A 57093-nucleotide genomic window follows, 5' to 3' on the forward strand; every position below is an offset into this window, starting at 1 on the left:
GCCCGAAGCCCGAAGCTTCCGCCGATTCATCTATAACAAAAGCGTCTATTCAAAGACCATTTCGTCGTTTTCGAATTCCTGAGTAAAAGACTAAAGTATCGCCCATTCGATTTTAGTCTAAGGAAGGGGTTGTTTTATGACGACTTTGACGAAAACGGCGCCGCCCGGCATCGGCCGGCTCTCGCCCAAGGCGTGGATCGCCGCGCTGCTGCTTGCTCTCGGGGCGCTGACCGTCGGCCTCGCCTTCGGTGGCAATCAGGGCTGGCTGATGCTGGTCGGCGGCGGTCTGGGTGTCGTGCTCTACCACGCCTCCTTTGGCTTCACTTCGGCTTGGCGGGTGTTCATCACCGAGCGCCGCGGTCGTGGGCTGCGCGCACAGATGGTGATGCTGGCGCTGGCGGTGGTGCTGTTCTTCCCGGCACTGGGAGCGGGGACGCTGTTCGGCCATCCGGTCGAGGGGTTCGTCTCGCCCATCGGTATCTCCGTCATCGTCGGCGCCTTTCTGTTCGGCATCGGCATGCAACTGGGCGGCGGTTGCGCATCCGGCACGCTGTTCACCGTGGGTGGCGGCAACGCCCGCATGGTCATCACGCTGCTCTTCTTCATCGTCGGCTCGGTGATCGGCACGGCGCACTTTGCCTGGTGGCAGAGCCTGCCGGCGTTCCAGCCCACCTCGATGATCGATCTTTTCGGTACCGGGGGCGGTATCGCCGCCAGTCTGATGCTGTTTGCGGGCATCGCCGCCTTGACGGTGGTCATGGAGAAGCGTCGTCACGGGCAACTGGAGCAGACCTCATCGGTGGCGCCGGGACCGGGCCGCTGGCTGACCGGACCGTGGCCGATCCTGGCCGGGGCGATCGGCCTGGCGCTGCTCAACTTCCTGACGCTGTCATTGGCCGGCCGGCCCTGGGGAATTACCTCGGCCTTCGCGCTATGGGGCGCCAAGGCGTTCCAGGCTGTCGGCGGCGACGTCACCGCCTGGGGCTATTGGCAGAACCCCGGTCGTGCCGCTTCTCTCGACAGCAGCGTCTTCAGCGATATCACCACGGTGATGAACCTCGGCATTATCCTGGGGGCGGGCCTAGCGGCGTCTCTGGCCGGGCGCTTCGCCCCGAGCCTGCGGATTCCGCTGCGCTCGGTGGCGGCCGCCGTGATTGGCGGGCTGCTGCTGGGCTATGGCGCTCGGCTGGCGTTCGGCTGCAACATCGGGGCCTATTTCAGCGGTATCGCGTCCGGCAGCCTGCACGGCTGGCTGTGGCTGGTGGCCGCGTTCGCCGGCAACATGCTGGGGGTGCGGCTGCGCCCGCTGTTCTTCCCTGGCCCGGCCAAGCCGGTCGCGGCGAGCTGCTGAGCGACCGGGTAACGACCAGACGAGCCCCGCTACGGCGGGGCTTTTCGTGCGCCGTTACGTCTTTGGTAAGGGTTTCCATGGCGGACATGCCATCGGCGGCAGCAGATGGCATACTGGTCGGCCCCCGGGCAGCTTCGGCTCGCTCGGGGCGTCCGTCCGGTTGCGTGGCAGCCGCACGGTCGATAACGACAATGCGCCATCGGGCCCACACCAACGACCGGTGAGATCGCCCGTCCGACAGGCGCGTTTCATTCGTTGGTTACCGCGAGAGTCGATTCATGTCCGATCACGCCAAGCGCCCGCTTTACATCCCCTACGCGGGGCCGTCGCTGCTGGAAACGCCGCTGCTCAACAAGGGCAGCGCCTTTACCCGCGAAGAACGGGTCGAGTTCAATCTGGTGGGTCTGCTGCCGCAGAACGTCGAGAGCATCGAAGAGCAGCTCGAACGGGCCTACCACCAGTACACGCTGTGCCAGAACAACCTTGACAAGCATATCTACCTGCGGGCGATCCAGGACGACAACGAGACGTTGTTCTTCCGCCTGCTGGAAGAGCATCTCGAGGAGATGCTGCCGATCATCTACACCCCGACGGTGGGCGAGGCGTGCGAAGAGTTTTCCAATATCTATCGCAACCATCGTGGCCTGTTCATCTCCTACCCCGACCGCCATCGGATGGACGACATCCTGCGCAGCGCGACCAAGGACAAGGTGCGCGTGATCGTGGTCACCGATGGCGAACGCATCCTCGGCCTCGGCGATCAGGGCATCGGCGGTATGGGCATTCCGATCGGCAAGCTCTCGCTCTACACCGCCTGTGGCGGCATCAGCCCGGCCTACACGCTGCCGATCACGCTGGATGTCGGCACCAACAACCAGAAGCTGCTCGACGATCCGATGTACATGGGCTGGCGCCACAAGCGCGTGTCGCCGGACGAGTATGCCGAGTTCATCACCCTGTTCATGGAGTCGCTGAAGGCTCGCTGGCCCAACGTGCTGCTGCAGTTCGAGGATTTCGCGTTGACCAACGCGATGCCGCTGCTGGAGCGTTATCGGGACGAGCTCTGCTGTTTCAACGACGATATCCAGGGCACCGCCTCGGTCTGCGTGGCGACGTTGCTGGCCTCGTGCAAGGCCAAGAACGCCAAGCTCAGCGAGCAGACCATCACCTTCGCGGGAGCCGGGTCCGCCGGCTGCGGGATCGCCGAGCAGATCGTGATTGCGATGACGCGCGAAGGCTTGTCGGAAGCCGACGCCAGAAAACGCATCTTCATGGTCGACAAGGATGGCCTGCTGACCAGCGATATGGAGGGGCTGCACAGCTTCCAGCAGCGGCTCGCCCACGATCCCGCCGAGTTGGGCTTCGACAGCGATACCCGCCTGTTGCTCGACGTGGTCCGCAACGCCAAGCCGACCATCCTGATCGGCGTCTCCGGCCAGCGCGGCCTGTTCACCGAGGAGGTGATCAAGACGCTCAACGCCAACTGCGAGAATCCGCTGATCATGCCGCTCTCCAACCCCACGTCCAAGGTCGAGGCGGTTCCGCAGGACGTGCTGGAATGGACCAACGGACAGGCGATGGTGGCGACGGGGAGTCCGTTCCCTCCGGTGGAGATCGATGGCCGCACGATCCCCATTGCCCAGTGCAATAACTCCTACATCTTTCCGGGCATCGGCCTTGGCGTGATTGCCGCCAATGCGACGCGTGTCACCGACAACATGCTGATGGCGGCGTCCAATGCGCTCGCCGACAGCGCGCCGATCGTCAAGACCGGCGAAGGCGCACTGCTGCCGGCGCTGGGTGACATTCGCGAGATCAGCCAGCTGATCGCCTTCGCTGTCGGCAAGCAGGCCCAGACCGACGGTGTCGCGCTTTCGTCCAGCGACGAAGTGCTGTGGGACGCGATCCATGGCCACTTCTGGTACCCGCGTTATCGGCAGTATCGTCGGCGTTCGATCTGATGTCGTGAGCTACGAGCTACGAGCTACGAACAAGCCCCGCCCGAGAGCGGGGCTTGTTCGTTGATGGATATTTCTCTCCACGCTCGAGAGGTGGCAGCCTTCGACGCCTCCGCAATAGCGCTGAACGCGGGAGCGATGAATCGGGTCTTGCGACATGGATGTCGCAAGAGGCGCGTTGGGCAGGATGCCCTTTTGCGCCGACCCGAATTCAGCGTGACTGCGTTCAGGGTTTCGCTATTGCGCTGCGTCAAGAAGGGGAGTGTGAGGGACTTGCCCCTCACGACCATGAGCAGAAGGGAGGTTGGTGCCCGGTCAGTGGTAAATACGAGGAGATGAAATGAGTCGCCTCGTCCGTTTGGCACAGGATCCACAAAAAAGCCCCACCAATCGGTGGGGCTTCGCTGCCTTCTGTGCAAACTACGCGTTGCGCGCTTACAGCATGCTGCGCAGGACGTAGTGGAGGATGCCGCCGTGGCGGTAGTACTCCAGTTCGTTGGCGGTGTCGATGCGGCACAGGGCATCGATCTTCTTCTCGCCCTTGTCGCTTTCGATGGTCACCTTGACGCTGGCGCCCGGGGTCAGGTCCGCCAGACCTTCGATGGAGATGGTCTCGTCGCCGGTGAGCCCCAGCGTCTCGCGACTTTCACCCTCGGGGAACTGCAGCGGCAGCACGCCCATGCCGATCAGGTTGGAGCGGTGGATACGCTCGTAGGATTCGGTGATGACCGCGCGCACGCCGAGCAGCCGCGTGCCCTTGGCCGCCCAGTCGCGGGAGGAGCCGGTGCCGTACTCCTTGCCGGCGATGACCACCAGCGGGGTGTCGTCCTCGGCATACTTCATTGCCGCGTCGTAGATCGACATCTGCTCGCCGCTGGGCACATGCCGGGTGTAGCCGCCCTCGACGTTCTCCAGCATCTCGTTGCGGATACGCACGTTGGCGAAGGTGCCGCGCATCATCACCTCGTGGTTGCCGCGACGCGAGCCGTAGGAGTTGAAGTCCTTCACCGAGACGCCATGCTCCTGCAGATACTTGCCGGCGGGGCTGTCCGGCTTGATCGAGCCGGCCGGCGAGATGTGGTCGGTGGTGACGGAGTCGCCCAGCTTGGCCAGCACGCGGGCATTCTTGACGTCTTCGACCGGCTTCGGCTCCTTGTCCATTCCCTCGAAGAACGGCGGGTGCTGGATGTAGGTGGAGTCCTTGGACCAGGCGTAGACCTCGCTCTCCGGGAACTCGATCGACTGCCAGGCCTCGTCGCCGTCGAACACCTCGGCGTACTCCTTGCGGTACATCTCGGTCTTGACCTTCTCCACCGCCTCGGCGATCTCGGCCTGGGAGGGCCAGATGTCCTTGAGGTAGACGTCGTTACCGTCCTGATCCTTACCCAGGGGCTCCTTCGACAGGTCCTTGCGGACGTTGCCGGCCAGGGCGTAGGCGACGACCAGGGGCGGTGAGGCGAGCCAGTTGGTCTTGACCAGCGGGTGCACGCGGCCTTCGAAGTTACGGTTGCCGGAGAGCACCGAGGCGACGGTGAGATCGCCGTCGTTGACCGCTTTCTCGATCGGCTCGGGCAGCGGCCCGGAGTTGCCGATACAGGTCGTGCAGCCGTAGCCCACCAGGTTGAAGCCGAGCGCGTCGAGGTCGTCCTGCACGCCGCCCGCGGCCAGATAGTCGGTCACCACCTTGGAACCGGGGGCCAGCGAGGTCTTGACCCACGGCTTGGTGGTCAGCCCTTTTGCCTTGGCTTTCCGCGCCAGCAGGCCGGCGGCCATCATCACGCTGGGGTTGGAGGTGTTGGTGCAGGAGGTGATCGCGGCGATCACTACCGCGCCGTGGTTGAGCGAGAAGGTCTCGTCGTCGTAGGTCACCTCCTGGCTGTCGCCGGTGCGGTAATCCGCGCCGCTGGTGTAGGCCTCGCCGTCGGCGGGCGGCGCACCGATGGCAGTATCGCCGCCTTCACCGGTCCACTTGGCCTTCTCTTCGTGGGAGGCATCCGGTTGCTCGCCGGCCATCAGGGATTCGAAGGTCGACTTCATGTCGGCGAGCGCGACCCGGTCCTGAGGACGCTTGGGGCCGGCCAGCGAGGCTTCGACTTCATCCATGTCCAGTGCCAGCGAGTCGGTGAACGTCGGCTCCGCTCCCGGCTCGCGCCAGAGTCCCTGGGCCTGGCTGTAGGCCTTCACCAGCTCGATCTGATCTTCGTCGCGACCGGTCAAGCGCAGGTAGTTGAGCGTCTCGTCGTCGACCGGGAAGAAGCCGCAGGTGGCACCGTATTCCGGGGCCATGTTGGCGATGGTGGCGCGATCTGCCAGCGGCAGGTCGTCGAGGCCGTCGCCGTAGAATTCGACGAACTTGCCCACCACGCCTTTCTTGCGCAGCATCTGGGTGACGGTCAACACCAGATCGGTGGCGGTGATGCCTTCCTTGAGCTTGCCGGTCAGCTTGAAGCCGACGACCTCGGGGATCAGCATCGATACCGGCTGGCCGAGCATGGCAGCTTCGGCTTCGATGCCGCCGACGCCCCAGCCGAGAATACCCAGGCCGTTGATCATGGTGGTGTGGGAGTCGGTGCCGACCAGCGTATCGGGGAAGGCGTAGGTCTTGCCGTCGACCTCCTTGGTCCAGACCGTCTTGCCGAGATACTCCAGGTTGACCTGGTGGCAGATGCCGGTGCCCGGCGGCACGACACGGAAATTGTCGAACGCCTTCTGACCCCAGCGCAGAAATTCGTAGCGCTCCAGATTGCGTTCCATCTCCATGGCGACATTGTCCTTGAACGCGGACGCATCGCCGAAATGGTCGACCATGACGGAGTGATCGATGACCAGATCCACCGGCGACAGTGGATTGATCCGCTCTGCCTTCGCGCCAAGCTTCTTGACGGCATCGCGCATGGCGGCCAGATCGACCACGCCGGGGACGCCGGTGAAGTCCTGCATCAGGACCCGCGCCGGGCGATAGCCGATTTCACGGGTCGATTTGCCCTCCCTGAGCCAGTCGGCCAGCGCCTGGATATCCTCTTCGGCCACGGTGGCATCGTCGGCGTAGCGCAACTGGTTTTCCAGCAGGACCTTGAGCGTCATCGGCAACTTGTCGATGTTGCCGAGCGTTTCGGCCGCCTTGGGCAGACTGTAGTAGTGAAACGTCGTGCCGTTGACGTCGAGCGTCGCTAGCGTGTGACTCGGGTCGGTAGACATCAGGGTTATCCTCCTCATGGCGGCGGCTGGCCTCGATGATCGGCGCCAGCCAGCCTGTCAGGTTCCTTAGCTACGATCCGACAGCGTTCCCGGCTGTCGACCGCCTTTCGATGGGGTGTCTTTACACCGCTCTTGTATCTGAATTTGCCTGGGCTTCGCTACCGCACTGAAACCGGTCTCGCGAGAGACCCGATAGTCGTCGGCATCGACCCTGCGACTGTCGGACGAACAGGTTGTCGACAATCATCATGGGCACGATAACATGCATTTTCAATTGGATGCTTCACGACTATCGTCCGGTGCGGCCTTGAAAGCGTATCCGATCGCCACCAACTTCAGCGTAGTTGGTGGAGAGACACCCTGCAGGTCAAGCGTAAGGCTGGAGATGACCCATGCCACAGGATTCACTCGTCGATTGGCCCGTTCACTGTCCGTACTGCGATGCCCCCTTTTCCTTGTTGCTGGATCTGAGCGCGGGCGGTTACGACACCTGGGAGGATTGCGCCATCTGCTGCCAGCCGATCCATGTCGTGGTGGAGACAACGCTCTCCGGGGAGCTGGAAGGGGTGACGCTGGCCAGCGACGACGACGTGGTATAGGTCTCGGCTTGATAGCGCGCGTGGCAAGATTTGATAGTCAATTGCTATATGATTCATTGCGCCAATCAAATTGGCCCATCAGTGGTTAGTCTTTAGTCTAGCCACTTCACAATTTGCCATCACATAACGACTCAACACAGGAGATGCCAATGAGCGTACTCGTAGGACGCCAAGCCCCGGATTTCGAAACTGCCGCCGTGATGCCGGATGGTTCCATCAAGGATGACTTCCGGCTGTCCGACAGCAACGGCAAGCTGCGCGTGCTGTTCTTCTGGCCGCTGGACTTCACCTTCGTCTGCCCGTCCGAAATCATCGCCCATGACAATCGTCTGGCGAAGTTCAAGGAGCTCGGCGTCGAGGTGATCGGTGCTTCCATCGATTCCCAGTACACGCACCACGCCTGGCGCAAGACCTCGCCGGACGCGGGTGGTATCGGCGAAGTCGGCTTCCCTGTCGTGGCCGACGTCAAGCACGAGATCTGCCAGGCCTACGGCATCGAGCACCCGGAAGCCGGTGTCGCCCTGCGCGCTTCCTTCCTGATCGATGAAGATGGCGTCGTTCAGCACCAGACGGTCAACAACCTGCCGCTGGGTCGCAACGTCGACGAGATGCTGCGCATGGTCAAGGCACTCAAGTACCACCAGACTCACGGCGAAGTCTGCCCGGCGGGCTGGGAAGAGGGCCAGGAAGGTATGAAGGACACAGCCGAAGGCGTGGCCAAGTACCTGGGCACCTACGCCGGCAACCTGTAAACGGCATGATTTCAGAGGCGGCCCGTCGGGCCGCCTTTGTCGTTTCTGGTATCATGCCCGCCTATCGCGGTGTCCTGTGGCATGGCTCGGGTTCGGGACATGCCACAGGGTATCGAATAGCAATACGCCAACCGAATCGTTGATCTGAATCGAGGTAGTCATGAGCGACGCGCGTCACGAACGTCTGATTATTCTGGGCTCCGGGCCGGCAGGCTACACGGCCGCGGTCTATGCCGCGCGGGCGAACCTCAGGCCGTTGCTGATCACCGGCATGCAGGCCGGTGGCCAGTTGACGACGACCACCGACGTGGACAACTGGCCCGGCGACGATGAAGGGGTGCAGGGGCCGGAGTTGATGGAGCGCATGCGCAAGCATGCCGAGCGCTTTCAGACCGAAGTGCTGTTCGACCACATCAACGAGGTCGAGCTGCGCGAGAAGCCGTTCACCCTCAAGGGCGACAATGGCACCTATACCTGCGACGCTTTGATCATCGCCACCGGCGCCAGCGCCCGCTATCTGGGTCTCCCTTCCGAGCAGCAGTTCATGGGGCAGGGCGTGTCGGCCTGCGCGACCTGCGACGGCTTCTTCTATCGCAACCAGCATGTCGTCGTGGTCGGTGGTGGCAATACGGCGATGGAAGAGGCGCTGTATCTCTCCAATATCGCCTCGAAGGTTACGCTGGTGCACCGGCGCGACAGCCTTCGGGGAGAGAAGATTCTGCAGGATCGCCTGTTCGAGAAGGTCGAGAACGGCAACATGGCGATCGAGTGGAACCATACGCTCGACGAGGTGCTGGGCGACGGCAGCGGGGTCACCGGGGCGCAACTTCGTTCCACGTTGACAGGCGAGACCAAGCAGCTCGATGCCATGGGTGTCTTCATCGCCATCGGTCATACCCCCAACACCGGGATTTTCGAGGGCCAGCTCGATATGGCCAACGGTTATATCCGTGTCCAGTCCGGTCTGGAGGGCAATGCCACGGCGACCAGTGTTCCTGGCGTGTTCGCCGCCGGCGACGTCATGGATCATGTCTATCGCCAGGCCATCACCTCCGCCGGTAGCGGTTGCATGGCGGCGCTGGACGCGGAGCGGTTTCTGGACGGCCTCGATTGAGGCAGGCCATCTCCGCCCACGACGAAGCCCGGCCGATGCCGGGCTTCGTTGCGTCAGAGCGGTGAACGGCGGCGGTCGTGATCAGTAGTGCGGCGGCAGCTCGTCCTCGGGGCGTGGCACCTCGCCGCCCAGCTCGTCGATGGCCTGGCGCTGTTCGCTGAGCCGCTCGCGCATCAGCGCATTGACGCGGCCGAGCCGCTCGAGTTCTGTCGCCTGCTGTCTCACCAGGCGGTCGAGGGTTTCCAGCCAATCTTCCTGAAACGTCAAGCGGCTCTCGAGTGCATCGAGGCGAGCTTCCGAGGTCGTACGCGAGGGCGTCTCGACCGTGCTAGACTGCCGACGCTGTGTGTCATCTTCCATTCACGGCACCTTTAGTTAGTAAAAGTCGATTAATAGTTAGTGAAAGTCGATTAACGATATTGGGTATGAAGACCGTTTCCGCGTTGTTGAGAAGGCGCGGTACGTTTTCCTTGTTCCGACGTCCAGAGATATGAGAATCCATGAATAGCAAGGTAATTTTGCGTTGTACGCTGATCAGTCTACTCCTCTCGATACCCTCGCCATTGCTGATCGGTCTTTTGATCACGCTGATCAGCAGCATGCTGGCCACCGACCTGACCTGGTTCTTGAACGTGGAAGGGGTCTCGGCGATGTATGGGGCGACGGTGATCGCCGTCTTCATCGTGCTTTGGCTGGGCACGCTGGCCATGGCGCTGCTGGCGCCAGCGACCCCGCGGGCGGTCACGGCTGCCATGCTGGCGGACGTGGAGAACGACGATCGCGAGCTGGGTGAAGTCAAATGGTTCAATGTCAACAAGGGCTATGGCTTCATCACGCGGGCCGACGGTGAGGACGTGTTCGTACACTTTCGGGCGATTCGGGGCAAGGGCCACCGGACGCTCGCCGAAGGGCAGAAGGTGCGTTACTACGTGATCGAGAATGACCGCGGACTGCAGGCAGACGACGTGACCGTCATCACCTGAAAGCCGCGGCTGGAGTGCCCGAAACCCCCGGAGGCTTGCCTCCGGGGGTTTTTCGTTTCCTGCTCACGCCCCGGAGGCCGATGGCGTCTCGTCGACTCCCGCGCGCGCCTCAGCCTCGACGAATACCCGTTTGACGCCATCGTGGGCCTGCTTGATCTCCCGGTCGAGCTTGGCGATGGCACGCTCGATGCGCTCCGCCGTGGCGCCGCGAGCAAAGCGAACGCTGAGATTGACCAGGATGAAGTTGGGGCCCATGTGCATGGTCAGGACTTCGTTGACGCCTTCGACGCCATCGGCATCTCCCGCCAGCTGGCGAATGCTCTCGACCACGTGCTGGTTGGCGCTTTCCCCGATCAGCAGGCTCTTGGTCTCCATGGCCAGCCAGATGGCCGTGCCGCCGAGCAGCAGCCCGATGATGATCGAAGCGATGCCATCGAACAGCAGGATGCCGGTCCACTGCGACAGGGCAACCCCGGCGAGCGCGACCATCAGGCCGAGCAGCGCTGCGGAGTCCTCGAAGATCACCACGAACATGGACGGGTCCTTGCCGCGCTGTACCGCCTCGACGTAGCCCCACTTGCCCTTGGTCTTGCGAAACTCGTTGAGCGCGAATGCCCATGAGGCGCCCTCGAACAGGATACCCAGGCCGAGCACGATGTAGTTGACCAGCGGCGACTCGATCGGTTCGGGGTGCAGGATATGGATCACACCTTCGTAGAGCGAGACCCCGGAGCCGATCGCGAAGATCAGCAGCGCGACCACGAAGCTCCAGAAGTAGATCTCCTTGCCGTGACCGAACGGAAACTGAGGGCTCGGCGGTCGCTTGGCCCGCTTCATGCCCAACAGCAGCAGAATCTGGTTGCCGGTGTCCACCACCGAGTGGATGCCCTCGGAGAGCATGGCGGAGCTGCCGGTGATCGAGGCCGCGACGAACTTGGTGACCGCAATGAGCAGATTGCCGCCCATGGCGGCATAGATGACTGGCTTGGATTCCGCCATGTAGGTGACTCCCTGTCGGACCGGCCGCGTTCCGGCGGCGACGGCGTGGTCAGCGGCCCGAGTCGGGCCACTCTATGGTGTGCTCGTGACCGTCCGGCGTTACCTGCCAGAATCGGTCGGGATCGTCACCGGGCTGCCAGCCACCCAGCGAACAGCGGGCCTCGCAGCCCAGCTCGCGAGCGGCGTCGCGGGCGCAGTCGGTGTCTCGGGGCCAGGGCGTGGCGTCGCAGTCGAACCACAGGCTGGCGTAACCATCGGCGGCGCGTTCGACCAGCATGATGCCGACACCTGGCTCGGCGCCAGCGGTCCTGCCACGCCAGATCCCCTTGCCGGCCCGGCCCAGCGTCAGGTCATCGTCGCCGAGGGCCTGTCGCAGCCACCGGGTGATGGCCTCGACGTCGGCGACGGCCAGATAGATTTCGATATCAGGAAAACGCTCCATGGGTTCCTCTGGCGAACAGCCGCTCGAGTGTCGTCTCGTAGATGCGGCTCAGGGTATCGAGGTCGTCGGCACGGATGCGTTCGTTGACCTGGTGGATGGTGGCATTGACAGGACCCAGCTCGATCACCTGCGTGCCCAGTGTAGCAATGAAGCGCCCGTCCGACGTGCCGCCGGAGGTGGAAAGCGCCGGCCGATGGCCGGTGATCGCCTCGCAGGCACGTCGCGCCGCCTCGAGAAGCTCCCCCTCCGCGGTCAGGAAAGGTTCGCCGTTGAGGGTCCAGTCGAGCTGATAATCGAGCCCGTGGGCGGCCAGTTTCCGCTCGACCCGTTCGCGCAACTGGAGCTGGGTGACCTCGCTGGAGTAGCGAAAGTTGAAGGTCACCTCCAGTTCGCCGGGAACGACATTGGTGGCACCGGTTCCTGCATGCAGATTGGAGATCTGGAAGCTGGTCGCCGGGAAGAAGTCGTTGCCGGCATCCCAGGGCTCGTCGACCAGTTCGGACAGGAGTGACAACGCCTGGTGAATCGGGTTGCGGGCCAGTTGTGGATAGGCCACATGGCCCTGAATGCCGCGCACCCGCAGCACCCCGCCCAGCGATCCGCGGCGGCCGTTCTTGATCACGTCGCCCAGATGGCTGGTGGAGGAGGGCTCGCCGACGATGCAGTAGTCCAGCGGCTCGTGACGCTCACGCAGTCGCTCCACCACGGCCCGGGTGCCGTGCACCGCCGGGCCTTCCTCGTCGGCGGTGATCAGGAACGCGATTCTGCCGTGGTGGTCCGGATGGGCGGCGACGAAGCGCTCGACGGCCGTCACCATCGACGCCAGGCTGCCTTTCATGTCGGCGGCCCCGCGTCCGCAGAGAAAACCGGCCTCATCGATGCGCGGCTCGAATGGCGGGTACTGCCACTCGCTCTCCGGTCCGCTGGGCACCACGTCGGTATGGCCAGCAAAGGCGAGCATCGGGCCGTGCTGGCCCCGGGTGGCCCAGAAGTTGTCGATGCCGCCGATCGACATCCGTTCGATCTGGAAGCCGATGCGTTCCAGGCGCTCGATCATCAGCGCCTGGCAGCCGTGATCGTCCGGCGTCACCGACGGTCGCTTGAGCAGCTCCAGTGCCAGCGTCAGCGTGTCGGAGGGCGCGGTCGTCATTGACGCTTGGGGCATGCGGTTCTCCAGGGCAGCCGGTCGGGCCGGATCAATTGTGAGCGTGCAGCGATTCATTGAGGGCGACGGCGCTCTTGTTGGTGCGGCACTCCAGGCGCCCGGTCACCGAGTGACGAATGAACAGCAGATCGTCCTGGCCGGCGAGTTCGCGCGCGGCCACGGTCTGGACGGCTTCGCCCTGGTCGTCCAGGACGGTGACCTTGGAGCCCGCGGTGACGTAGAGGCCGGCTTCGACGGTGCAGCGGTCGCCCAGCGGGATGCCCAGGCCGGCATTGGCGCCGATCAGGCAGTTCTCGCCGATTCTGATCACCACGTTGCCGCCGCCGGAGAGCGTACCCATGGTGGAGCAGCCGGCACCCAGGTCGGAGCCTTTGCCGACGAAGACGCCGGCCGAGATACGTCCCTCGACCATGCCGGGGCCTTCGGTGCCGGCGTTGAAGTTGCAGAAACCCTCGTGCATGACCGTGGTGCCTTCGCCCAGATGGGCGCCGAGGCGTACGCGGGCGGTATCGCCGATCCGGATCCCCTTGGGCACGACGTAGTCGGTCATCTTGGGGAACTTGTCGACGCAGTCCACCGAGAGCGGGCGTCCGGCCAGGCGGGCCTTGAGCCGACGCGCGGGAAGTTCCTCGACGTCGATGGCGCCCTCATTGGTCCAGGCGATATTCCTGAGCAAGCCGAACATGCCGTCGAGCTGGGTGCCGTGGGGCTTGATCAGCCGATGGGAGAGCAGATGCAGCTTGAGATAGACCTCCGGCACGCTGGCCGGCGCATGGTCTTCGTCCAGGAACACCGCAACCAGGGGGCGCTTGGCATCGACGAACGTCTCCGCGAGGTCGGCCTGATCGGCGGCGCCGGCGGCCCGCAGCGCTTCTGCGAGGCCGGTTGCGTGCTCCGGCAGGAAACTGACGACTTCCTCGCCGGCATCGGCACCCAGGGCCTGGCGCGCGGCAGCGACGAGGTCGGCGGCGGGCTGATGCAGCGGCGCCGGATAGTAGACTTCGAGCCAGTCGCCCTGGCTGTTCTGGGTACCGATTCCTAGCGCGAAGCTCAACATCGCAGGTTCCTTATCGTGTTCGGTGAAGGTGTCGTGGAAGATCGTGGAGTCGGTGCGAACTCGACCGCTAGGCCAGCGTCGCGTAGCGGGCAGGGTCGAAACCGACAATCAGGGTGTCTTGGCCTGCAGGGTCGGTGCGCTGCAGTAGCGGACGCTTGATCAATGTCGGATTGGCCAGCATCAGTTCGCGAGCCCGCTCGGCGTCCAGCGGCTCCCGGTCCGCGGCATCGAGTTGCCGCCAGCTGGTACTGCGGGTGTTCAACAGCGTCTGCCAGTCGGCATTGGCCAGAAAGGTATCCAGTCGCTGCGGCCCGAGCCCATCCTCGCGGAGGTCGTGGTAACGATACGAGATGCCCAGCTCGTCGAGCCGGCGGCGGGCCTTGCGGCAAGTGTCGCAGGTCTTGATGCCGTAAACGGTGATGGTCATGTCGCTGGCCTGTCGGGCGCTGCCGGAGAAGCGGCAGATTATAGGCGCCCACGGACGGCGGCTCAAACCGCGCCGCCGTGGCGTCAGTCTCGTGTCGTTCGGGGCCTGGGCCGACCGGTGCCGATGGAACGGCAATCGAGCATCCCGGATCGCGCTTGACCCATGGGTAACGCTAGGGTGCTAGCGTCAGGTTTTTCCCGGGGAGAAACAGCGAATGATGACTTCGAAGTGCTGGTCGATCGGTATAGTAGCCGCCGGCTTGCTGGCTTTCGCCGCCAGTGGTCTGGCTCAGCCGCAGAGCGATGGCCATGGCGATCATCGGGTCCGTTCTGAATCGTCCGCCCAATCCAGCGAGGCCAGTGATGCCTACCGTGAGGCGGCGACCCGCATGCAGCACAACATGGAGCTGGCGAACAGCGGCGACCCGGATATCGATTTTGCCACCGGCATGCTGGCCCATCACATGGGGGCTATGGCGATGGCCAAGGTCGAGCTCGCCTATGGCAAGGATCCGGAGATGCGTGCGCTGGCCCAGAAGATCATCGAGGCCCAGCAGGCCGAGATCGAACAGATGCGGGCATGGCTGAAAGCCAACCCCGCACCGGTCGATTGAGGCGGTCTGGTTCCGGCGAGTCGGGCGCTAAACGTCCAGGACTTCGTAAAGACGCGCGCGCAGTCGTGCCTGGGCCTCGGGGTCGGTCAGCGGCCGTCCGTGCTTGTCGGTGATGAAGAACACGTCCTCGACCCGCTCGCCGAGAGTGGCGATCTTGGCCGTCGACAGCGCGATGTTCTGCTCCATGAAGATGCGGCCGACCCGAGCCAGCAGCCCCGGGCGGTCGGGGGCTATCAGCTCCAGCGAGGTGCGTGCGTTGGCGGGGTCCTGCTCGATGATCACCTCGACCGGCACCCGGAAGTGTTTCAGTTGCCGGGGTGTATGGCGGCTGACGATCTGCGGATAGTCGTCGGGGTCGTCGAGCTCCTCGACCAGGTGCCGGCGGATCGTCTCCAGCCGCGCAGGGTCGCGGATGGCATCGTCATCGTCATCGAGCAGGATGAAGGTGTTGAGCGTCCAGTCGTCGCTCGAGGTGGCGATTCGAGCGTCGTGGATCGACAGGCCTAGCTGTTCGATGGCGGCGGCCGTCGCGGCGAACAGGTCGTCGGCCGAGCGCGTATGAATGAACAGCTTGGTGCCACCCTCGGTCATGTCCTCGCTGGGGGCGCTGACCAGGACCAGAGGCAGGTGATCGTCGTGGTGGGCGAGAATGCCCTGGGTCTGCCAGACGATCTCGCTGGGGGTGTACTGCAGGAAGTAGTCCTCGCCGAAGGTCTGCCAGAGTTCCGTGACGCGGGTCACGTCGGCGCCGACGGTCCGCAGCAGCCCCAGCGCCTCCTCTCGGGTCTCGCTGACCCAGACCTGTCGATCGACGGTGTTGTCGAGCCCTCGACGCAGCACTCGGCGGGTCTCGGTGTAGAGCTGGCGCATCAGCGAGGCGCGCCAGCCGTTCCATAACGTCGGGTTGGTGGCGCTGATATCGGCGACGGTGAGCACGTAGAGATAGTCGAGATGGGTCTCGTCGCGCACGGTTCGGGCGAAGGCGTGGATCACGTCCGGATCGGAGATGTCGCGTTTCTGTGCCGTCTTCGACATCAGCAGGTGGTGTTCCACCAGCCAGGCCACCAGTTGCGTGTCCCAGCTCGACAAGGCATGGCGGCGGCAGAACTCGGCGGCATCGATGGCGCCGAGTTCCGAGTGATCGCCACCGCGCCCCTTGCCGATGTCGTGATAGAGCCCGGCAATCCACAGCAGTTCGAGCTTGGGCAGCTTCTGGATCACATCGATGGCGACGGTATATTCGTCGGTGTCCCGCTCCTCGCGAAAACGCTGCAGGAAACTGAGCAGGCGCAGGGTATGCGCGTCGACGGTATAGATGTGGAAAAGGTCGTGCTGCATCAGGCCGACGGCCTCGCCGAATTCGGGCAGGTACTTGCCCAGTACCCCGTATCGATTCATGCGAGTCAGCTGGGTGGGGACGTCGCCGCCGCTGCGCAGCAGTTCCATGAACAGGCTCTGGTGGCGCAGATCGTCGCGGAAAGCGTCGTCGATCAAGTGACGGTGGTCGCGAATCTGACGGATGGTATCGGCCCGCACGCCCTCGATCTCCGGATGCTGGGCCATCAGCAGAAACAGTTCCAGCAGCGCGCCGGGGCGCCGCAGGAAGACGTTGGGGTGGCGAAGCTGGATATAGCCGCCCCGGCTTTCGAAGCGCGCATTGATCGGCTTGACCTCGAGCGCCTCGCCGGCGTGGAGGATCACTTCGTCGAAATGCTGCAGCAGCATGTCGTTCAGTCCGGCCAGGGCGGTGACGTGGCGGTAGTAGGCCTTCATGAACTGCTCGACGGCCAGTCGCTGTGGGGTGTCGGTGTAGCCGAACAGCTTGGCCAGGGCGCGTTGGTGGTCGAACAGCATGCGATCCTCGGCGCGTCCGGCAATCATGTGCAGGGCGTAGCGCACCTGCCACAGGAACGCCTGGCCCTGGCTCAGGATCCGCAACTCGGCATCGTTCATGAAGCCCTGTGCGACGACATCCTCGTAACGCAGCGGACCGAAGTGGCGCTTGGCCACCCAGCCGATCATCTGGATGTCGCGCAGGCCGCCCGGCGCGCTCTTGAGGTTGGGCTCGAGGTGGTACTCGGAGTTGTTGTGCTTGTAGTGGCGGGCGATCTGCTCCTGCCACTTGCCCTCGAAGAACGCTGCCGACGACCACATGTGGTGGGTGGAAAGGCGCTCCCGCATGGCGCTGCGCAGTGTCTCCGGGCCCGCCAGGGTACGGGTCTCCAGCAGGTTGGTGATGACCGTGATGTCGCTTTGGGCTTCCCGCTCGCAGTCATTGAGCGAGCGCACGCTCTGCCCGACCTCTAGGCCGATATCCCACAGCAGGGTAATGAAGCCGGTCAGTGACTCGCGATAGGGCGTGTCGTCGTCCGTACCGAGCAGCAGCAGCAGGTCGATGTCGGAATAAGGGTGCAGCTCTCCGCGGCCGTAACCGCCAACGGCCAGCAGGGCGACGTTGTCGTCCGGCCACTCGAACCGCTCCCAGGCGATCTCGAGCAACCGGTCCAGGCACCAGGCACGGCCGTACACCAGGTCGCGAACATCGGCGCCAGCGCGAAAACGCTCGTCGAGGCGCTCGCGGATCGTCTTCAGCGCCAGCTTGAACAGCGCGACGGGTTGGGAGTCGCACGCCAGCGCCTCACGGAAGGCCGCTGCATCGAATAGTGTTTCGTCGGGTTGAAAACGGTAGTGATGCAGCAGCATGCGACGGGCGTCTCCGGAGGTGGGGCGGCAGGCAGGCGACGATCAGTCCGTCAGGAAGCCGAAGTCTTCATCGGAGCGGGCCGTCAGGACCTCTACGCCGGAAGCGGTGACCAGCAGGGTGTGTTCCCACTGTGCCGACAGGCTCTTGTCCTTGGTCACTGCCGTCCAGCCGTCCTTCAACACCTTGGTACGGTAGCCACCGGCATTGAGCATCGGCTCGATGGTCAGGCACATGCCTTCGGCGAGTTCGGCATCGGCTTCCGGTGCGTAGCCGTCATAATGCAGGACCTGCGGCTCCTCGTGGAAGCCTGCGCCGATACCGTGACCGCAGAAATCCCGGACCACGGAGTAGCCGGCCTTTTCGGCGTGGTTCTGGATCACCCGGGCGATGGTCGACAGCCTGGCGCCCGGTTTCACTTCGGCGATACCTTTATAGAGGCTCTCCTGGGTGACCCGGCTCAGGCGCTCCCCCTGGATGGTGTCGCCGAGCACGAACATCATGCTGCTGTCGCCGTGGTAACCGTCGGCGGTCTTCACGGTGATGTCGATGTTCATGATGTCGCCACTCTTGAGCTTCTTGTCGAAGTCGGGGATGCCGTGGCAGACGACATGATTGATCGAGGTGCAGATCGACTTGGGGAAGCCGTGATAGTCCAAGGGGGCCGGGGTGGAACCCAGTTCCTTGACGATGAAGTCGTGACACAGGCGGTCGAGCTCGCCGGTGGAAACGCCGACCTGCACGTGCGGGATGATCATCTCGAATACTGCAGCGGCCTGGCGGCCGGCTTCGCGCATTTTTTCGATCTCGTCGGGCGTCTTGCGTGGAATGTTCATGCGCTCTCGCAATGGGGGGTCGATAGGGGCGATGGCGTGTCTCGGGCAGCGGTCGGCTGTCCCCGGTGTTGCCGGGCTTCAGGGAAACACTGCATAAAGGGTGGCGCGGGCGAATCACTGCGTTGGCGGTGCCGGTCCGATCGGAATCCTCACTATACCCCGCAGGCTCCGGTTTCCGTGCTCCGTTCGCCCTGTGGTTCATCCCGCTCGCCGATTCATTCAGTGTTTCCTTAGACGACCGGCGACTTCATCTTGCCTGCGTTCTATGGTATAAATCCGCGCGCTCGACTGCAATTGCCCGTCTACCGGTTCCGGCAAAGATGGCCGATCTGGCTTCCGGCAGGCATCTTTACGCTGTCGCCAGGGTGGTCGAGTCAGTAGCGGCGACGATCTTCGAACGAAGGTCGCGTCATCAAAAAACACACACGCACCGACACATGGTCCCGGGTGCCGCGACGGTCTAGCCGAGCGGTCGGATCCATGGGGTGTGTGGAGGCCTAACCCGATTCTTCAGGAGTCATCATGGCACAAGTCAACATGCGCGATCTGCTCAAGGCAGGCGCACACTTCGGTCACCAGACCCGTTACTGGAACCCGAAGATGGGGCAGTACATCTTCGGTGCACGTAACAAGATTCACATCATCAACCTCGAGCATACGCTGCCGGCACTGCTGGAAGCGACGAGCATCGTCGAGAAGATGGCCTCTTCCAACAACAAGATCCTGTTTGTCGGCACCAAGCGTTCCGCCAGCAAGATCATCAAGGAAGAAGCCAATCGCGTTGGTCAGCCGTTCGTTAACCATCGCTGGCTGGGCGGCATGCTGACCAACTACAAGACCATCCGCCAGTCGATCAAGCGTCTGCGCGAGCTCGAGACCATGCGCGAAGATGGTACGTTCGAGAAGCTGACCAAGAAAGAAGTGCTGATGGCGACTCGTGAGCAGGACAAGCTCGAGCGCTCCATCGGCGGTATCAAGGAGATGGGCGGTCTGCCCGACGCACTGTTCGTGATCGACGTCGATCATGAGCGCATCGCGATCAACGAAGCCAACAAGCTCGGCATTCCGGTGATCGGTGTCGTCGACACCAACTCCAACCCGGATGGCGTCGATTACGTCATCCCGGGCAACGACGACTCCATTCGCGCCATCCAGATCTATGTGCAGGCGATCGCCGACGCCTGCGGCAAGGCGAAGGAAGGTCGTCCCGACGAGTTCGTCGAGGTGAGCGAGACCAGCGAAGCCGCTCAGTAATCGAGAAAACGGCATCGAGTCTGCGCTGAGCATGCTCCCGCAGGGCGGCAGTCGGTCCGCCGGTATCGGCGCAGACACAAGGGGGCTCCATAGCCCCCTTTTCACACCCGGAGCGACGCTCTCGTGGCGTCGTTCGTCAGACGAAACAGCGATTCTCAGGGGTAGAACATGGCAGCTATCAGCGCTTCTCTAGTCAAGGAACTGCGTGAGCGTACCGGTCTCGGCATGATGGAATGCAAGAAGGCACTGACCGAAGCCGACGGTGACATCGATCGCGCGATCGAGGATCTGCGCAAGAACTCCGGTCTGAAGGCCGCCAAGAAAGCGGGCCGGACGGCCGCCGAAGGTGCGATCCTGACCCGCGTCGCCGAAGACGGCAGCTACGCCGCGATGCTGGAAGTCAACTCGGAGACCGATTTCGTTTCTCGTGACGACAACTTCAAGAGCTTTGCCTCCAAGGTGCTGGCCAAGGTATTCGAGACCAAGTCCGAAGACGTTGCGGCCATCATGGACGGCGAGTTGGAAGATGCTCGCAACCAGCTGGTGCAGAAGATCGGCGAGAACATCTCCGTGCGTCGCGCGGTCGTCGTCGATGCACCGGAAGGCGGCGTCGTGGGTGCCTATGTCCATGGCGATCGTATCGGTGTATTGAGCGTGCTCAAGGGCGGCAACCCGGAAGTGGCCAAGGATGTCTCCATGCACGTGGCCGCGATCAACCCGGTCGTCGCGCGTCCGGAAGATATGCCGCAGGCCCAGCTCGACAGCGAGAAGGCGATCATCCTGGCCCAGCCGGACATGGCCGGCAAGCCAGAGCAGATCGCCGAGAAGATGGTCCAGGGTCGCCTCAAGAAGTACCTGGCGGAGAACAGCCTGACCGAACAGCCTTTCGTCAAGGATCCGAACCAGACCGTTGCCGAGTACGCCAAGACGGCAGGTGGCGAAGTGGTTGGCTTCACGCGCTTCGAGGTTGGTGAGGGCATCGAGAAGGAAGAGGTCGATTTCGCCAAGGAAGTGATGGAACAGGCTCGCCGTAGCTGAGTTTCCGATAGTGCCTGGGACCGTGCTCGGGGCTCATGCCTGTGGCCGATCCCTCTGATGGCGTGCGCGAAAGCGCACGCCATCGCGTATCCGGCGGATGAGAAGATCGTCTGCCACCTGCCGAATCCGACTCGTCAAACCAGGAGAGAGCGTCATGCCTGAAGTCATTGATCGACCCAGCAAGCCCAATGAGCGTAGCGACAAGTCGAAGTACAAGCGCATATTGTTGAAGCTTTCAGGCGAGGCGCTGACGGGGGAGCAGGATTTCGGCATCGACCCCAAGGTGCTCGATCGCATGGCGCTGGAAATCGGCCAACTGGTGGGGATCGGTGTCCAGGTCGGTATCGTCATCGGCGGCGGCAACCTGTTCCGGGGTGCAGCGCTGCACGCAGCGGGCATGGAGCGGGTCACCGGTGACCACATGGGGATGCTGGCCACGGTGATGAACGCCCTGGCGATGCGCGATGCGCTGGAACGTTCCAATATCCGCTCGCGAGTGATGTCGGCAATCCCCATGAGCGGGGTCGTCGAGCACTACGATCGGCGCACCGCGATCCGTTACCTCACCTCTGGCGACGTCGTCATCTTCTCTGCCGGTACGGGCAATCCCTTCTTCACGACCGACTCGGCCGCCTGTCTGCGGGGCATCGAGATCGACGCCAACGTCGTGGTCAAGGCCACCAAGGTCGATGGTGTCTACGACAAGGATCCGGTCAAGCACCCGGAAGCCGTCAAGTACGAGCGTTTGAGTTACGATGACGTGCTGGACCAAAAGCTGGGGGTGATGGATTTGACCGCTATCTGCCTGGTACGGGACCATGACATGCCGGTTCGCGTCTTCGATATGACCAAGCCCGGAGCACTGTTGAATCTGGTGGTCGGTGGGCGAGAAGGCACGCTGATTGATTGAGGTTTAGGACATGATCGACGATATCAAGAAAGACGCTGGCGCACGCATGCAAAAGAGCCTGGATGCGCTTCAGAGCAATTTCCATAAGATCCGCACCGGCCGGGCGCACCCGAGCATACTGGATGCGGTGATGGTGGAGTACTACGGCAGCCAGATGCCGATCAACCAGGTCGCCAACATCACGATCGAGGATGCTCGGACACTGGCCGTGACGCCGTGGGAGCGCCCGATGGTGCCGAAAGTCGAGAAGGCGATCATGACCGCCGATCTCGGGCTCAACCCGGCTACTGCCGGCAACGTGATTCGCGTGCCGATGCCCCCGCTGACCGAGGAGACGCGGCGCAACTATATCAAGCAGGCGCGTGCCGAGGCCGAAAACGCCAAGGTTGCGATCCGCAGTATTCGCCGCGACGCCAATGGCGATCTCAAGACGTTGCTCAAGGACAAGGAGATCACCGAGGATGACGAGCGTCGCGGAGAAGAGGAAATCCAGAAGTTGACCGACAAGCACGTCAGCGAGATCGATCGGCTGCTGGAAACCAAGGAACATGACCTGATGCAGGTATGAGGGTTCGGGCGCTCGATGGCTTTGGCACGCGGGCGCCGCCACCCACCTGTCTTGCGAGCTATCATGACAGACACGCAGTCGCGTGACGTCCAAGCGATGCCGTCGATGCCCCGCCATGTGGCGATCATCATGGACGGCAACAATCGCTGGGCGCGCGCCAGAGGGCTCTCCAGCGCACAGGGACATCGCGCTGGAGTGGAGTCGTTGCGCGCCGTCATTCGGCGGGCGGCGGAGCAGCGTATCGAGACCCTGACACTATTCGCCTTCTCGAGCGAAAACTGGCGTCGTCCTTCGGCGGAGGTCGGTGCGCTGATGGAACTTTTCATGCTGGTGCTCAAGCGCGAGGTGAAGAGGCTTCATGAGAACGGGATCCGCCTGAGCATCATCGGCGATCGCCGCCGCTTCTCGTCGTCCCTGCAGAAGCACATGAGTCGTGCCGAGGCGTTGACTCGCGACAACTCCGGGATGCATCTCGTCGTGGCTGCCAACTATGGCGGGCGCTGGGATATCGCGTCCGCCGCGCAGCGGCTGGCGCGCAAGGTCGCCGATGGGCTCATCACTCCCGAGGCCGTGGATGAAGCGGCGCTGGACCGCGAGGTGTGCCTGAGCCAGGAACCGCCCATCGACCTGTGTATCCGCACCAGTGGGGAACAGCGGATCTCCAACTTCCTGCTGTGGCAGCTTGCCTACGCGGAGTTCGTGTTTGCCCCGGAACTCTGGCCCGATTTCGATGGGGCCGCCTTCGATGCCGCACTCGAGGCGTTCCAGCAGCGCCAGCGCCGTTTCGGCATGAGCCAGCAGCAGGTCGAGGTTCAGGGTGCTTAAACAACGGATACTGACGGCGCTGGTACTGGCGCCACTGGCTCTCGGCGGTTTGTTCGGCCTCTCCGGGGGCGGCTTCGCCGTCTTCACCGCGTTCGTGCTGCTGCTCGGGGCCTGGGAATGGGCGCGTCTGGCGGGATTCGACGAGGTCAAGCCGCGACTGCTCTACACTCTCGGTCTCGGGTTGCTGCTGGTGATCGCATGGTGGTCGGGGTGGGCCGAGGCGCGTTGGCCGCTATGGGTCGGCGCGCTCGGCTGGTTGGCCAACGCCTGGTGGGTCTCTCGCTATCCCGGCGCCACCGGGCAGTGGCAGCCGCCGGTGCTTCGTCTGTGCATGGGCATGTGGGTGCTGTTGCCTTGCTGGGTCGGGCTTTACCAACTTCGCCAGCAGGGTAGCGAGTGGTTGCTGTTCGTGTTGCTGCTGGTCTGGGTGGCGGATATCGGGGCCTATTTTGCCGGACGCCGTTATGGCCGCCGCAAGCTGGCGCCGAGCGTCAGTCCGGGCAAGTCGTGGGAGGGCGTCTATGGCGGCTGGGTCGCGGTCGCGCTGCTGGTGCTCGTCTACACGGTGTGGCTGGCGCTTGACCTCGGTCAGGCGCTGGCCCTGCTGATCGTCGCGCTGGTGGTGGCTTTCATCTCCGTCATCGGAGACCTGCTCGAGAGCATGCTCAAGCGCTTTCGTGGCTTGAAGGACTCCAGTCACCTGCTGCCGGGCCACGGTGGCATCCTCGATCGTATCGACAGCTTGACGGCTGCCGTTCCTCTCTTCGCTTTGATCCGCCCCTGGCTGGGATAGCACATCGATGTCTTCCTCTTCCTGCAAGGTCACACTGTTGGGCGCGACCGGTTCCATCGGTCGCAGCACGCTGGACGTGATCGCTCGGCACGCCGATCGCTATCAGCTTCACGCGGTGACAGCCCAGCGTTCCCGCGAGGCGCTGCTCGAGATCTGCTTGCGGTTCGAGCCGCAGAGGGCGGTGATCGGCACGTCGCAGGATGCCGAATGGCTGAGCTCCCGACTGCGGAAAGCCCGGTTGACGCAGATCGACGTCTCCCACGGAGAGGCTGCCCTGGTGGAAGTGTCGCGAGCGGCCGAAGTGGACGTGGTGATGGCGGCGATCATGGGCGCGGCAGGGTTGATGCCGACATTGGCGGCAGTAGAGGCGGGCAAACGCGTGCTGCTGGCCAATAAGGAAGCGTTGGTGATGTCCGGCGGATTGTTCATGGACGCCGTATCGCGTCATGACGCCACGCTTTTACCCATCGACTCGGAACATAATGCCATCTATCAGTGTCTTCCTATGCAGCGTGACGGTCGCCACCGCGAGCTGACTCGTGACGGCGTATCGCGGCTGTGGCTGACCGCCTCGGGAGGACCGTTTCGAACCTGGTCGCTCGAGGCGCTGGAAGATGTCACGCCCGCCCAGGCGTGCGCGCATCCCAACTGGTCGATGGGGCGCAAGATATCCGTCGACAGCGCCACCATGATGAACAAGGGCCTCGAGCTGATCGAGGCGTGCTGGCTGTTTGATACGGCGCCCGCGCAGGTCGAGGTGGTGGTTCATCCTCAGAGCATCGTGCATTCGATGGTCGGGTATGCCGATGGCTCGGTGCTGGCGCAGATGGGCAATCCCGACATGCGTACGCCGATCGCCTACGGTCTGGCCTGGCCCTCGAGGCTCGATGCCGGTGTCGAGCCGCTGGATCTGTTCGCGATATCGCGTCTCGACTTCGAGGCCCCGGATGAGGTTCGCTTCCCCTGTCTGCGGCTGGCTCGGGAGGCAATGGAAGCCGGTGGCACGATGCCGGCGACCCTCAACGCCGCCAATGAAGTGGCGGTGCAGGCGTTCCTCGACGGGGAGCTCTCTTTTCCCGGCATCGCCAAGCTGGTGGAGGCTACGCTCGAGGCGACCGAGAGGCGAGCGGCGGATTCGCTCGACGTGATATTGTGCGAGGATGCACGGGCGCGGCGGTCGGCCGAGCACCTGCTGCATCAACGGTCTTTCCAGAGGGGGCGGGCGTGATGGACACGATCCAGAACGTACTGGCGGTCATCGTCGTACTCGGCCTGCTGATCACGTTCCACGAGTTCGGGCACTTTTGGGTGGCCCGGCGCTGTGGCGTGAAGGTCTTGCGCTTCTCGGTGGGATTCGGCAAGCCGCTATGGTCGCGCTTCGATCGCCACGGGACGGAATACGCCATTGCCGCCATTCCGCTCGGCGGTTACGTCAAGATGCTAGACGAGCGCGAGGGCCCAGTGGCGCCGGCAGAGCAGGCCCAGGCTTTCAATCGCAAGAGCGTCTGGGCGAGAATCGCGATCGTGGCGGCCGGGCCGATCGCCAATTTCTTGTTGGCTGTGGTCGCTTACTGGGCGCTGTTCGTCTACGGTGCCACCACCGTGGCCCCGGTGATCGGCGAGGTGAAGCTGGATTCCCTGGCTGCCCAGGGTGGGTTGCGCAGCGGACAGGAGATCGTCAGTGTCGACGGGCGCGAGACGCCGTCCTGGAATGAGGTCAATCTGCAGCTGATCGCGGCGATCGGCGCCAGCGGCGAACTGGAAGTCACCACCCGAGATCCTTCGGGCGGTGCGACCCGAACTCACGCCGTCCCCGTTCAGCAGTGGCTGGTGCGCCAGGACCCGCCGCAGCCGATGTCGTCGTTGGGCATCACACCATGGCGCCCCGAGGTGCCGGCGGTACTGGGGCGGGTGCTCGAAGACAGCCCGGCGGGTCGTTCCGGGTTGCAGGCCGGGGATCGCATCGTCAGTGTCGATGGTGAGCCGGTTGGCGACTGGGTCGCGTTCGTCGATGCGGTGCGCAGCCATCCCGGCGCCAAGCTGTCACTGGAGGTCGAGCGGGACCGCATGACTCGTGGCGTCACGCTGACGCCGGAGGCGAGGCAGGCCGAGGATGGCGAGGAGATCGGTTACGTGGGCGCCGCGTCGCAGGCGGTCGAGTGGCCCGAGTCCTACCGGCGCGAGATTCGCTATGGCCCGCTGGCGGCGGTGAGTCAGGCGTTGAAAAAGACCGGCGAGATGACCTGGCTGACGGCGGACTCGATTCGCAAGATGATCGTCGGCTGGATTTCGCCTTCGAACCTCTCCGGACCGATCACCATCGCGCGCATCGCCGGTGATTCGGCGCGCAGCGGCGTCGAGACGTTCATCGGCTTTCTGGCCTATCTGTCGATCAGCCTGGGCGTGCTGAACCTGCTGCCGATCCCGGTGCTCGATGGCGGTCATCTGGTCTACTACCTGATCGAGCTCGTCAGGGGGAAGCCGGTCTCGGAAACGGCCCAGGCCGTGGGCTTGCGGGTTGGCGTGGCGTTGGTGGGGTGTTTGATGGTGATGGCGCTCTACTTCGATTTGATGCGGCTTTGATGACGGGACGCCGTTGCCGGGCGGCCTGACGGCGCCGGGAACACCGGTACCCGGGAAGACCCCATGAGTGGTGAGCGACGAGCTTGTCAGTCGTAGGGAGAAATGTATAAGGTGCCTGTTCGATACGCGGGCGGACCCCACAGAAGCGATTGATTGCATGAAACTCAAGATCATCGGATTGGCAGGATTTCTGCTGGCCAGCTCTCCCGTTGCGCTGGCGGCACCTTTTGAGATTTCGGATATTCGTGTAGAGGGGCTGCAACGCGTCTCGGCTGCGTCCGTTTTCAACGCATTCCCCGTCAGTGCCGATCAGACGGTCGACGACCAGCAACTGGGCCAAGCCGCCCAGCAGCTGTTCGACACCGGGCTGTTCGACGACATTCGGCTCTCCCGCGACGGTGACGTACTGATCGTCAACGTGGTCGAGCGGCCGTCCATTGCCGAGATCAACATCGACGGCAACTCGCAGATATCCGACGACGACCTGCGCAAGGGGCTGACCGACGCCGGGCTGGCCGAAGGCCAGGTCCTGCAGCGCTCGACCCTGGAGGAGATGCAGCGCGAGCTGGAACGACTCTATCAGTCCCAGGGTCGGTACAGCTCGAACATCAAGACATCCGTCGAGCAGCTCGAGCGCAACCGGGTTCGGGTCAACATCAATATCAATGAAGGCGAAGTCGCCAAGATTCGCCAGATCAACGTCGTCGGCAACGAGGCGTTCGACGACGACACGCTGCGTGATCTGTTCCAGCTCGAGGACAAGCCAGGCTGGTTCTTCGGCTGGTTCTCCGACGACGAGTATTCTCGCGAAGCGCTGTCCGGCGACCTGGAGACGCTGCGCTCCTGGTACCTCGATCGCGGCTACGTCAACTTCGCCATCACCTCGACCCAGGTGTCGATCAGCCCGGACAAGTCCCGCATCTTCGTCACCATCAATGTCGATGAAGGCAAGCGCTACAAGCTCGACAAGATCAACTTTGCCGGCGACCTGAAGATCGACGAGTCCGCCGCCCGGTCACTGGTGACCGCCAAGCCTGGCGAATACTACTCTCAGAGCAAGGTGACCGAATCCTCGGAAGCCCTGCGTCAGAAGCTCGGTGCCGAAGGCTTCGCCTTCGCCGATATTCAGGCCGTGCCTACCGTCAACGAGGCGGGCGATACGGTGGATCTGACCTTCCGCGTCGATCCGGGACGACGGGCCTACGTACGCCGGATCAATTTCGAGGGTAACACCACCACCCAGGATGAAGTGCTGCGCCGCGAAATGGTGCAGATGGAGGGCGCGCCGGCCTCCACCGACCAGATCTCGCAGTCGCGTCAGCGGCTCGAGCGGCTCGGTTTCTTCAAGCAGGTGGATGTGGATACCCGTCCGGTGGCCGGCGAGCCGGATCAATTGGACGTCACTTACAACGTCCAGGAGCAGCCGTCGGGCTCGATCTCGGCGAGTGTCGGTTTCTCGCAGAGCGCTGGCGTGATCTATGGGGCGGCGCTGTCGCAGAGCAACTTCCTCGGCACCGGTAACCGGGTCAATATCGGTGCGCAGCGAAGCGACACGTTCACCAACATCAACTTCGGCTTCACCGACCCGTACTGGACCCTCGACGGTATCTCGCGCGGTTACAACGTCTTCTATCGCGAGACCGACTACGAAGACTCCGATATCTCGACCTACTCGACCGACTCCTACGGCGGCAATATCAATTTCGGGTATCCGATCAATGATCTGTCGCGGCTGAACTTCGGCGTCGGGCTCGAGAACCTGTCGATCGATACCTACGACGACACGCCCTCCGAAATCGTGCGCTACACCGACGATCAGGGCGAGGACTTCTTCAACTACAAGCTGACCGCCAGCTGGACTCGCAACAATCTGAATCGCGGAATCATGCCGACCGCTGGCAGCTACCAGCGCGTCTCGCTGGAGACCGCGCTGCCCGGATCGGACGCGGAGTACTACAAGCTGCGCTACCGCGGCCAGAAATTGTTCGAGCTCAACCCCGACTGGTCCGTCAAGTTCAGCAGCAACCTAGGCTACGCCGATACGCTGGGTTCCAACGATCCCTACCCGTTCTACGAGAACTTCTACTCGGGCGGCCTGGGTTCGGTGCGCGGCTACACGGGCAACACGCTGGGGCCGAAGACCACCGCGCGCAACGATGGCGATGACGATACCCTGGGCGGCAACGTGCTGGTCGAGGGCTCCGCGGAGCTGATCTATCCGTTCCCCTGGGTCGAGGACCGCCGGTCGCTGCAGACCAGCGTCTTCCTCGACGGCGGCAACACCTTCCTGACCGATTGCTACCCGGTGGTGGCAGGTGATGGCCCCTCCAACTGCAACAGCGGGGTCCATCTCGACGATCTGCGCTACAGCGTGGGTCTGGGGCTGTCCTGGCTGACGCCAGTGGGGCCGTTGACCTTCAGTGTCGCCAAGCCGCTGAACGAGAAGGAGGGAGACGATCCACAGGTCTTCCAGTTCTCGCTTGGCCAGACTTTCTAGTTCAAGCGCGGTGAGTTCGCGGCGTCCGGGTGGCGCCGCGAACTCGAATTCAGATGTTCACAGGCAGTAAGTCAGGCTCGTTTCAAGGAGATGCCGCATGCGCAAGATAGCAGGAGTTCTGGGGCTAGGTTTGTTGACGATGGTTTCCGTGCCGGCGATGGCGACGGAGGTGGGCGTTCTCGATTGGCGCGAAGCGTTGATGTCTTCCAATTCCGCCCAGGCCTCGATGAACCAGCTGAAGAACCGCATCAGCGCCCAGCAGCAGCAAGCGGAATCACTGAGCCAGGAGTTGCAGCAACTGCAGCAGCGCCTGCAGAAGGATGGCGACGTGATGTCGGAGTCCGAGCGCAACTCGGTGACCCAGCAGCTGCGCCAGAAAGGCGGGCAGTTCCAGCAGTTGCGTGGACAGATCTCGCAGGCGCAGCAGCAGGCCGAGCAGCAGTACCTGAAAGGGGCCAAGCCCAAGCTTGACCAGGCGATTCAGCGGGTCGTCGACGAGCATGACCTGGACATGGTGGTCGATCGTGACGCGGTGGTCTACTCGGGCGACAGCCTCGATATCACCTCCGAAGTGACGAAAATCTTCAACTCGCTCAACTGATGATTCAATCCGGCGCCCGCTCATGAAGAGAGAGACCTCCCGCTCTTACACGCTCGGCGAACTCGCCGAGCGTCTGGATGCACGCCTGGTCGGCGACGCGGATCTGCGTGTCGACGGTCTGTCAACGCTGGCCGATGCCGGCCCGACGGATCTTGCGTTCCTGGCCAACCGGGCGTACCTGAAGTATCTGGCCGCGACCCGGGCCGGTGCCGTTCTGGTGCATCCCGCCCATGGCGAAAGCTGCCCGTGCCCCCGGCTGGAGCTGGACAATCCCTACCTGGGATACGCCAAGCTGTCGCGGTTGTTCGATCCGCTGATCAACCAGTCTCCCCGTGGCGTGCACGCCACGGCCGTGGTCGCGCCGGGCGCCCGGCTCGGCGAGCGCGTCGAGATCGGTGCCCACTGCGTCATCGAGGACGGTGCCGATATCGCCGATGACTGCGTGATTGGCGCAGGGTGCTTCATCGGCGCCGATACCACGGTGGGTCGCGGCTCTCGGTTGCATGCCAACGTCACGCTGTATCACGGCGTGATCGTCGGCGATCGCGCCATCCTCCACAGCGGCTGTGTCATTGGCGGGGATGGCTTCGGCTTCGCTCACGATGGCAAGCAGTGGGAGAAGATCGCGCAGTTGGGTGGCGTCGTGCTGGGCGAAGATGTCGAGGTGGGAAGCTGTTCGAGCATCGATCGTGGCGCGCTGGGAGATACCCAGATCGGCAATGGGGTGAAGATCGATTCTCAGGTCCAGATCGCCCATAACGTGCAGATCGGCGATCACAGTGCCCTGGCGGGATGTGTCGGCATCGCGGGCTCCACCAAGGTCGGTCGTCACTGCCTGCTGGGGGGCGGGGTGGGGCTCTCCGGCCATCTGACACTGGCTGACGGGGTTCAGGTGACCGGCATGAGCCTGGTCACCAATTCGATCCTCGAACCGGGGGTCTACTCTTCCGGTACCGGCTCGATGTCGAACAGTCAGTGGCGGAAGAACGCCGTACGCTTCAAGCAACTCGACGAAATCGCCAAGCGGCTGACGCGCCTCGAGCGGGATATCCGCGATAGCTGAAAGGCTTGCGGCCCAAGCCCCGTCGCGCGCCGAAAGACTGGCGGACACCCTTTGCGCCTGTATAATGCCCGCCCACACGGGTGAACGCCGTTTTGCCGCCCCGTGCCTGCCTTCATGGCGGGCATTTCGTTATTTCAGAGGTTGTATTGATGATCATGGACATCAACCAGATTCGCGAGTATCTACCGCATCGTTATCCATTTTTACTGGTAGATCGCGTGATGGAAATCACGATTGGCGAGTCGATCGTGGCGTACAAGAACGTCAGCATCAACGAACCTTTCTTCAATGGTCATTTCCCCCATCATCCGATCATGCCCGGTGTGCTGATCATCGAAGCGATGGCCCAGGCCTGTGGTATTCTCGGTTTCAAGACGGTCAACAAAATGCCGGCCGACGGCTATGTCTACTATCTCGTCGGCAGCGATAATGTACGCTTCAAGCGCCCGGTGATGCCGGGCGATCAACTGCGGCTCGAGGCCAATGTCATCAAGGGCAAGCGAGGCATCTGGAAGTTCGCCTGCCGGGCCACGGTTGGTGACGAACTGGCCTGCGAGGCGGAAATCATCTGCGCCGAGAGGAAAATCGCTTGATTCATCCCTCCGCCATCGTCGATCCCTCCGCCCGACTGGCTGACGACGTCGACGTCGGCCCCTTCAGCGTGATCGGACCCGACGTCGAGATCGATGCCGGTAGCGTCATTGGGCCGCACGTCGTGCTCAAGGGGCCGACCCGAATCGGCAAGCGCAATCGGATCTTCCAGTTCGCTTCGGTTGGAGAGGACTGTCAGGACAAGAAGTACGCCGGTGAGCCGACGCGGCTCGAGATGGGTGACGACAACGTCGTGCGCGAGAGCGTGACGATTCACCGAGGCACCATCCAGGACCGCGGTGTCACCACCATCGGCGACCGCAATCTGTTCATGGCCTACTCTCACGTGGGGCACGACTGCCTGATCGGCAACGACTGCATTCTCGCCAACCAGGCGACCCTGGCCGGCCATGTGACCCTGGGTGATTTCGCCATCATCGGTGGGCTGTCTGCCATCCATCAGTTCGCCCACATGGGTGAGCATGCGATGGTCGGCGGATGCTCCGCGATCACCAAGGACATTCCGGCCTTCATCATGGTCAATGGCAATCCGGCCGCGCCTCACGGGCTCAACTCCATCGGTCTCAAACGCCGGGGGTTCTCGGTCGAGGCGATCAAGGCACTGGGTGAAGCGTATCGCCTGGTCTATCGCAAGGGGCTGACACTCGAGCAGGCTATCGGCGAGATCGAGAGCCGCTTCTCGCTCGACGAGACGCGGCGCTTCATCGACTCTCTCAAGGTTTCCCAGCGCGGTATCATCCGCTAGGAGCGGGCGGATGCGCGTCTATCTCGTGGCGGGGGAGCTGTCGGGCGATATTCTCGGCGCCGGCCTGATGCAGGCGCTCAGGCGTCGCCATCCCCGAGTCGAGTTCCGCGGCATCGGTGGCCCGCGAATGCAGGCGCAGGGGCTCGAGTCGCTCTATCCGCTGGAGACCCTCTCGGTGATGGGCCTGGTCGAGGTGCTCAAGCATCTCCCCGGCCTGATCAAGGTGCGTCGTCATCTCAAGCGCGACGCCCTGGCCTGGCGCCCCGACATCATGGTCGGCATCGACGCCCCGGACTTCAATATTGGCCTCGAGCGGCAACTGCACGACGCCGGTATCCGGACCGCGCATTACGTCAGTCCCTCGGTCTGGGCCTGGCGCCAAGGACGCGTCAAGACGATTGCCAAGGCGGTCGACGGCATGCTCACCTTTCTGCCGTTCGAGGCCGACTTCTACGCTGAGCACCGTGTGCCGGTCGCCTATGTCGGCCACCCGCTGGCCGACGAGCTGCCGCTGATCAACGATCGCGGCGCGGCGCGAAGGGGGCTCGGGCTGGCTGCCGACGTGCCGACCCTGGCTCTGCTGCCGGGGTCGCGCGGCAACGAGATCCGCTTCCAGGGTGAGCTGTTTCTGCGCGCGGCATCGATGCTGCGCCAGCGCCTGGGGACGTTGCAGGTGGCCATCCCCGCGGCCTCCCGGGAACGACAGCAGGAGCTCGAGGCCCTGCTGGCGAAGTTTCCCGACCTGGCCGCTGGCACGGTGATCGTCGAGGGCCGCTCGCGGGAGGTGATGACGGCCGCCGATGCGGTGCTGCTGACGTCCGGCACGGCGGCACTGGAGACGATGCTATGCCATCGGGCCATGGTGGTCGCCTACCGCATGGCACCAGCGACCTACTGGCTGGCGCAGCGGCTGGTCAAGACACGCTGGATCTCGCTGCCCAACCTGATCGCGCAGGAGACCCTGGTGCCCGAGCTGATCCAGGATGCGGTGACTCCCGAGTCGCTGGTCGAGACGCTGCTGCCCTGGTTCGAGGACGCCCGACTGCGGTCGGCGCTCGAGCAGCGTTTCGCGTCGATGCACGCCGGGCTGCAGCGCGGTGCCAGCGAGCGAGCCGCCGCCGCCATCATGTCACTGGTCGAGCACGGAGCGCTGGATGCCGAGCCACGGGAGGGGGAATGAGGGAAACCATGTCATCGAAATCTTTGCCATCCCTCTGGCCTGAGATCATCATCGAATACGAAGGGCACCTGATCGCCGGTGTCGACGAGGTCGGGCGAGGGCCGTTGGTCGGCTCGGTCGTGGCCGCCGCCGTCATCCTCGACCCCGGGTGTCCGATCGACGGACTGACCGACTCCAAATGCTTGAGTGGCGCGCGTCGCGAAGCGCTCGATCTCCGGATTCGCGAATGCGCGCTGGCGTTCTCGATAGCCGAGGCCTCGCCGCGGGAGATCGACTCGCTCAACATCTATCACGCCACGCATCTGGCGATGCGACGGGCGATCGATGCGCTGCCGACACCGGCCGAGTATCTGCTGGTCGATGGCAATCGGCTGCCCGGTCATGCCTGCCCGGGACAGGCCGTGGTCAAGGGCGATCTCCGTCATCCTGCCATCAGCGCGGCCTCGATTCTGGCCAAGGTGGCCCGGGATGCGCAGATGCTGGCCCTGGACGCGCGCCATCCCGAGTATGGATTCTGCCGTCACAAGGGGTATCCGACGCCGGAACATCTCGCGGCGCTGGCCCGACTGGGCCCGCTGACGGAGCATCGCAGCTCCTTCGCGCCAGTCAGAGAGCGGCTCGCCGGCGCTTGAGCGCCCGCCGTGATCGATAGGGCCATTGTGGCCCGTACCGCCTTTGGGCATGCTGGTCCTGCCGATGTGCCGGCCACGTCGATACGTCCTGTCGTCGTCGGTCGCATGGCGGGATCGCATGCCCGATATCCGAATTCACTCGCCGCCTGACTCGAGTTCGTCATGACAACACCCTTCGTTCACCTCCGTGTCCATAGCGAATACTCTCTGGTCGATGGCCTGGTCCGGCTCAAACCGTTGATCAAGGCCACCGCCGAGGCCGGCATGCCGGCTGTGGCCGTGACCGACGACACCAATCTGTTCGGTCTGGTGAAGGTCTACAAGGCGGCCCAGGGGGCTGGCCTGAAGCCGATCATCGGTGCCGACCTGTGGCTGCACAACGCTCACGACGAGAGCCACCCCTATCGCCTGACGCTGCTGGCGATGAACGATACCGGCTACCGCAATCTGACCGAGTTGATCTCGCGGGCTTGGACCGACGGCCAGCGCCAGAACATGGCGATTCTCGACAAGGCCTGGGTCTTCGAGCAGAACGACGGGCTCATCGCGCTGTCCGGCGCCCGGGAAGGGGAGATCGGGCGTTTCCTGATCGCCGAGCAGGTCACCACCGCGCGTCAGCTGCTGGAGGAGTGGCAGCGGCATTTCCCAGGCCGCTTCTATCTCGAGCTCCAGCGCACCGGCCGCCAGTACGACGAGGAGTGCGTGCATCACTCCGTGCGGCTGGCCAGCGAGAGCGGCGTGCCGGTGGTGGCGACCAACGACGTGCGTTTTCTCGAGCGTAGCGACTACTGGGCCCACGAGACCCGGGTCTCGATCGGTGAGGGCAAGGCGCTGGAGGATCCCCGCCGCGAGAAGCGCTACAGCGAGGAGCAGTATCTGAAGACGCCCGAAGAGATGGCCGAACTCTTCGCCGACATCCCCGAGGCGCTGGAAAACAGCGTGATGATCGCCGCCCGCTGCAGCGCCAGCGTGCGTCTGGGCGAGATATTCCTGCCCGAGTATCCGATTCCCGAGGGCCTGACCCAGGATCAATTCTTCCGCAAGATCTCTCACGACGGCCTGACCGATCGCCTGAACCAGCTGTTCGGCGGGGAGACGCCGATCTACCCCGGTCGCTCGCTGGCGGAGCATGAGCCGGAATACCGCAAGCGCCTCGATTTCGAACTCGATATCATCCTCAAGATGGGGTTCCCAGGTTACTTCCTGATCGTGATGGACTTCATCCAGTGGGCCAAGGATAACGACATTCCCGTCGGCCCGGGGCGCGGTTCGGGGGCCGGCTCGCTGGTCGCCTACGTGCTCAAGATCACCGATCTCGACCCGCTGGAATACGACCTGCTGTTCGAACGCTTCCTCAACCCGGAACGTGTCTCGATGCCCGACTTCGACGTCGACTTCTGCATGGAGAAACGCGACCGGGTCATCGACTATGTGGCCGATCGCTACGGCCGCAATGCGGTCTCGCAGATCGTCACCTTCGGTACCATGGCCGCCAAGGCGGTGGTGCGCGACGTGGCGCGTGCCCAGGGCAAACCCTACTCGATGGGTGACAAGCTCTCCAAGCTGATCCCGTTCGAGGTCGGCATGACCCTGGCCAAGGCGATCGAGCAGGAGCCGCAGCTCAAGGAGTACCTCGAGTACGACGAGGAGGCCGCCGAGATCTGGGAGATGGCGCTCAAGCTCGAGGGCATCACCCGGGGGACCGGCAAGCACGCTGGGGGCGTCGTCATCGCCCCGACCAAGTTGACCGACTTCTCGCCGCTGCTGTGCGAGGAGAACGGTTCGGGGCTGGTGGTCCAGTTCGACAAGAACGACGTCGAGGACGCCGGGCTGGTCAAGTTCGACTTCCTCGGCCTGCGCACGCTCACCATCATCGACTGGGCATTGGAAATGGTCGATGTGGTGCGCGCGCGTGATGGGGTCGGTCCGCTCGATATCAGCACCATCCCGCTCGACGACAAGCCGACCTTCGACATGCTCAAGAAGGCCGAGACCACAGCGGTGTTCCAGCTCGAGTCACGGGGCATGAAGGAGCTGATCAAGCGGCTGCAGCCGGACTCGCTGGAGGACATGATCGCTCTCGTCGCGCTGTTCCGTCCGGGGCCGCTGCAGTCCGGCATGGTCGACGACTTCATCAACCGTAAGCATGGTCGCGCCGAACTGGCCTATCCCCACCCCGACTACCAGCATGAACTGCTCAAACCGGTGCTGGAGCCGACCTACGGCATCATCCTGTACCAGGAGCAGGTGATGCAGATCGCCCAGGTCCTGGCCGGCTACACCCTGGGCCAGGCCGATATGCTGCGTCGTGCCATGGGCAAGAAGAAGCCCGAAGAGATGGCCAAGCAGCGCGCCGGCTTCATGGAGGGGTGCGCCGCCAACGACATCGACAAGGATCTGGCCGGCAACCTGTTCGATTTGGTGGAGAAGTTCGCCGGTTACGGCTTCAACAAGTCTCACTCGGCCGCCTACGGCCTCGTTTCCTACCAGACGGCGTGGCTGAAGGCGCATTACCCTGCGCCGTTCATGGCGGCGGTGCTCTCGACGGAGATGGACAACCTCGACAAGGTCGTGCCCTTGATCGAGGAGTGCCGCCACATCGGGCTCACGGTGACGCCGCCCAACGTCAACGTCGGCGCCTACAAGTTCACCGTCGACGAAGATGGCCAGGTCGTATACGGGCTCGGCGCCATTCGCGGCGTCGGCGAGGGGCCGATCGGCGCCATCGTCGAGGCGCGGGAAGCCGAGGGCGGATTTTCCGACCTGTTCGATTTCTGTCGCCGCATCGACGGCAAGCGCATGAACAAGCGCACCCTCGAAGCCCTGATCCGCTCCGGTGCGCTGGATACGCTGGGGCCGTCTCGAGCGGTGCTGGCGGCCTCACTGGATGCCGCCATCAAGGCCGCGTCGCAGAACCAGGCCAACCAGAATCTGGGCATGATCGACATGTTCGGCGAGGCGTTCGTCGACGCCGACGAGAACCAGGATATCTATGCCGACTACCGGCACGCTCGTGACTGGAGCGACAAGGAGCGCCTGGCCGGCGAGAAGGATACCCTCGGGCTCTATCTCACCGGCCATCCGATCGACGAGTACGAGCACGAACTCAAGCGTTTCGTGGCGACTCGCATCGTCGATCTCAAGCCATCGCGGGAGCCTCAACGGGTCGCCGGGCTGGTCGTCGCGATGCGGACCATGAAGTCCAAGCGTGGCGACACCATGGCGTTCGTCACTCTCGATGACCGGACGGGCCGGATCGAGGCGTCGCTGTTCGGCGAGCTGTTCGACCAGGTGCGCGGAAAACTGACCGCCGACCAGGTGCTGATCATCGAGGGTGAAGTCTCCAGCGATGATTACTCCGGCGGTTTGCGTCTGCGCAGCAAGGACGTCACCCTGATGGCCGACGCCCGCGCTCGCTTCGGCGAAGCGGTGGAGCTGTCCGTCGACGGCGGTCGACTCAACGGGCGTTTCTCCCGCACCTTGCACGACAGCCTCTCGCCGTGGCTGAGCGAATCCGGTCTGCCGGTGCGGGTGCGCTATCGCAACGCCAAGGCCAGCGGTTGTTTCGAGCTCGCTGCCTCGTGGAAGGTGTCGCCCAGCGACGAGTTGATGACATCGCTTCGCGAGGTCGAGGGCTATGAAAACGTCGCATTGCGCTACCGCGGCGGCTGACAGCGTTCCGGGTGCGGTTGTTTGCCAACATCCGTGAAGGTGCGATAATCATCCGTTTCGCGGCACCCCAGTCGCCGGTATTTCAGAAATCGAAGCTTGCCAGGATCACACAGTAGAAGCTCTATGAATCCCAATTACCTAGACTTTGAACAACCGATTGCCGAACTCCAGGCCAAGATCGAAGAGCTGCGCCTGGTCGGTAACGATAGCCGCATCAGCCTGAGTGACGAGATCGGCAAGCTCGAAGAGAAGAGCCGCAAGCTCACCGAGCAGATCTTCCGTGACCTGACCGCCTGGCAGGTGACGCAGCTGTCGCGCCACCCCCAGCGGCCCTATACGCTCGACTATCTCGACAGCATCTTCACCGACTTCGACGAGTTGCACGGCGATCGCCATTTCGCCGACGACGCGGCGCTGGTGGGTGGCGTGGCGCGTCTCGACGACAAGCCGGTGATGATCATCGGTCACCAGAAAGGCCGCGATGTGAAGGAGAAGGTGCGACGCAACTTCGGCATGCCGCGTCCCGAAGGCTACCGCAAGGCCTGCCGTCTGATGGAGATGGCCGAGCGCTTCAAGATGCCGGTGCTGACCTTCATCGACACGCCTGGCGCCTATCCCGGGATCGACGCCGAGGAGCGTGGTCAGTCGGAAGCGATTGCCTACAATCTGGCGGTGATGTCGCGATTGAAGACGCCGATCATTTCCACCGTCATCGGTGAGGGCGGTTCCGGCGGGGCGCTGGCCATCGGGGTCTGCGACGAGCTGCAGATGCTGCAGTACTCCACCTATTCGGTGATCTCGCCGGAAGGCTGTGCCTCTATCCTGTGGAAGAGCGCAGAGAAGGCCTCCGAAGCGGCCCAGGCGATGGGGATCACCGCCGAGCGACTGAAGGAACTGGGCTTCGTGGATACCCTGATCGACGAGCCGCTGGGTGGCGCCCACCGCAACCCGCGCAAGACCGCCGACAAGTTGAGGGAAGCGCTGACGGGCAGTCTGGATCGGCTGCAGGCGATGGATACCGAGACGTTGCTCGAACGGCGCTATGGACGACTGATGTCCTACGGTGCTCCTGCCGCTTGATGGCGCTCCCGCGCTCGCCCACCCGGCATTGAGTCGGCGCGCCGAGGACTGGTCCGGAGGGCGAGCGTAACGAGTCAACCGGCAAGGCAAGCTCATTGGCACCCACGTCAATCCGCTGCCTTACCGGTTTCCGTCTTCCGCCCTGTTCGGGCTTTGCTGGGCGCCTATCCTCCTGGGCATCCAGTCCCGGCGAGAATTCCCCGCCATACGCCAGGCACCCTCACCCCGGCACGCAGGAGGCCGCCGTGCGATCCTCCCTCGAAGCGATTCTCGATAGCACCCTGGCGGATCATGTGCCGGGCAGTAGCGTATGGGTGGCGCTCTCCGGTGGTCTCGACTCCTCGCTGCTGTTGCACGTCGTGGCGCCACTGGCGCGCCGGCGCGGCATCGAGCTGCAGGCGATTCATGTCAACCATGGCCTGCAGGCGGCGGCGGACGGTTTCGAGACCCACTGCCGTGCGCTGTGCCGGGCGCTGACGGTGCCGCTGAGTGTGGCCCGGGTCGAGGTGGAACCGTCGGGGCGGGGCGTAGAGGCCGCCGCCCGGGAAGCCCGTTACCGGGCGTTCGCCGAAACGCTCGCTGCCGGCGACCGGCTGTGGCTGGCGCACCACGCTGACGATCAGGCCGAGACATTGCTGTTGGCGGCGCTGCGGGGCAGTGGCGTGCGAGGTCTGGCGGGCATGCCGCCAACCCGTCAATGGCGGGGAATCCGGATCGAGCGCCCCTGGTTGGCCCTGTCTCGTGCCGACCTCGTGGATGAGGCCCGGCGCCGGGAGATCGTCTGGTGCGATGATCCCACCAACGCCGAGATGGCGTTCGATCGCAACTATCTGCGCGCTCACGCCATGCCGCCGCTGCGTTCGCGCTGGCCGAGGCTGGCCGAGGTCGTCGGGCGCAGCGCCGCGCATCTGCAGGAGGCCGACGAACTGCTGGGAGAGCTGGCGGCGATCGATCTCGCTGCGGCCGGTGGCGACCCGGAGCGCCTGCCGCTGACGACACTGCGAACCCTGACCCCGGCCCGTCTGCGCCTGCTGGTGCGCCATGCACTTCAATGGCGAGGGCTCGCCACTCCACCGGCCAAACGTCTCACGGAACTCGAGCGCCAGTTGCGCGTGGCGAGTGGGGACCGGTTGCCCGCCATCGCCTGGGCGGGGGGCGAGGCACGAATCTGGCGCGATCATCTGTTTCTGATGGCGCCATCGGTGGCAATCGATCCCGAATGGCAGCGGCCGTGGGATGGCAGGGCGCCACTCGAGACGCCCTGGGGTGTGCATTCATGGTCGCTGAGACCCTGGCCGCACGACGCGGACAGGCCGGTGCTGCGAGTCGGCCTGCGCCGAGGCGGCGAAACCATGCGCCTGGCTGGCCGGGGCAGGCGGGATATCAAGCGGCTGTTGCAGGAAGCCGGCATTCCACCCTGGCAGCGCGATCGGCTACCGCTGGTGTGGCAAGGCGAGGAACTCGTGGCCGTGCTGGGCACGCTGACTGCCGAGGGGTGGCGGCAGACGGCGCTGCCGATTCCTGCGGCGGCGGGAGCGCGGTCGGGAGACGACGGCTGAAGTGGCGCCGCGTTCAGACGTCGTAAGTCAGCGTCAGTCCTGCGGCCTTCTGGTATTCCGCCTCCTGTTCGAGGTCGTTGAGCAGTAGCGCCTGAAAACTGATCTCCGGTAGCGAAAGGTGCAGATCGTCACCTTTGCAGGCCAGCTGGAAATCCACCGGCGCCTGTTCCGGACGCGGATGATTGAGCATGACCGCCAGTCGTAGCAGGCGAGCCAGTCGGCAGTAGGTGGGTTGTATGGCGCTGGGCAGCGCTTCCAGCTCCTTGTGGGCGAACTTGCGCCGATGCGCGCGGACCAGAAAGGCCAGCGCCTGCTGCTCTGGCCGCGAGAAACCGGTCAGATCGGAGTACTCGATGAGATAGGCGCCATGGCGATGGAACTGGCTGTGGGAGATCGCCAGACCGATCTCGTGCAACTGGGCCGCCCAGATCAGGAATAGCCGCTGCTCCTCACCGAGGGCCCATGACTCGCTTACCTGGTCGAAGGCGACCATGGCGGTTTCCATCACGTGGTCGGCATGGGAGGCCTCGACGCTGTAGCGCCGCATCAGCAGCTCCACGCTGTGACGACGGGAATCCTCCGGGGTGTTGCGGCCGATCAGGTCGAACAGCACGCCTTCCCGCAGCGCGCCATCCGAGTAGCGCATCCGCTGGAGGTCGAAGGCCTCGAACACCGCGCAGAGGATGGCCACGCCAGCCGGGAACACCCGCGCCCGGTCCTCCTTGAGACCTTCCATGGCGACCTTTTCCAGTTGACCGAAGCCGATCAGTCGTTTCCGCAGCTTCATCAGTGCGTCGCGTTCGATCAGCGTGGCGTCCCCGTCGCCTCGTGCTCCGAGCACGGCCGCCACCGCCTTGATCGTGCCGCTGGAACCGATCGGATCCTGCCATCCCAGTCGGCAGTACTGGCGCTGGATGTTGGCCAGTTCGGACAGCGCGGCCATCTCGGCGCGTCGGAAACGCTTCTCGCTGAGCTCCCCACTGGCGAAGAACGCGCCAGTGTAGGCGACACAGCCCATATGGAGGCTCTCCAGCGCCTGCGGTTCGAAATCCTCGCCGATGATGAACTCGGTGGAGCCGCCGCCGATATCGACGATCAGGCGTCGGCCGTGGACTTCGGCCAGCGCGTGGGCGGCCCCCAGATAGATCAGGCGGGCCTCTTCACGACCGCCGATGATCTCGATCGGATGGCCGATCAGGGCCTCGGCACGATCGATCAGGGCGCGCGCGTTGCGGGCCGAGCGGAGCGCATTGGTGCCGACGATACGCAGGTCGGCGGCGGCGACGCCAGCAACGAAGGGGGCGAAGCGTTCCAGACACGCCAGCGCTCGATCCATGGCGGCGTCGGTGAAGTTCTCCTGATCGTCCAGTCCGGCTGCGAGCTGGACCTTCTCGCCCATCTTGGCGACGACCTGCAGCTGGCTGTCCTGATAGTTGGCCACCAGCAGGTGAAAACTGTTGGAACCGAGATCGATGGCGGCCAGACGGCGCGTCGCGTCTGTGGCGGTCGACTTCCCGCTCATGGCGTGGCGTCCTCGAAGGCTGGCGTAAAGACGTGGGTGTCCGCAGGGCAGCGGTGACGCCATGTCGTTACTGGCATCCTGGGCCCTGCGTCGGGTGGCTCAAGATTGCGGTGGGGGCGTGGCCTTGTCAATCGCCGGGGCGGCAGGCATGCTGCCAGGCGAGGTCACTTTCACGAGCGGGACGGAGGCTCATGCAGTCAGCGCGGCGTCATCTCAATAGTGAGACTTTCGAGCAGCAGCGCGAAGCGCGGGAGTCGCCCTGGCTGGCGATCTTCGTTGCCGACTGGTGTCAGCCCTGCGAAACGCTGTTGTCGCGGCTCTCCTCGATCTCTCATGAGTCGATCCGCGATTTACCGGTGGGGGTGGTGGATGTGGACCGCGAGCCGACACTGGCCGAACGGTACGGGGTCAAGGGGACGCCCACGATGATTCTGTTCGTCGACGGGGAGCCTCGACTGACGCGGGTCGGAGCCTTGTCGGAATCGCAGCTGCTGCAGGTGGGCGAGGAGTGTACGCGCCATTAGGCTGGCTACGACAACTGCGCTTGCCTGGCGATACCCGCGCTGGGGAGGCCTGCCCGGTCCGGTTGCGCCGTTTTCCTTGGCTGGCCTGGACAGCGACACTTGATCTTATGGCCCACGACCTCCATATTCGTGACTTGCTTTCGGAAGATAGCTTGTCTACCATCTGGACGTTCGCCTGTTCCGAATGCTTCTTGACCGCGTCGCGGTCCCCCAAGTCGTCAGTCAATCCCAGTACCGATTTTCGGCCAACGCCGATCTTTGGATAGCGACCACTCTTTCGGATGACTCTTTCCGCGAGATTGCAGGCGAATCGAATCGCTCTCCCGGCACCTTACGTCACACGCCAAGTCGGCATCCCGACCTGGTTGATGGCAGGTCCAACAGACCATGCGAAGCGCCTAGCTTCTGGGACGACTGAACGCGCCGCGCGGCATTTGAACTGACCGCCTCTTGTCCTTCTTTTCTATCTCGGCAAAAGTCATTGCCTGCGACACGAGCCCTCTCTGACCGAACTCATGAATCTAACCGAACTCAAGCAAAAATCCGTTCCTGAACTGCTGGATATCGCCCGCGAGATGGGCATCGACAATCTGGCGCGCTCACGCAAGCAGGACATCATCTTCGCCATCCTGAAGAAGCACGCCAAGAGCGGTGAAGACATCTACGGCGATGGCGTCCTGGAGATTCTGCAGGACGGATTCGGTTTCCTGCGTAGCGCCGACTCCTCCTATCTGGCCGGCCCCGACGACATTTATGTCTCTCCATCCCAGATTCGCCGCTTCAATCTGCGCAAGGGGGACTCGATCTCCGGCAAGATCCGGCCGCCGAAAGAGGGCGAGCGCTATTTCGCGCTGTTGAAAGTCAACGAGATCAATTTCGACAAGCCGGAAAACGCCAAGCACAAGATTCTGTTCGAGAACCTGACGCCGCTGTTCCCGCAGGAACGGATGGTGATGGAGATCGGCAACGGCTCCACCGAGGACATCACCGCCCGCGTGATCGATCTCACGGCGCCGATCGGCAAGGGCCAGCGTGGCCTGATCGTGTCGCCGCCCAAGGCCGGTAAGACCTTGATGCTGCAGAACATCGCCACCTCGATCACCCGCAACAACCCCGAATGTCACATGATCGTGTTGCTGATCGACGAGCGGCCGGAAGAGGTGACCGAGATGTCACGCACGGTGCGCGGCGAAGTCGTGGCCTCGACCTTCGACGAACCGCCGGCGCGTCACGTCCAGGTCGCCGAGATGGTGATCGAGAAAGCCAAGCGGCTGGTCGAGCACAAGAAGGACGTGGTCATCCTGCTCGACTCCATCACCCGTCTGGCACGTGCCTACAACACCGTCGTGCCCTCCTCCGGCAAGGTGTTGACCGGTGGTGTCGATGCCCATGCGCTCGAGAAGCCCAAGCGCTTCTTCGGTGCCGCGCGTAACATCGAAGAGGGCGGCAGCCTGACCATCCTCGCCACGGCGCTGGTCGATACCGGTTCGAAGATGGATGAAGTGATCTTCGAGGAGTTCAAGGGCACCGGCAACATGGAAGCCCATCTGGACCGGAAGCTGGCGGAGCGTCGCGTCTATCCGGCCTTCAATATCCGCCGCTCGGGCACACGTCGCGAAGATCTGATCGCGTCCGAGGAAGAGATGCAGCGGATGTGGATTCTGCGCAAGCTGCTCAACCCGATGGACGATGTGGCGGCCACCGAATTCCTGATCGATCGTCTCAAGGATACCAAGACCAATCTTGAATTCTTCGAAGCCATGAAAAGACGTTGATTCGGGCTGGCTGCACTCGATGATACTGTGTTGGAAAATCGCTCAAGCTGCTTATTTACTCTCGTAAACTCCGCGCTCTCGCGATTTTCCGCCCTGTCTCATCTTCGTTCGCCCACCCGGCTCTCAACGTTTCATGAGATCTTTGGGACAAAGCAGAAAATAGAGGGCAGCATGTTATGCTGCCCTCTTTGCGTTCTTGGATAGCGGGATGCGGGCAACGGTATGAAATATCAAGATTTACGGGATTTCATCGCGGCGCTGGAGTCACGCGGTGAACTCAAGCGTGTCACGGTGGAGGTGGATCCCTATCTGGAGATCACCGAGATCTGCGACCGTACCCTGCGCGCCGGTGGGCCCGCGCTACTGTTCGAGAACGTCAAGGGCAGTGACATGCCGGTGCTGGGGAATCTGTTCGGCACCCCCCAGCGGGTCGCCTTCGGCATGGGGCAAGAGAGTGTCGAAGCGCTGCGGGAGGTGGGCAAGCTGCTGGCGTTCCTGAAGGAGCCCGATCCGCCCAGGGGACTCAAGGACGCCTGGGAGAAGCTGCCGATCTTCAAGCAGGTCATGAGCATGGGACCCAAGACATTGCGCTCCGCGCCGTGTCAGCAGGTGGTGCTCGAAGGCGAGGATGTCGACCTCGACCGCCTGCCGATTCAGCACTGCTGGCCCGGTGACGTCGCACCACTGGTGACCTGGGCGCTGGTGGTGACCAAGGGGCCGCAGAAGGCGAGGCAGAATCTGGGCATCTACCGTCAGCAGAAGCTCGGCAAGAACCGGTTGATCATGCGCTGGCTCTCCCACCGCGGCGGGGCGCTCGATTTCCGCGAATGGCAGCAGGCCCATCCCGGCGAGCCGTTCCCGGTGGCGGTGGCGCTGGGCGCCGATCCGGCGACTATCCTCGGCGCCGTGACCCCGGTACCCGATACCCTCTCCGAGTACGCCTTCGCCGGTCTGCTGCGGGGATCCCGCACCGAGCTGGTCAAGTGTGGTCACGCCGATCTGGAAGTCCCGGCTTCCAGCGAGATCGTGCTCGAGGGCTACATCTACCCCGACGACATGGCGGCCGAAGGTCCCTACGGCGACCACACCGGCTACTACAACGAGGTCGAGCATTTCCCGGTCTTCACTGTCGAGCGCATCACCCATCGGCGGGATCCGATCTACCATTCGACCTATACCGGCCGGCCGCCGGACGAACCCGCCGTGCTGGGCCTGGCACTCAACGAAGTGTTCGTGCCGATTCTGTGCAAGCAGTTTCCCGAGATCGTCGACTTTTACCTGCCGCCGGAAGGATGCTCCTACCGCATGGCGGTGGTCACCATGAAGAAGCAGTATCCCGGCCATGCCAAGCGCGTGATGATGGGTGTCTGGAGTTTCCTGCGCCAGTTCATGTACACCAAGTTCGTGATCGTGCTGGACGACGATGTCGACGCGCGTAACTGGGAGGACGTGATCTGGGCCATCACCACGCGCATGGACCCGGCGCGGGACACGGTGATGGTGGAGAACACCCCGATCGACTATCTCGATTTCGCCTCGCCGACGGCCGGTCTGGGGTCCAAGATGGGATTGGACGCGACCAACAAGTGGCCTGGCGAGACGAGTCGCGAGTGGGGCGAGCCCATCGTCATGGACCCGGCGATCAAATCGCGGGTCGACGAGCGCTGGGAAAGCTACGGTATCGATGTGCCGGTACTGCCGGCACGAGTGGGAAAGTCGAACGAAGACGGGGCGGCATGACGGCAAGCAACGAGGTGAACATGACGGTCAGAACTTTGACCTGCCAAGTGGAGTCCGTCGAGGATCTGACGCCCGATGTGTTCCGGGTGATACTGGAAGGACGTGCCGAGGCGATCGCGCATGCCCCCGGGCAGTATCTCGAGCTGGAACTGCAACCTGATACGTGGGTGCCTTTTTCGATCGCCTGTGCAGAGACCGGCGACGGGCGGCTGGAGTTGCATATTCAGCACTGGCCCGAGCGCACCCACTCGGCACGTCTGCGGGAGCTTTTGACCCACCGCAACCGGCTGTCGGTGCGGTTGCCCAGCGGCGAGTGCACGCTCCCCGCCGGGCGGTCGGAACCCCTGCTGCTGATTGCGGCGGGCACCGGTTTCGCCCAGATCAAGGCCATCGTCGAGGCGGCGTTGACCGAAAAACCCGATCGGGAGATATCGATCTGGTGGGCGGTGCGCGAGCGTCGCGATCTCTACGCCGAGACCTTGGCCCGGGAGTGGGCACTGAAGCATTCGAGCCTGACCCTCCACGCCGTGGTCGAGACACCGGAAGCCTCGCTCGAGAGCCTGCCCGGCATTCGCTGGCACACCGGGCGCATCGATCAGGTGCTGGCCGCCGAGATCCAGACCCTCGACGGCGTCGAGATCTATCTGGCCGGCTCCCCCGGCATGGTGTACGCCTGCGTCGACACCCTGGCGCCGCGGGGGCTGGTGGCAGAGCAGGTCCACTCCGACGTCTTCAGTTACGCCCCCCGCGTGCCCTTTCTGCCGCTGCCGGAAGCCGACCCCGAGACGGCGCCGCTCACCCCCGGCGAGGAGAAGGAGCGCCCGTGAGCCAGTCCCCGATCCTGATCACCGGCGGAACGCAACGCCTGGGGCGTCACTGCGCCGAGCGGCTGCTCGACGACGGCCATCCGGTGATCGTCACCTATCGGCGAGAGCGGGAGACACTGTCGGGGTTACGCGAGCGGGGCGCGGTGACACTGGTGGCGGATTTCGGCAGCGAAGCCGGGATTCTCGATTTCATTGCCCGTCTCCGGGACAGCACCCCGAGTCTGCGCGCCATCATCCACAATGCCGGCGAGTGGCTGTCGGATCCCGAGCCCGAGGCAGCGGGAGCCACCTTCGAGCGCCTGTTCCGGGTTCACATGCAGGCCCCGTACCTGATCAATCTGCATGCCAGAAGGCTGCTGGAAGCCTGCCAGGAGCCGCAGCGCGATATCGTGCATATCACTGATAGCGTGGTACGGCGCGGCGCAGCGGGGCAGGCCGCCTACGCGGCGACCAAGGCGGGGCTCGAGAGCCTGACCCGGTCGCTTGCGGTACAGTTCGCGCCGCGAATTCAGGTCAACGCCATCGCACCGGGGCTCGTGATGCTGGGCGACGGCGAGGGAGACCGCGACGAGGGCGAATGGCGGGTGCCGGGCCCGGGCGTCATCTACCAGACGCTACGTTATCTGCTCGACAACGATTTCGTCACCGGGACGGTGGTGCCGGTCGACGGTGGCCGTAGCCTGGTCTGAAGCCGGCCGCCCTGGCGGGATCGAGCGACCGGGATCACCGGCTCGCGCTACAGCGAGACGGTGTCGCTGCGAATCTGTACCAGTTTGCCCGCGTCGATCACCGGGCCGGTCGGTCTGCCGCCTGGCGCACCCTCCCTGGGTTCCATGCTCACCGCGAAATCGGCGGTTTTCATCAGCCCCAGCATCTTGGCAGGCAATTGCATGGTGGCTTCGCCATGGTTCGGCAGCATGCCCAACGATACCGGCGTCCCGTTCTCCATCATCCATAGCTCACCGCCCTTGTCTTCGGGCATCGGTTCCGGCGATATCGCCTGCACCATCATCTTGCCGTTGAGCGTGGCGTTCAGGATCCAGGCCGTCTGTCCGTTGGGCTGGTTGATCACGAAGACGTACTCGCCAGGCATCATGGCCGGCTCCCGCGGCACCAGCGCGACGATCGCCAGGATCAGTGCCGCTGCAGTGGCGATGCCGCTGAACGCGCGCCAGAACCCCAGCCGTTGCAACGGCCCCGTCCTCAGTCCCAGGCGCGCCGCGATATCCGGCCAGACCCTCTTGGGCGGCGCGACGGGTTCCAACTGCTGGTTGAGGAGCTGCAGCCGTTCCCGCCAGGCTTCGACGCTGTGCTGGAGATCCGCACTGACCGCCAGCAGGGCCTCGAATTCGGCCCGCTGAGCGCCCGTTAGGGTGCCCAGGACGTACTCCCCGGCAGCCATCTCGCGCTCCTCGGGATCGGTCAGGCGAAACGTGTCATGCATGCTTTCAACCTCTCCAGGCCTCTTCGGACCCAACTCTTGACGGTGCCCAGCGGCGTGCCCAGATGGGATGCCAGGTCGTGGTGGGTCAGACCCTCGAAAAATGCCAGCTCGAGCGCCTGACGTTGCTGCATCGTCAACTCGGTCAAGCAGTGTTGCAGCGACTCCGCCTGCTGATTGATATCGCTCTCGCTCTCGAGATCCGATTCGCCCGGCAGCGTCTCGATGATGGCGTCCCCGTCGGCCTCCTGCGGCCGCTGGCGCCTGAGCCAGTCGATACCGATGTTGCGCGTCAGTGTCGACAGCCAGGTCATCGGTCTGGCGCGGTCGGCATCGTACTGGCCGGCCACCTGCCATACGCGGAGGTAGACGAGTTGCAGACAGTCCTGAGCCGCTGCTTCCTGCCTGACGATACGCAGCAACTGCGCATATAGATGCGGGCTGGTCGCGCGGTAGAGCTTTTCGAATGCAGGACCATCACCGCGGGCGCAAGCCTGGAGATTGTCGATCAGCACGTCATGGGGCGGGTAGGCCATGAAAGTCCTTTGAATTCTTTCTTTTTCTTGATTAGCAGTCTCGTCAACGAGTCCGAACAAGTAAAGCCTGAAGCGAAACCGTTCACGGTTTGGCATCAAAAGACTTGTCAAACCGTGTCGCCACGTTAGGATAGAGGCACGATCTACGCGAGAGAGCCCATGACCCCCAACCCCGCCATCCACGCTGCCGCTGCTGCCGATCTCTTCGGCGGTGTCGTCGCGTATGCGGGTTTTGGTTTCGGTTATGGCTACTGGTTTAGGACTGGCGTGCCCGTCGGTCGGTCGACATGACCTGAACCCGCGAGGCACGCCCCACCAGGGCTGCCTTCCGCGTATCGAGAACCCCCGGGAGCAGCCCTCCGGGGGTTCTCGCGTTTCAGGCCCCAACCCTGGAATGAGATGATGATGAACGCCGTGACATCTGCCCTGAAGCCCGCCGCCGAGAGCGCCCCGCGCCGGCGTGAACTGACCCTGCCCAGCGCCGCCGAGCTGCGCGCAGCGATCCCCCTGGAACCCATGCTGGCTGCCCGCGTCGCGGGTCAGCGCGAGGCCATCCGCGCGGTGCTCGACGGCCGCGACGAGCGCCTGCTGGTGGTGGTCGGCCCGTGCTCGATCCACGACCCCGACGCCGCGCTGGAGTACGCCGAGCGTCTGGCCGCGCTGCAGGCCAGGGTGGATGATCGCCTGCTGCTGGTGATGCGGGTCTACGTCGAGAAGCCGCGCACCACGGTGGGTTGGAAGGGGCTGGCCTACGACCCGCACCTGGATGGCAGCGACGACATGGCGGCGGGCCTGGCCAGCGCGCGCCGGCTGATGCGCGACGTCGCCGCGCTGGGCCTGCCGGTGGCCACCGAGCTGCTGCAGCCGATGGCCGCGGCCTACTTCGATGATCTGCTGAGCTGGGTCGCGATCGGCGCGCGCACCACCGAGTCGCAGATCCACCGCGAGCTGGCCAGTGGGCTCGACGCCTGTGTCGGCTTCAAGAACGGCACCCAGGGCAATGTCGACGTGGCGGTGGCGGCGATGCAGTCGGCGGCGCATGCGCATCGCCACTTCGGAGTCACCGCCGAGGGCACGCCGGCGATGATCGAGACCCCCGGCAACCCCTTCACCCATCTGGTGCTGCGCGGCGGCCAGGCCGGACCCAATCACGATGCCGCCAGTATCGCCGCCAGTCGCCGTGCGCTGGAGCAGGCCGGGCTGACGCCGCGGCTGATGGTCGACTGCAGCCACGCCAATTCGCGCAAGGATCACCGCCGCCAGACCGAGGTGCTGCACAGCGTGGTCGACCAGCGTCTGGCCGGTGAGCATTCGCTGATGGGGGTGATGCTCGAAAGTCACCTCTTCGAGGGCAAGCAGCCGCTCAATCCGGCGGCGCTGCGCTACGGTGTCTCGATCACCGATGCCTGCCTGGGCTGGGAGACCACTGAGCAGCAGCTCATCCGGGCTGCCGAACGGCTACGCGGCTGACGAGCCTGCGGTTCACGCAGGCGTTATCCAGAGACCGCTACCAGCGGAAATGGCGCTCCAGGCGTTCGCCGCTGGCGCTGGGGTCCAGGCGTCGACGCCACTCGGCCAGCGGATGGCTGTCGGCGATGCGGCCGCGCAGCTCGCCCTGGCCGCCGTTGGCGCCAGGCTTCAGCGTCAGCGAGAGTGCCAGATCCTGACCCTGTTCCAGGTTCAACCGCAGCTGGGGCGCACCGCCACGGCACGCGAACTGCAGCCGGGCATGGCCCAGCGCGACCCGGGTCGGGGTGAGCAACACGAGATCCGATGCCGTCAGCGCGCCGTGACTGGCGAGACAGCGCGTGCCGCGCAGGGTGATATCGAGCTGCCCCTCCCAGCGCGCCGCCAGCGCCAGTGGCAGACGCGAGAGATCGAGCGCATCGAGGTCGCCACCGGTGATCGTCCAGCGGGTGTCGAGACCATGCCAGGCGCCGCGGGCGTGCCAGGCACCGTGGCCTTCACCGAGGGTCAGCGCGAGTTGCCCGGGCCAGGCCAGTTTCCAGTCGAGGGGCCCAAGGGCCAGCGGCCAGCCATCGGCGCGCCAGGCGACGCGCGCCACGCGGCCCGCCGCCAGCGTACCCGAGGGGGCGACCAGGGTGACGTCACGCGCTATCGCTGCCCGCGGGCCGAAGGTCGTCAGCGGCCAGTCCAAAGCCAGCGTCAGGACGAAGGTGAGGGCGATGGTCAGCCCAGCGCCGAGCGTGCCCAGCATAGCGATACCGCGTCTCATCAGGGGCTCCCCGTCGCTGTGGTGTCCAGCGCCGCCTTTCCCGGCCCTGGCTCTGATTCCGGCTCTGATTCCGGCCCCGAACCCGGTCTTTCGAGCTGACTACGCCAGCGCGCCTCCAGCGCCAGGCTGCGCCCATCGCGGCGTTCGAGCTGCCACGCCACCGCCCACCAGCCGCGCTGCGCCGCCCAGCGTGCGAACTCGCTGAGCGCCTCGGGCGAGGTCGCCTCACCGCGGGTCACGACGCTGTCGTCATGCGTTTCGATACGGGTCAGTGCCAGGCCCTGTTCCACCGCGGCGCTGCGCCAGTGCTCGACGTTCACCGCTTCGATCGGCGGCGGCCGCAGCAGGCTCGGGTCCGGTCTCGCTGCGGTGAATGGCTCGCCCCCGGCGGGCAGATGTGTCAGCACGGCGTGGCCGGCGTAGGCCAGCACACCGACCAGCGCCAGTATCAGCAGACCCTTCTCCCGCCCCGAGCGCGCCATCCACAGCGGCGCCAGTCGGGCGGGCAGGCGCAAGGTGAATCGGCTCATGGGCTAGGCTCCAGGGCGTTGGCGGACAGGGTCAGCGCCAGGCTCAGCTCGCCTGGCCCTGGCTGCCATTGCGGCTCGCCCAGGGCAGCCAGACGCTGACGGGCGCGGGTTACCACCACCGGCGCCGGCGGCTCGGGGTAGCGCCAGGAAAGCGTTGCCTGGTTCCCGTTGATTGCCAGCCGGGATAGCTGCCAGGGCGTGGCGGCGAGCTGTGCCGTGGCCTGTGCCAGCGCCTCGCTGAGTTGGCGGTTGCGCTGCGCCAGGGCCTCGATGGCCGCTTCACGCCGGGCCAAGGCGGCCTGGGCATCGGCCGGCGGGGCCATGGTGAAGCGGGCGGCCAGCGCTGCCGCCTGTTGCTGCCCGGCCGCGGCCTCTGCGCGCCAGGTCGTGGCCAGCCACAGGGAGGCGTCGAGCAGTGCCAGCAGTGCGATGGACCCCGCCAGCCAGCGCGTGCGCCGTGGCGGCCGCCAGGTAGCCCCGGGCCAGCGCGGACCGCTGGTGTCTGCAAAGGGCAGCGCGGCGGGGGGGCTCGCCGCCAACCAGGTGAGGCTGCGGCGCCGGGCCTGCTCGGCCGCCGCTTCGCCGCCATCATGCTGTTCGTCATCGTGTCCATCGCCATCGTCGCGTTCGTCGTTGCGCTGTCGCGGTTGGCTGGTGTCGCCATGGGTATCGGCATCGGTATCGATGGTGCCATCGACCACCTGGCAGTCGCGCTCGCGCCAGGCCGGCGGCAGCGGCCAGTCGCGTGGCCACGCCAGCCACTGGACGGTCTCCGGGGCGCCCGGCGCCGCGGGTGGGGCCAATCCCTGGCACAGCCGGTGGCTGCCGTCATCGAGGAGGGTGACTTGATCCGGTGTTGCCGGCCGCGGCAGCGCCAGGAAGGCGCAGCTCCAGCTCGCCGGGGCCAGGCCGAGCCGCTGCGCCCAGGCGTGCCAGGCGGCGAGCTCGGCGCTCGGCAGGGCGATCAACTCCAGGTGGCCGCGGCCGCGCTGCAGCGGATGCAGATGGAGCTGATCCACCGCATCGCTGGTTACTGTCTCCAGCAGCAGCGGCCACTCGCGGCGCTTGAGCCCGCGCGGGGCGGCGAGATGGAAGTGGCTGACCGCGTCCGCCGGCAGCAGCAGGGTGACCGGGTGGGTGACGGCCAGCCGCGCCAGTGCCTGCCAGGCTTCGGGGGGGCTGGCGGCGCTCAGCGTCTGTGGGGTGGCGCCTTCGAGGCACCAGTCGATACAGGCCAGGGTGTCGTCGCCGGGGGCGAGGCGCTCGCGTGGGGCGACGAGCAGGCGGGCGGCGGCGCGCGCCGGGCGTCCGGGTCGGCGCATCAGGGCTGCTCCTGGGTGAAGAGATTATCCGCCGCCGGATCGGCGGCGTCCGGGGATGTGGCGGTGAGCCGGTCGCTGGGGTAGCCGCTGCGGCGGCTCAGCACCCGCACCCGCGCGGCCGGCTGCAGCGGGTAGAAGGCGCTGGTGCCCTCGGCCAGCAGCAGGCGCTGGAAGTCATAGTGCTGACCCGCCAGGCGGATGCGGATATCCAGCGCCACATAGTCCGGGGTCAGCCGCAGGCGGCCGCCGTAGCGGTCGAGCCAGGGCGCATCGCCGCCGAGCACCTGGCGCACCGCGTCGAGATTGGTGTAGCCCCCCGGCGGGCGGTCGCGCAGCAGCGTGGCCAGGGCGCCGCGATCGACCTGGCCCTCGAACAGCGCATCCAGCAGCGGCAGGTCGCCGGGCCCGAGGGCGTTGAGATCGAGCCGCCAGGGGCCGTCGTCGGGCAGGGTGCAGAGCTCGCCGAAGCGGCCGACGCGGCGGCTGTCCAGAGGCGCCAGCCAGTTGATCTCGCTGGGATCGCGGAGCCAGGTGTCGGCGCTCGTCCGGGGCGGATCGAGGCGCGCATAGTCGGCGCCGTCCATGCCGCCGACGCGGGAGAGGTTGTCGGCATCGATCCAGTCAGCGAGACGGGCGACGAACTCGCTCGGGTTCATGTCGGTGAGGCGCTCGCCGGCGTAGTTGGCCACCCAGTAGCGCAGCTGGCGCTGGGCCAGCGCGGCCTGGCTGCCACCGAGGGCGTTGAGGTTGAAGCAGGTGCGCAGGTCGTGCACCACCAGGTGCAGCTCGCCGGCGTCGGTGGGGTAGCGCAGCGGGCGCCCGGCCAGGGTCTGCCACCACAGATCGGCGTGACGCACCGCAGCGTCGGTGAGCGCGCGGCTGGCGATGATCTCCGCGCCGCGGGCGTAGAACTCGGCCTGGGTCTCCTGCTGCAGCAGCTCGAGACGGGTCAGCTCGCGCCGGCCCTGCAGGGTCAGTGCGCTCAGGGTGACGCTCACCAGCGCCAGTGCCAGCAGCACCATCAGCAGCGCGGCCCCGGTCTGATGCGGTGCGCCCGGGGAGCCGCGGCGGGCGCTCGACGGCGGGGTCATGGCAGCAGCTCCGGCAGTATCGCGGTGGTGGTCACCGGCCGGCCGTGGCGCTGCCACTGCACGCGCACGCCCTGGGCGATCCCGTTCGGTGGCGGAGCGGCGAGCCAGCGCCCGGCAGCGAAGAATTCCAGCGTCAGCGCAGTGACGTCGTCGAGTGCCGCCACCCGCTGCCACTCGGGCTCACCGGCGGCGTCGAGCAGCCCGCTGGAGTCGAGCGTCAGGGTGGCGCCGTCGCGATCCCACTGCAGGCGCTGGCGGCGCAGGCGGGTGTAGAAGTCGCCCACCGGCAGCGCTGCCGCGCCCAGCGAGACCCACTCCAGCCGTGACAGGTCGGCGCGATAGGCGAGCGGCAGGTTGAACAGCACCAGACCGCGTTCGTGCACCGGGCGCTGTACCAGCGCCTCCAGGCGCCGCGTGAGCAGACGGCTGAAGTCGATCTCCGTTGCCAGCGGCGGCGGCTCGGCGAAGCGCTCTCGGACCGTCACCAACTGGTTGACCAGCGCCGCCACGCCGATGCCGACCAGCGCGGTGAGGGCGATGGCGATCATCACCTCGAGCAGGGTGAAGCCGCGCTGGCGCGGCGACGACTCGGCTGGCGGTCTCATGGCGGTGCCAGATAAAGGGTGAAGGTGAGTACCGGGTTCTCACGGGCCGGGTCGTCGTAGAGCGCCAGGCGCCCCTGACGCAGGCGCTGGATCGGCGTGGCGCTCACCGTCAGGCGCCACCAGCAGGTGTGTCCCGCCTGGCTCAGTTCGCCCTGCTGGGTGCCCAGGCGCGGCCAGTAGTGGTCGAGCGCCGCGCGGCTCTCGAACTCCCGCGCGCACAGCAGCAGCGGCGCACGACGCGCCGCACTCTCGGCGATGCGCACGCGCTGCTGCACGCCCTGGGCGACGATCACCGCGATCAGCGCCAGGATGAACAGCGCCACCACCACCTCAAGCAGGGTGAAGCCGCGCTGGCATTGGGCCTTGCGGTAGCCGGGCCTGACACTCATCGCCCACTGCCTGTCACGTTGACCCCGAGCGCATCCACCGCCAGGGTACGGCTGGCGCCATCGCCCGCCAGGCGGATATGCGCGCCCACTACCTCGCCGTCGGGCAGCCACACCAGCCAGGGCGTGGTGGTGTCGGCGGCCGGCGGCTGACGGCTGGGCTGCAGCGGCGGATCCCAGCGCCGTGGGTCGAGCCCCAGGCGTTCGCCGAAGGGTTGCCAGTCGTGGCCGGGCTGCCAGCTGACGAAGCGGTAGCCCTCTGCCAGCGGCTGCCAGCCGATCACCCGCTGGCGCGCCCGGGCGACATCCGCGGCCAGGCGGAATGCGCCGGCCAGTTCGCGGGCCTCGCGGTCGAGCCGCTCGCCGGGATGCGTACCCGCCAGCCAGGCCACGGCGAGGCTTGAGCCCAGGGCGATGATCACGATCACCACCAGCAGTTCGATCAGCGAGAAGCCCCGGGCGTCACGAGACTTCACAGCATCCAGTTGCCGATGTCGGCATCGATGCCCTCACCGCCGGGCTGGTTGTCGGCGCCCAGGCTGTAGAGGTCGACCCGGCCATGCTGGCCGGGGCTGGCGTAGTGATAGGGGTGGCCCCAGGGGTCCTCCGGTAGCCGCCGGATATAGCCGTCTTCACGGTAGTTCTCGGCCAGCGGCGCGACCTGGGGCGGGGTGATCAGCGCCGCCAGCCCCTGTTCGGTGGTGGGGTAGCGGTAGTTGTCGAGACGATACATGTCGAGGGCCTGCTCGAGGGTCGAGATATCGGCGCGCGCCTTCTGCTGCATGGCGTCGTCCTGATTGCTCAGCACATTGGGAGCGACGATCGCCACCAGCAGACCGATGATGAAGATCACCACCATGATCTCGAGCAGGGTGAAGCCGGACTGGTGGCCGGGGCGGGGAGCGCGTGTCATGCCGTTTCCTCTCTCGTCGTTGTCATATCAGTCGTTTCCGTCATGGCTTGCGTGTCTGCCGGGGCGCTACAGCGCCACGCTGCTGTTGAGCTGCATGATCGGCAGCAGGATGGCGAGCACCACGATCAGCACCACTGCGCCCATGACCAGAATCATCAGTGGTTCGAACAGCGCCAGGGCCATGTCGACACGGCGGTTGAAGGTGCTCTCCTGGGCGTCGGCGATGCGTTCGAGCATGCTGTCCAGGGTGCCGCTGGCTTCGCCGCTGGCGACCATGTGCAGAAGCGAGGGCGAGAAGCGCCCCGACTCCTGCATCGCCCGGTGCAGGCTGACCCCGCTCTCGACCCGCTGCTCGATCAGCGCCACCGCCTCGCGCATTTGATGGTTGCCCAGGGTGTCGCGGCTCACTCGCAGCGCCTCCAGCAGGGCGATGCCGCTGCGGGTGAGGATCGCCAGGGTGCGGGTCAAGCGCCCGGTGTCGAGTAGCCGGATCAGCTCGCCCAGGCGCGGCAGGCGCAGCAGCAAGGCATCGAGCCGTGCCCGCGGTGCCGGGCGGCGCAGCACGCGTAGTGCCAGCGGCAGGCCCAGCAGCAGGAGGGCGAGCAGCCACGGCCCCAGGCTCAGCGTCAGTTGGGAGAGGCCGATCATCAGCCGGGTCAGCCACGGCAGCGCCATGTCGGAGCGCTCGAACTGCTGCGCCAGGCGTGGCACCACCCAGGTCATCAGCCCGCTCACCACCGCCAGCGACACCCCCGCCAGCACCAGCGGATAGACCAGCGCAGTGCGCGCCTTCTGACGCTGCGCCTGGGCCCGTTCCAGATGGTCGGCCAGGCGTTCGAGCACCAGCGCCAGGCGCCCGGCGCGCTCGCCGGCGGCGACCAGCGAGCGGTAGAGCAGATCGAAGCTCGCGTGGGGCTTCAGGCTGTCGGCCAGCGAGTGGCCTTCGCGCACCCGAGTGCCCACCGCCAGCAGCAGCGCGCGTTCGCGCTGGCGCTCGGCCTGGCGGGTGAGGGCGTCGAGGGCGTCGCTGAGCGGAATGCCCGCCTCCACCAGGGTCGCCAGCTGGCGGGTGAGCAGTGCCAGGCTGGTGGGGTCGAGGCGCCCGCGGCCCGGGCGCCCGGTGGCGCCGGCGTCACGCACCAGCGCCAGCCGGCGCGGGAATAGACCGCGCTCGTGCAGCAGCTGGCGCGCCTGACGCTCGCTCTCGGCCTGCAGCACGTCGCGCTGGCGGCGGCCGTCGGGGCTCAGGGCCAGATAGCGATAGGTGGGCATCGACTCTCCCCGGCCATGTCTGAAAAGGACTGCGCTCGCCCATACGGCGTTAAAAATCGTCTCGAGATGCTCATTTACACCCCCGTAAACTCCGCTCTCTCGCCGATTTTTGCCTTGTCTGGGCTTCGCTCGTCGGACTTTTCAGACATGGCCTCAAGAAAGAGGGGATGAACGTGTGGCGCCGTAGTCTGACTGACGCTCGATGGCAGTTTGAGGTCAGCGCGGGGGGCAAGCTCAGCGGTGGATCGCACGCAGCACCTCGTCGAGCGACGTCTCACCCGCTGCCAGCCGTGCCAGCGCCGCCTGCGCCAGACTCTGGGCGCCAGCCTGGCCGAAGGCGTACTCGGCCAACGCCGCCTCGGGGGAGCGCTCATGGATCAGGCCGGCCAGTCGGGCGTCGATGGGGATGAACTCGTAAAGCCCCAGACGGCCGCGGTAGCCGCTGTGGTCGCAGTGGTCGCAGCCCTGGGGTTCGGCCAGCTGCGACAGCGTCTCGATGCCGGGCAGCCACTGGGCGTCGTCGGCATGGCGCGGGCGCCACTCGCAGCACGCCGGGCACAGCCGAC

The 57093-nt window shown here is 64.8% G+C and carries 53 protein-coding genes (1 of these 53 only partly in view); 31 read left to right on the plus strand and 22 right to left on the minus strand.

Annotation, left to right across the window (positions count from 1 at the left end):
- Window positions 1-136 precede the first annotated feature (136 nt).
- Window positions 137-1351: a YeeE/YedE family protein gene (locus tag DOM56_RS17900; RefSeq protein ID WP_110710382.1), complete on the plus strand. Its 1215-nt coding sequence runs from the start codon at window positions 137-139 to the stop codon at window positions 1349-1351.
- Between the two features lie 278 nt (window positions 1352-1629).
- Window positions 1630-3312, plus strand: coding sequence for an NAD-dependent malic enzyme (locus DOM56_RS17905; RefSeq protein ID WP_110710383.1), 1683 nt, complete (start codon window positions 1630-1632; stop codon window positions 3310-3312).
- 432 nt (window positions 3313-3744) lie between these two features.
- On the opposite strand, the gene acnA is transcribed toward DOM56_RS17905, so the two are convergent.
- The gene (gene acnA, locus DOM56_RS17910; protein WP_110710384.1) at window positions 3745-6507 is read right to left on the minus strand and encodes an aconitate hydratase AcnA; all 2763 of its coding nucleotides are present in this window, start codon (window positions 6505-6507) and stop codon (window positions 3745-3747) included.
- A gap of 392 nt (window positions 6508-6899) precedes the next feature.
- On the opposite strand from acnA, the gene DOM56_RS17915 reads away from it, so the two are divergent.
- From DOM56_RS17915 to trxB, 3 genes are all read left to right on the plus strand, one after another.
- Window positions 6900-7106, plus strand: a complete 207-nt coding sequence (locus DOM56_RS17915) for a CPXCG motif-containing cysteine-rich protein (protein ID WP_110602206.1) — start codon at window positions 6900-6902, stop codon at window positions 7104-7106.
- A gap of 149 nt (window positions 7107-7255) precedes the next feature.
- Window positions 7256-7858 (plus strand): peroxiredoxin, encoded by a 603-nt coding sequence (locus tag DOM56_RS17920; protein WP_110602207.1) that lies wholly within the window; start codon window positions 7256-7258, stop codon window positions 7856-7858.
- Window positions 7859-8018: 160 nt separating this feature from the next.
- Window positions 8019-8972 carry a thioredoxin-disulfide reductase gene (gene trxB, locus DOM56_RS17925; RefSeq protein ID WP_110710385.1) on the plus strand — a complete coding sequence of 318 codons (954 nt, stop codon included), beginning with the start codon at window positions 8019-8021 and terminating at the stop codon, window positions 8970-8972.
- A gap of 81 nt (window positions 8973-9053) precedes the next feature.
- Here trxB and DOM56_RS17930 read toward each other — a convergent pair whose 3' ends face one another.
- Window positions 9054-9332: a SlyX family protein gene (locus DOM56_RS17930; RefSeq protein WP_110710386.1), complete on the minus strand. Its 279-nt coding sequence runs from the start codon at window positions 9330-9332 to the stop codon at window positions 9054-9056.
- Between the two features lie 140 nt (window positions 9333-9472).
- On the opposite strand from DOM56_RS17930, the gene DOM56_RS20055 reads away from it, so the two are divergent.
- Window positions 9473-9955, plus strand: coding sequence for a cold shock domain-containing protein (locus DOM56_RS20055; protein WP_110710387.1), 483 nt, complete (start codon window positions 9473-9475; stop codon window positions 9953-9955).
- Between the two features lie 63 nt (window positions 9956-10018).
- On the opposite strand, the gene DOM56_RS17940 is transcribed toward DOM56_RS20055, so the two are convergent.
- The 5 genes from DOM56_RS17940 to DOM56_RS17960 form a co-directional block, all read right to left on the minus strand.
- A complete protein-coding gene (locus DOM56_RS17940) occupies window positions 10019-10954 on the minus strand; it encodes a cation diffusion facilitator family transporter (protein ID WP_110710388.1) in 936 nt (311 codons plus the stop codon).
- A gap of 49 nt (window positions 10955-11003) precedes the next feature.
- Entirely contained in the window at window positions 11004-11396 is a 393-nt protein-coding gene (locus tag DOM56_RS17945; protein WP_110710389.1) for a hypothetical protein, read from the minus strand.
- Window positions 11380-12561 carry a succinyl-diaminopimelate desuccinylase gene (gene dapE / locus DOM56_RS17950; protein WP_110710390.1) on the minus strand — a complete coding sequence of 394 codons (1182 nt, stop codon included), beginning with the start codon at window positions 12559-12561 and terminating at the stop codon, window positions 11380-11382. Before dapE ends, DOM56_RS17945 begins: the two co-directional genes overlap by 17 nt.
- 31 nt (window positions 12562-12592) lie before the next feature.
- Window positions 12593-13618, minus strand: coding sequence for a 2,3,4,5-tetrahydropyridine-2,6-dicarboxylate N-succinyltransferase (gene dapD / locus DOM56_RS17955; RefSeq protein ID WP_110710391.1), 1026 nt, complete (start codon window positions 13616-13618; stop codon window positions 12593-12595).
- A gap of 67 nt (window positions 13619-13685) precedes the next feature.
- Entirely contained in the window at window positions 13686-14045 is a 360-nt protein-coding gene (locus DOM56_RS17960; protein WP_110602219.1) for an ArsC family reductase, read from the minus strand.
- A gap of 214 nt (window positions 14046-14259) precedes the next feature.
- Between DOM56_RS17960 and DOM56_RS20060 the strand changes: the two genes are divergently transcribed.
- The gene (locus tag DOM56_RS20060; RefSeq protein ID WP_110710392.1) at window positions 14260-14658 is read left to right on the plus strand and encodes a DUF305 domain-containing protein; all 399 of its coding nucleotides are present in this window, start codon (window positions 14260-14262) and stop codon (window positions 14656-14658) included.
- A 27-nt stretch (window positions 14659-14685) separates the two neighbouring features.
- Here DOM56_RS20060 and DOM56_RS17970 read toward each other — a convergent pair whose 3' ends face one another.
- Both DOM56_RS17970 and map read right to left on the minus strand, forming a co-directional pair.
- Window positions 14686-17361, minus strand: a complete 2676-nt coding sequence (locus DOM56_RS17970; RefSeq protein WP_110710393.1) for a [protein-PII] uridylyltransferase — start codon at window positions 17359-17361, stop codon at window positions 14686-14688.
- Window positions 17362-17403: 42 nt separating this feature from the next.
- Window positions 17404-18195, minus strand: coding sequence for a type I methionyl aminopeptidase (gene map, locus DOM56_RS17975; protein ID WP_110602224.1), 792 nt, complete (start codon window positions 18193-18195; stop codon window positions 17404-17406).
- A gap of 522 nt (window positions 18196-18717) precedes the next feature.
- Between map and rpsB the strand changes: the two genes are divergently transcribed.
- The 18 genes from rpsB to tilS all read left to right on the plus strand — a co-directional run bounded on the left by rpsB (window position 18718) and on the right by tilS (window position 39807).
- Window positions 18718-19449: a 30S ribosomal protein S2 gene (gene rpsB / locus DOM56_RS17980; RefSeq protein ID WP_110602225.1), complete on the plus strand. Its 732-nt coding sequence runs from the start codon at window positions 18718-18720 to the stop codon at window positions 19447-19449.
- Window positions 19450-19617: 168 nt separating this feature from the next.
- On the plus strand, window positions 19618-20487 hold the full coding sequence (gene tsf / locus DOM56_RS17985; RefSeq protein ID WP_110710394.1) for a translation elongation factor Ts: 870 nt from the start codon (window positions 19618-19620) through the stop codon (window positions 20485-20487).
- Between the two features lie 154 nt (window positions 20488-20641).
- Window positions 20642-21397: a UMP kinase gene (pyrH, locus tag DOM56_RS17990; RefSeq protein ID WP_110602227.1), complete on the plus strand. Its 756-nt coding sequence runs from the start codon at window positions 20642-20644 to the stop codon at window positions 21395-21397.
- 10 nt (window positions 21398-21407) lie between these two features.
- Window positions 21408-21965: a ribosome recycling factor gene (gene frr, locus DOM56_RS17995; RefSeq protein ID WP_110602229.1), complete on the plus strand. Its 558-nt coding sequence runs from the start codon at window positions 21408-21410 to the stop codon at window positions 21963-21965.
- Window positions 21966-22028: 63 nt separating this feature from the next.
- Window positions 22029-22790 (plus strand): polyprenyl diphosphate synthase, encoded by a 762-nt coding sequence (gene uppS / locus DOM56_RS18000; RefSeq protein WP_110710395.1) that lies wholly within the window; start codon window positions 22029-22031, stop codon window positions 22788-22790.
- Window positions 22783-23583 (plus strand): phosphatidate cytidylyltransferase, encoded by an 801-nt coding sequence (locus DOM56_RS18005; RefSeq protein ID WP_110710396.1) that lies wholly within the window; start codon window positions 22783-22785, stop codon window positions 23581-23583. The genes uppS and DOM56_RS18005 overlap by 8 nt, the downstream gene beginning before the upstream one ends.
- 7 nt (window positions 23584-23590) lie before the next feature.
- A complete protein-coding gene (ispC, locus tag DOM56_RS18010; protein ID WP_110710397.1) occupies window positions 23591-24811 on the plus strand; it encodes a 1-deoxy-D-xylulose-5-phosphate reductoisomerase in 1221 nt (406 codons plus the stop codon).
- A complete protein-coding gene (rseP, locus tag DOM56_RS18015; protein WP_110710398.1) occupies window positions 24811-26166 on the plus strand; it encodes a sigma E protease regulator RseP in 1356 nt (451 codons plus the stop codon). The genes ispC and rseP overlap by 1 nt, the downstream gene beginning before the upstream one ends.
- A 157-nt stretch (window positions 26167-26323) precedes the next feature.
- Complete coding sequence (gene bamA, locus DOM56_RS18020) at window positions 26324-28663, plus strand: outer membrane protein assembly factor BamA (RefSeq protein WP_232822356.1); 2340 nt, start codon at window positions 26324-26326, stop codon at window positions 28661-28663.
- A 97-nt stretch (window positions 28664-28760) separates the two neighbouring features.
- Window positions 28761-29264: an OmpH family outer membrane protein gene (locus tag DOM56_RS18025; protein ID WP_110602239.1), complete on the plus strand. Its 504-nt coding sequence runs from the start codon at window positions 28761-28763 to the stop codon at window positions 29262-29264.
- 22 nt (window positions 29265-29286) lie between these two features.
- Entirely contained in the window at window positions 29287-30327 is a 1041-nt protein-coding gene (gene lpxD, locus DOM56_RS18030) for a UDP-3-O-(3-hydroxymyristoyl)glucosamine N-acyltransferase (RefSeq protein ID WP_110710399.1), read from the plus strand.
- Between the two features lie 149 nt (window positions 30328-30476).
- On the plus strand, window positions 30477-30920 hold the full coding sequence (gene fabZ / locus DOM56_RS18035) for a 3-hydroxyacyl-ACP dehydratase FabZ (RefSeq protein ID WP_110602242.1): 444 nt from the start codon (window positions 30477-30479) through the stop codon (window positions 30918-30920).
- Window positions 30917-31684, plus strand: a complete 768-nt coding sequence (lpxA, locus tag DOM56_RS18040; protein WP_110710400.1) for an acyl-ACP--UDP-N-acetylglucosamine O-acyltransferase — start codon at window positions 30917-30919, stop codon at window positions 31682-31684. The genes fabZ and lpxA overlap by 4 nt, the downstream gene beginning before the upstream one ends.
- 10 nt (window positions 31685-31694) lie before the next feature.
- Window positions 31695-32864, plus strand: a complete 1170-nt coding sequence (gene lpxB, locus DOM56_RS18045) for a lipid-A-disaccharide synthase (protein WP_110710401.1) — start codon at window positions 31695-31697, stop codon at window positions 32862-32864.
- An 8-nt stretch (window positions 32865-32872) separates the two neighbouring features.
- Complete coding sequence (rnhB, locus tag DOM56_RS18050; RefSeq protein ID WP_110710402.1) at window positions 32873-33496, plus strand: ribonuclease HII; 624 nt, start codon at window positions 32873-32875, stop codon at window positions 33494-33496.
- Window positions 33497-33658: 162 nt separating this feature from the next.
- The gene (dnaE, locus tag DOM56_RS18055) at window positions 33659-37168 is read left to right on the plus strand and encodes a DNA polymerase III subunit alpha (protein ID WP_110710403.1); all 3510 of its coding nucleotides are present in this window, start codon (window positions 33659-33661) and stop codon (window positions 37166-37168) included.
- A gap of 123 nt (window positions 37169-37291) precedes the next feature.
- The gene (gene accA, locus DOM56_RS18060; RefSeq protein WP_110710404.1) at window positions 37292-38248 is read left to right on the plus strand and encodes an acetyl-CoA carboxylase carboxyl transferase subunit alpha; all 957 of its coding nucleotides are present in this window, start codon (window positions 37292-37294) and stop codon (window positions 38246-38248) included.
- A gap of 245 nt (window positions 38249-38493) precedes the next feature.
- Entirely contained in the window at window positions 38494-39807 is a 1314-nt protein-coding gene (gene tilS / locus DOM56_RS18065) for a tRNA lysidine(34) synthetase TilS (protein WP_110710405.1), read from the plus strand.
- A 13-nt stretch (window positions 39808-39820) separates the two neighbouring features.
- On the opposite strand, the gene DOM56_RS18070 is transcribed toward tilS, so the two are convergent.
- Window positions 39821-41329, minus strand: coding sequence for a Ppx/GppA phosphatase family protein (locus tag DOM56_RS18070; RefSeq protein ID WP_110710406.1), 1509 nt, complete (start codon window positions 41327-41329; stop codon window positions 39821-39823).
- Between the two features lie 191 nt (window positions 41330-41520).
- Between DOM56_RS18070 and DOM56_RS18075 the strand changes: the two genes are divergently transcribed.
- From DOM56_RS18075 to folM, 5 genes are all read left to right on the plus strand, one after another.
- Window positions 41521-41853 carry a thioredoxin domain-containing protein gene (locus tag DOM56_RS18075; protein WP_110710407.1) on the plus strand — a complete coding sequence of 111 codons (333 nt, stop codon included), beginning with the start codon at window positions 41521-41523 and terminating at the stop codon, window positions 41851-41853.
- Window positions 41854-42368: 515 nt separating this feature from the next.
- Complete coding sequence (gene rho / locus DOM56_RS18080; RefSeq protein WP_110602257.1) at window positions 42369-43628, plus strand: transcription termination factor Rho; 1260 nt, start codon at window positions 42369-42371, stop codon at window positions 43626-43628.
- A gap of 222 nt (window positions 43629-43850) precedes the next feature.
- The gene (ubiD, locus tag DOM56_RS18085; RefSeq protein WP_110710408.1) at window positions 43851-45368 is read left to right on the plus strand and encodes a 4-hydroxy-3-polyprenylbenzoate decarboxylase; all 1518 of its coding nucleotides are present in this window, start codon (window positions 43851-43853) and stop codon (window positions 45366-45368) included.
- A gap of 20 nt (window positions 45369-45388) precedes the next feature.
- The gene (locus DOM56_RS18090) at window positions 45389-46195 is read left to right on the plus strand and encodes an FAD-binding oxidoreductase (protein WP_110710435.1); all 807 of its coding nucleotides are present in this window, start codon (window positions 45389-45391) and stop codon (window positions 46193-46195) included.
- Entirely contained in the window at window positions 46192-46884 is a 693-nt protein-coding gene (folM, locus tag DOM56_RS18095; protein ID WP_110710409.1) for a dihydromonapterin reductase, read from the plus strand. The genes DOM56_RS18090 and folM overlap by 4 nt, the downstream gene beginning before the upstream one ends.
- A gap of 47 nt (window positions 46885-46931) precedes the next feature.
- Here the strand turns inward: folM and DOM56_RS18100 are convergent, their stop codons facing one another.
- Both DOM56_RS18100 and DOM56_RS18105 read right to left on the minus strand, forming a co-directional pair.
- Window positions 46932-47639: an anti-sigma factor gene (locus DOM56_RS18100; RefSeq protein ID WP_110710410.1), complete on the minus strand. Its 708-nt coding sequence runs from the start codon at window positions 47637-47639 to the stop codon at window positions 46932-46934.
- On the minus strand, window positions 47618-48172 hold the full coding sequence (locus tag DOM56_RS18105) for a sigma-70 family RNA polymerase sigma factor (RefSeq protein ID WP_110710411.1): 555 nt from the start codon (window positions 48170-48172) through the stop codon (window positions 47618-47620). Before DOM56_RS18105 ends, DOM56_RS18100 begins: the two co-directional genes overlap by 22 nt.
- Before the next feature lie 399 nt (window positions 48173-48571).
- Between DOM56_RS18105 and DOM56_RS18110 the strand changes: the two genes are divergently transcribed.
- Complete coding sequence (locus DOM56_RS18110; protein ID WP_348627142.1) at window positions 48572-49642, plus strand: 3-deoxy-7-phosphoheptulonate synthase; 1071 nt, start codon at window positions 48572-48574, stop codon at window positions 49640-49642.
- 37 nt (window positions 49643-49679) lie between these two features.
- On the opposite strand, the gene DOM56_RS18115 is transcribed toward DOM56_RS18110, so the two are convergent.
- The 10 genes from DOM56_RS18115 to DOM56_RS18160 form a co-directional block, all read right to left on the minus strand.
- Window positions 49680-50408, minus strand: coding sequence for a type II secretion system protein N (locus DOM56_RS18115; protein WP_110710412.1), 729 nt, complete (start codon window positions 50406-50408; stop codon window positions 49680-49682).
- Window positions 50408-50938: a hypothetical protein gene (locus tag DOM56_RS18120; protein ID WP_110710413.1), complete on the minus strand. Its 531-nt coding sequence runs from the start codon at window positions 50936-50938 to the stop codon at window positions 50408-50410. The genes DOM56_RS18115 and DOM56_RS18120 overlap by 1 nt, the downstream gene beginning before the upstream one ends.
- Window positions 50935-52260, minus strand: a complete 1326-nt coding sequence (locus tag DOM56_RS18125; protein ID WP_110710414.1) for a type II secretion system protein GspL — start codon at window positions 52258-52260, stop codon at window positions 50935-50937. Before DOM56_RS18125 ends, DOM56_RS18120 begins: the two co-directional genes overlap by 4 nt.
- Window positions 52260-53351: a type II secretion system minor pseudopilin GspK gene (gene gspK, locus DOM56_RS18130; protein WP_110710415.1), complete on the minus strand. Its 1092-nt coding sequence runs from the start codon at window positions 53349-53351 to the stop codon at window positions 52260-52262. Before gspK ends, DOM56_RS18125 begins: the two co-directional genes overlap by 1 nt.
- On the minus strand, window positions 53348-53956 hold the full coding sequence (locus DOM56_RS18135; RefSeq protein WP_110689000.1) for a prepilin-type N-terminal cleavage/methylation domain-containing protein: 609 nt from the start codon (window positions 53954-53956) through the stop codon (window positions 53348-53350). Before DOM56_RS18135 ends, gspK begins: the two co-directional genes overlap by 4 nt.
- Entirely contained in the window at window positions 53953-54345 is a 393-nt protein-coding gene (locus tag DOM56_RS18140; RefSeq protein ID WP_110710416.1) for a type II secretion system protein, read from the minus strand. Before DOM56_RS18140 ends, DOM56_RS18135 begins: the two co-directional genes overlap by 4 nt.
- Entirely contained in the window at window positions 54342-54818 is a 477-nt protein-coding gene (locus DOM56_RS18145; protein ID WP_157958279.1) for a GspH/FimT family pseudopilin, read from the minus strand. The genes DOM56_RS18140 and DOM56_RS18145 overlap by 4 nt, the downstream gene beginning before the upstream one ends.
- Window positions 54815-55255, minus strand: coding sequence for a type II secretion system major pseudopilin GspG (gspG, locus tag DOM56_RS18150; RefSeq protein ID WP_110710418.1), 441 nt, complete (start codon window positions 55253-55255; stop codon window positions 54815-54817). Before gspG ends, DOM56_RS18145 begins: the two co-directional genes overlap by 4 nt.
- Before the next feature lie 66 nt (window positions 55256-55321).
- On the minus strand, window positions 55322-56527 hold the full coding sequence (gene gspF, locus DOM56_RS18155; RefSeq protein ID WP_110710419.1) for a type II secretion system inner membrane protein GspF: 1206 nt from the start codon (window positions 56525-56527) through the stop codon (window positions 55322-55324).
- A gap of 234 nt (window positions 56528-56761) precedes the next feature.
- Window positions 56762-57093, minus strand: the 3' end of a protein-coding gene (locus DOM56_RS18160; RefSeq protein WP_110710420.1) for an ATPase, T2SS/T4P/T4SS family. The gene runs 1180 nt beyond the window's last position; the window shows 332 of its 1512 coding nt (coding positions 1181-1512); its start codon lies off the right edge, out of view — the gene reads right to left on this strand; its stop codon occupies window positions 56762-56764.

Source organism: Salinicola sp. CR57, from assembly GCF_003206585.1.
Classification (GTDB): domain Bacteria; phylum Pseudomonadota; class Gammaproteobacteria; order Pseudomonadales; family Halomonadaceae; genus Salinicola; species Salinicola lusitanus.

Bases quoted from the DNA above. Each gene is read 5' to 3' on its own strand.
- DOM56_RS17900 (WP_110710382.1), top strand. From the start codon at position 137: ATGACGACTTTGACGAAAACGGCGCCGCCCGGCATCGGCCGGCTCTCG.
- DOM56_RS17905 (WP_110710383.1), top strand. From the start codon at position 1,630: ATGTCCGATCACGCCAAGCGCCCGCTTTACATCCCCTACGCGGGGCCG.
- acnA (WP_110710384.1), bottom strand. From the start codon at position 6,507: ATGTCTACCGACCCGAGTCACACGCTAGCGACGCTCGACGTCAACGGC.
- DOM56_RS17915 (WP_110602206.1), top strand. From the start codon at position 6,900: ATGCCACAGGATTCACTCGTCGATTGGCCCGTTCACTGTCCGTACTGC.
- DOM56_RS17920 (WP_110602207.1), top strand. From the start codon at position 7,256: ATGAGCGTACTCGTAGGACGCCAAGCCCCGGATTTCGAAACTGCCGCC.
- trxB (WP_110710385.1), top strand. From the start codon at position 8,019: ATGAGCGACGCGCGTCACGAACGTCTGATTATTCTGGGCTCCGGGCCG.
- DOM56_RS17930 (WP_110710386.1), bottom strand. From the start codon at position 9,332: ATGGAAGATGACACACAGCGTCGGCAGTCTAGCACGGTCGAGACGCCC.
- DOM56_RS20055 (WP_110710387.1), top strand. From the start codon at position 9,473: ATGAATAGCAAGGTAATTTTGCGTTGTACGCTGATCAGTCTACTCCTC.
- DOM56_RS17940 (WP_110710388.1), bottom strand. From the start codon at position 10,954: ATGGCGGAATCCAAGCCAGTCATCTATGCCGCCATGGGCGGCAATCTG.
- DOM56_RS17945 (WP_110710389.1), bottom strand. From the start codon at position 11,396: ATGGAGCGTTTTCCTGATATCGAAATCTATCTGGCCGTCGCCGACGTC.
- dapE (WP_110710390.1), bottom strand. From the start codon at position 12,561: ATGCCCCAAGCGTCAATGACGACCGCGCCCTCCGACACGCTGACGCTG.
- dapD (WP_110710391.1), bottom strand. From the start codon at position 13,618: ATGTTGAGCTTCGCGCTAGGAATCGGTACCCAGAACAGCCAGGGCGAC.
- DOM56_RS17960 (WP_110602219.1), bottom strand. From the start codon at position 14,045: ATGACCATCACCGTTTACGGCATCAAGACCTGCGACACTTGCCGCAAG.
- DOM56_RS20060 (WP_110710392.1), top strand. From the start codon at position 14,260: ATGATGACTTCGAAGTGCTGGTCGATCGGTATAGTAGCCGCCGGCTTG.
- DOM56_RS17970 (WP_110710393.1), bottom strand. From the start codon at position 17,361: ATGCTGCTGCATCACTACCGTTTTCAACCCGACGAAACACTATTCGAT.
- map (WP_110602224.1), bottom strand. From the start codon at position 18,195: ATGAACATTCCACGCAAGACGCCCGACGAGATCGAAAAAATGCGCGAA.
- rpsB (WP_110602225.1), top strand. From the start codon at position 18,718: ATGGCACAAGTCAACATGCGCGATCTGCTCAAGGCAGGCGCACACTTC.
- tsf (WP_110710394.1), top strand. From the start codon at position 19,618: ATGGCAGCTATCAGCGCTTCTCTAGTCAAGGAACTGCGTGAGCGTACC.
- pyrH (WP_110602227.1), top strand. From the start codon at position 20,642: ATGCCTGAAGTCATTGATCGACCCAGCAAGCCCAATGAGCGTAGCGAC.
- frr (WP_110602229.1), top strand. From the start codon at position 21,408: ATGATCGACGATATCAAGAAAGACGCTGGCGCACGCATGCAAAAGAGC.
- uppS (WP_110710395.1), top strand. From the start codon at position 22,029: ATGACAGACACGCAGTCGCGTGACGTCCAAGCGATGCCGTCGATGCCC.
- ispC (WP_110710397.1), top strand. From the start codon at position 23,591: ATGTCTTCCTCTTCCTGCAAGGTCACACTGTTGGGCGCGACCGGTTCC.
- rseP (WP_110710398.1), top strand. From the start codon at position 24,811: ATGGACACGATCCAGAACGTACTGGCGGTCATCGTCGTACTCGGCCTG.
- bamA (WP_232822356.1), top strand. From the start codon at position 26,324: ATGAAACTCAAGATCATCGGATTGGCAGGATTTCTGCTGGCCAGCTCT.
- DOM56_RS18025 (WP_110602239.1), top strand. From the start codon at position 28,761: ATGCGCAAGATAGCAGGAGTTCTGGGGCTAGGTTTGTTGACGATGGTT.
- lpxD (WP_110710399.1), top strand. From the start codon at position 29,287: ATGAAGAGAGAGACCTCCCGCTCTTACACGCTCGGCGAACTCGCCGAG.
- fabZ (WP_110602242.1), top strand. From the start codon at position 30,477: ATGATCATGGACATCAACCAGATTCGCGAGTATCTACCGCATCGTTAT.
- lpxB (WP_110710401.1), top strand. From the start codon at position 31,695: ATGCGCGTCTATCTCGTGGCGGGGGAGCTGTCGGGCGATATTCTCGGC.
- rnhB (WP_110710402.1), top strand. From the start codon at position 32,873: ATGTCATCGAAATCTTTGCCATCCCTCTGGCCTGAGATCATCATCGAA.
- dnaE (WP_110710403.1), top strand. From the start codon at position 33,659: ATGACAACACCCTTCGTTCACCTCCGTGTCCATAGCGAATACTCTCTG.
- accA (WP_110710404.1), top strand. From the start codon at position 37,292: ATGAATCCCAATTACCTAGACTTTGAACAACCGATTGCCGAACTCCAG.
- DOM56_RS18070 (WP_110710406.1), bottom strand. From the start codon at position 41,329: ATGAGCGGGAAGTCGACCGCCACAGACGCGACGCGCCGTCTGGCCGCC.
- DOM56_RS18075 (WP_110710407.1), top strand. From the start codon at position 41,521: ATGCAGTCAGCGCGGCGTCATCTCAATAGTGAGACTTTCGAGCAGCAG.
- rho (WP_110602257.1), top strand. From the start codon at position 42,369: ATGAATCTAACCGAACTCAAGCAAAAATCCGTTCCTGAACTGCTGGAT.
- ubiD (WP_110710408.1), top strand. From the start codon at position 43,851: ATGAAATATCAAGATTTACGGGATTTCATCGCGGCGCTGGAGTCACGC.
- DOM56_RS18090 (WP_110710435.1), top strand. From the start codon at position 45,389: ATGACGGTCAGAACTTTGACCTGCCAAGTGGAGTCCGTCGAGGATCTG.
- DOM56_RS18100 (WP_110710410.1), bottom strand. From the start codon at position 47,639: ATGCATGACACGTTTCGCCTGACCGATCCCGAGGAGCGCGAGATGGCT.
- DOM56_RS18105 (WP_110710411.1), bottom strand. From the start codon at position 48,172: ATGGCCTACCCGCCCCATGACGTGCTGATCGACAATCTCCAGGCTTGC.
- DOM56_RS18110 (WP_348627142.1), top strand. From the start codon at position 48,572: ATGATGATGAACGCCGTGACATCTGCCCTGAAGCCCGCCGCCGAGAGC.
- DOM56_RS18115 (WP_110710412.1), bottom strand. From the start codon at position 50,408: ATGAGACGCGGTATCGCTATGCTGGGCACGCTCGGCGCTGGGCTGACC.
- DOM56_RS18120 (WP_110710413.1), bottom strand. From the start codon at position 50,938: ATGAGCCGATTCACCTTGCGCCTGCCCGCCCGACTGGCGCCGCTGTGG.
- DOM56_RS18125 (WP_110710414.1), bottom strand. From the start codon at position 52,260: ATGCGCCGACCCGGACGCCCGGCGCGCGCCGCCGCCCGCCTGCTCGTC.
- gspK (WP_110710415.1), bottom strand. From the start codon at position 53,351: ATGACCCCGCCGTCGAGCGCCCGCCGCGGCTCCCCGGGCGCACCGCAT.
- DOM56_RS18135 (WP_110689000.1), bottom strand. From the start codon at position 53,956: ATGAGACCGCCAGCCGAGTCGTCGCCGCGCCAGCGCGGCTTCACCCTG.
- DOM56_RS18140 (WP_110710416.1), bottom strand. From the start codon at position 54,345: ATGAGTGTCAGGCCCGGCTACCGCAAGGCCCAATGCCAGCGCGGCTTC.
- gspG (WP_110710418.1), bottom strand. From the start codon at position 55,255: ATGACACGCGCTCCCCGCCCCGGCCACCAGTCCGGCTTCACCCTGCTC.
- gspF (WP_110710419.1), bottom strand. From the start codon at position 56,527: ATGCCCACCTATCGCTATCTGGCCCTGAGCCCCGACGGCCGCCGCCAG.